This is a genomic window from Wenzhouxiangella sp. YN9 (assembly GCF_056324165.1).
The window spans coordinates 113,612-155,696 of the sequence record NZ_JBJNIP010000059.1; the positions used below are offsets into that span (position 1 = coordinate 113,612).

Below are 42,085 nucleotides of genomic sequence, written 5' to 3' on the forward strand. Positions count from 1 at the left end.
CGATCTGCCGCGATGCCAAGGGCAACCCCGAACCGGACACGGAACTGCGCGACAGCGAGATCGTGCCACTGCCGGCCGACATTCCGCTACCGCTGCCCATTGGCTACGAGAAGAACGCCGACAACGCCCGACTGCTCGGGCTGGTGCGCGATCACTGCGAGGACTATCTGGCGCGTGAAGTGCTGCCCTTCGTCGACGACGCCTGGATCGACCACGGCAAGACGAAAGTGGGCTACGAGATCCCCATCAACCGGCATTTCTACGTGTACAAACCGCCGCGGCCGCTCGATGAGATCGAGCGCGATATCCAGGGCCTGGAGGGCGAAATCCTCGAACTGCTCAAGCGGGTGACGGCGTGAGCCAGGGCGAACTCATCCTCTACCGCAGCGACGACGGGCAGGCCGAGGTCCAGCTCCGGGTTCAGGGCGACAGCGTCTGGCTGACCCAGGCGGAAATGGCCGAGCTGTTCGATACGACGAAGCAGAATGTCAGCTTACACGTACGCAACATACTGAGAGAAGGGGAGTTATCTGAGAATACAGTTGTCAAGGAAAACTTGACAACTGCCGCCGACGGCAAGAATTACCGGGTCAAATGGTACAGCCTGCCGATGATTCTGGCCGTGGGCTATCGGGTGCGCTCCCCGCGCGGCACCCAGTTCCGCCAGTGGGCCACTGCGCATCTGGAGGAATACCTGGTCAAGGGCTTCGTCATGGACGACGAGCGCCTCAAGGAACCCGGCGGCTGGGACTACTTCGACGAGCTGCTGGCGCGCATCCGCGATATCCGCGCCTCGGAGAAGCGCTTCTACCAGAAGGTACGCGACCTGTTTCAGCTCTCCAGCGACTATCGGCCGGACGACCGGGACACCCAGATTTTCTTTGCCGAGGTGCAGAACAAGCTGCTCTACGCGGTGACCGGCCACACCGCCGCCGAGATCGTGGTCGAGCGCGCCGACGCCGACGCGCCCAATATGGCGCTGACAAGCTGGAAGGGCGCTCGCGTTCGCAAGCAGGATGTGACCATTGCCAAGAACTACCTCGACGCCGACGAAGTCGACACCCTCAACCGCCTGGTAGTGATCTTCCTCGAGCAGGCCGAACTGCGCGCAAAGCAGCGCCAGGACCTGACCCTGGACTACTGGCGCAACAATGTCGACAAGCTGCTGGAATTCAACGAGCGCGATGTGCTCGAAAGCGCCGGCTCGGTCAGCGCCGAACAGGCCCGGCGGATCGCGCAGGAGCGTTATGAGCAGTTCGACGCCCAACGGCGGTACGATGAGGTGCTGGAGGCCGATGCGGAGGATTTGCGGGAGTTGGAGGCGTTGGAACAGAAGGTGAAAGGGAAAGGGGAAGCGCAGTGACCAAAGAGCCTGCGACGCTTCGGCTTGGTGCGATGGGATTGTGGCATACAACCTCCCGTCCCGAGGGCTGGAAGGACTGTCGGTTGCGCTTCTTGTCTCGTGTGAATCCGACTGACAAGGTGGCGCTACCACCGGCAACCGAAGTTTCATTCGTGCCGATGGCTGCAGTTGGCGAGCACGGAGGCATTCTGCTCGACCAGGCCAAATTGTTGGAAGAAGTTGGAGATGGCTATACACCATTTCGTGATGGAGATGTTGTAATCGCCAAGATCACCCCTTGCTTCGAGAACGGAAAGGGAGCGATTGCTGAGGGGCTCACGAGCGGGGTCGCGTTCGGCACGACCGAGTTGCATGTCGTGCGCCCTGGAGAGCAGCTCGATCGACGTTTTTTGTACTATCTGACGGCATCCGAGCTGTTCCGTGAGCTGGGCGAAGGCGCCATGTACGGTGCCGGCGGCCAGAAGCGCGTTCCCGAACAGTTCATCAAGGACTTCCGCATCCCCTTGCCGTCGTTACCGGCCCAGAGGAAGGTCGCCGATTTCCTCGACCGAAAAACCGCCGAGATCGATACGCTGATCGAGAAGAAGCGTCGCCTGCTGGACCTGCTGGCCGAAAAGCGCACCGCCCTGATCACTCGGGCCGTAACCAAAGGGCTGGATCCCGATGTTCCCATGAAGGACAGCGGCATCGAGTGGCTGGGGGAGATTCCGGCGCATTGGGATGTTGCCCGCTTAAAGAATATTGCTCAGCTCGAAAGTGGCCATACCCCAAGCAAATCGAAGCCTGAGTTCTGGGTTAATTGCGATATCCCTTGGGTATCTTTGAGAGACACGAAGGCCCTAGCCGATAACGATTACATTGGCCAGACGCATACCCATATAAATAGGGCCGGTTTGGAAGGCTCATCAGCTCGACTGCTACCGGCGGGTACGGTGATCTTTACGCGCGATGCTTCAGTTGGGCTCGCTGCAATTACAGAAGAGGAAATGGCTGTGTCGCAACACCTTATCGCGTGGATACCGAGCGAAAGGGTTGATAAGGAGTACCTATTATTTGTATTCGAAGCCATGAGAGAGTATCTGCACAGCTTGGAGTTCGGGTCAACCGTTAGAACGATAGGGATGGATGACATCAGGCGACTCGTAGGGCCAGTTCCACCGCTAAGCGAGCAGTTGAAGATCGTCGATTACTTTCTGACTGAAAGAGGCAGGCTTACGGAATTGGAAACACGAATCAATGAGGCAATCGAAAAGCTGGAGGAATACCGCTCCGCCCTGATCACCAACGCCGTCACCGGCCAGGCCCAGGTGGCCTGAACCAAGGGATTGCCATGCACCAGGAAACCTACTTCGAACAGGCCATGGAACAATCGCTGATCGGGCCGGGCGGCTTCGAGAAGGGCGATGCCGCGGGTTTCGATGCGGGTCGGGGGCTGTTTCCCGAAGAGGTGCTGGCATTCGTCCAGGCCAGTCAGCCGAAGCGCTGGCAGTCGCTGGTCAAGCTGCAGGGCGAGCAGGCCGGCGCGGTGCTGCTGGGCTCCCTGGTCAAGGAACTGGCCGCCAAGCATGCACTGCACGTGCTGCGCCACGGCTTCAAATGCTTCGGCAAGACCTTTCGGCTGGCCTATTTCGCGCCCAATACCGGCATGAATCCGGAAGCCGCCGAGGCCTACGCGCAGAATCGCTTGCGGGTGATGCGTCAGGTTCATTTCAGCGAGCAGCATCCGCGCAAGTCGCTGGACATGGTGCTGTCGGTCAACGGCCTGCCGGTGGTCACGCTGGAGCTGAAGAATCCGATGACCGGGCAGAGCGCCGAGGACGCCATGCGCCAGTACCGTCGCGACCGTGATCCGGAAGAACCGATCTTCCGCTTCAAACAGCGCGCGCTGGTGCATTTTGCCGTCGACCCCGACCAGGTGTTCATGACCACCCGGCTGTCCGGCGGGAAGACGCGCTTTCTGCCCTTCAACCGCGGCCATGACTTCGGCGCCGGCAATCCGCCGGCGGGCGAGAACAACTATCGAACGGCCTACCTCTGGGAACAGGTGCTGTCTTGCGACAGCCTGATGGACATTCTGGCCCGTTTTCTGCACCTGGAGGTCAGCGAGAAGAAGATCACGACCAGGCGCGGAGTGAAGCGTCACAAGAAGGAAACGCTGATCTTCCCGCGCTACCACCAGCTCGATGTAGTGCGCAAGCTGGTGGCCAGCGCCCGGGAAAAGGGGGCCGGCCACAATTACCTGGTGCAGCACTCGGCCGGTTCGGGCAAGTCGAATTCCATCGCCTGGCTGGCACACCGGCTCTCGAGCCTGCACGATGCCGCCGACGAGAAGGTGTTCGACAGCGTGGTGGTGATTACCGACCGGCGCGTGCTCGATCAGCAGCTTCAGGACACCATCTACCAGTTCGACCACAAACAGGGCGTGGTCGAGAAAATCGACGAGAACACCCAGCAGCTGGCGCAGGCGCTGTCGTCGGGTGTGCCGATCGTCATCTCCACCATCCAGAAGTTTCCCTTCATCAACCAGGCGATGGAAACGCTGGCGAACAAGGGCGAAGAGGTCTCGCTCGAGACCGGCGGCCGACGATTTGCCGTGATCGTCGACGAGGCGCACAGCTCGCAGTCGGGCGAGACCGCCATGGAGCTTCGCAAAGTGCTCAACCGCAGCGGAATTGAATCGGCCATTGCCGGCGAGTTTCTCGACGTGGAGGAAGAGGATCTGTCCGAGCAAGCGCGCAAGGCCCTGTTCGAGGACATGCTCAAGCGCCCGCGCCAGGAGAACATCAGCTTTTTTGCGTTCACCGCCACGCCCAAGTACAAGACGCTGGCCGTATTCAACGAGCCTGGCCCGGACGGCGAGCCGCCGTTTCATCTCTACTCGATGCGCCAGGCCATCGAGGAGGGCTTCATCATGGATGTGCTGGCCAACTACACCACCTACAAGGCCTACAGCGGCCTGATCAAGTCGATCGAGGACGACCCCCAGGTGCCGCGCCGCAAGGCGGCCAAGGCGCTGGCCCGGTTCATTTCCCTGCATCCGCACAACATCGCGCAGAAGGTGGAGGTGATCGTCGAGCACTTCCGTCACCACACCCGCCACAAGCTCGGCGGGCGGGCCAAGGCCATGGTGGTGACCGGTTCGCGCCTGCACGCGGTGCGCTACAAGCAGGCCTTCGACAAGTACATCGAGGACAACGGCATCACCGGCATTCGTTCGCTGGTGGCGTTTTCCGGCAGCGTGACCGATCCGGACTTTCCCGATCAGAGCTACACCGAGGTCGGCATGAACGAGGGCATCAAGGAGTCGGAGCTGCCGGACAGATTCGATTCCGAGCATTACCAGGTGTTGTTGGTGGCCGAAAAGTACCAGACCGGCTTCGATCAGCCGCTGCTGCATACCATGTACGTCGACAGGCGCCTGGCCGGCGTTCAGGCCGTGCAGACCCTGTCGCGTCTGAATCGCACCGCGCCCGGCAAGGAAGACACCTTCGTGCTGGATTTTGTCAACGAGCGCGACGAGATCTTTCAGGCTTTCAAGTCCTACTACGAGGTCACGCCCGTCGGCGAGCCCAGCGACCCGCAGCAGCTCTACACCCTGCAGCACCGCCTGGAAGAGGCGCAGGTGTTCTTTGCCGACGAAGTCAACGCCTTCTCCGAGATCTGGTACCGCAATCGCCACGAGCCCACCCCGGCCGATCACCGCAAGATCAACGCCATCATCGACCGGGCAGTGGAACGCTACAAGGCACTCGACGACGATGAGCAGGAAGGCTTCAAGGGCCAGTTGGCCAGTTTCCGCAACCTCTACGGTTTTCTCGCCCAGATCATCCCCTACCAGGACAGCAGCCTGGAAAAGCTCTATGGCTACGCCCGGTTCCTGCTTTCCAAACTGCCGCGCCGCAGCGACGACACGGTGTTCGAACTCGAGGACGAGGTGGCGTTGAAGTACTATCGGCTGCAGAAGATCAGCGAAGGGGCGATCGATCTTGGCGTAGGCGAGGCGCGGGAACTCTACGGCCCCACCGAAGTGGGGACCGGGCGCGGGGAAGACGAGGAGGTGGAGCTGTCGACCCTGATCGGCAAGCTAAACGAGCGTTTCGGCACCGAATTCACGCCGGCCGACCAGCTGTTCTTCGACCAGATCGCCGAATCCGCTGTTGAGAACGAAACCCTTCAGGAGGCCGCGAAAGCCAACAGCGTCGACAACTTCGCCTACGTGTTCGAGAAGATGCTCGAGGGCCTGTTCATCGAGCGCATGGACGGCAACGAGGAGATCTTCGGGCGGCTGATGAACGACGACGATTTTCGTCGTGTGGCCAAACAGCATCTGCTCCACGAGGTCTACGAGCGCCTTCAGCCGGAGGGCGGGGCCGCCAGGGCGCAATCCAGCCCGGGAAGCGCAGGTTATTGACGCACCGAAGAAGCCGTCGGTCAGCTCATCGAGAACAACGAAGACCTGATCGACTACTGGGTCACCGGCAAGATGGACTGAATTGCTGCAGGCAATTGACAGTCAGTTGAAAAAGCCCCGCTCCGGCGGGGCTTTTTCTTGTCGGCAGCAGTCGCAATGTTATTACTCTGGCCTTGTGCGCTACAGTCGCGAACATGAATTCTCAAGATCACGCTCATGATCATGCGCCCTCCAGCCGCAAGGCACTGATCGGGGCGCTTTGCCTGACGCTCGGTTTCGCCGCCATCGAGTTTTTCGCTGGCCTTTGGGCCGGCTCGCTGGCGCTGGTTGCCGATGCCGGCCACATGCTTGCCGATACCTCGGCGCTGGGCCTGGCTGCCCTTGCCGCCTGGATTGCAGCGCGCCCGGCCAGCAACCGGCGGACCTGGGGCTACGGGCGCGCCGAGGTGCTGGCCGCCCTGATCAACGGTGCGGTCATGCTGGCGCTGGTGGGCCTGATTGCCTGGCGCGCCGTGGAGCGTTTTCAGGACCCGCGCGAGGTCAGCGGCGGAATGGTCATGGTCGTGGCCCTGATCGGGCTGCTGGTCAACCTGCTCGTCTTCTGGATCCTCAGCCGTGGCGAGCGCAACCTCAACGTGCGCGGTGCGCTGCTGCACGTGATGGGTGATCTGCTGGGCTCGGTGGCCGCGCTGGCTTCGGGTATTGTCATTCTGGCCACCGGCTGGACGCCCATCGACCCGATCCTGTCGCTGCTGATCTGCGTCCTCATCCTGGTCGCCGCCGTTCGTTTGCTGCTGGAGGGCGCGCATGTGGTCATGGAAGGCGTGCCGCAGGGGCTCGACATCGACCAGGTGCGCGCGACCATGTCGTCGGTGACGGGGGTGGACGATATCCATGATCTTCATGTCTGGCAGGTCGCCAGCGACCGCGTGGCGCTGTCGGCGCACGTGGTGGTGGCCGATCTGGCCGACTGGCCGGAGACCCTGGCGGCGCTTAACCGAACACTGCTCGACACCTGGAACATCGACCACCCGACGCTGCAGCCCGAGTTGCCCGAGCCGGGCCATTGCGAGCACCAGCCCGAGGCGTGTCGCTGATGGCCGGCGGTTGGGCAAGGGACGACGCCGTGCAGGATCAGATCGACAGCACGGTCGAGGACGGGCTGGCGCGGGTGCGCAGCCGGATTCCCAAAGGCGAGAGCCTGCGCGAGTGCGAGGAATGCGGCGAGACGATCCCCGAGGCTCGGCGAAAGGCGCTGCCGGGCGTGCGCTTGTGCGTGGTCTGCCAGGAAGAGCTCGACGAGGCCGAGAAGAAGAGCTTCAGCGGTTATAACCGGCGCGGCAGCAAGGACAGCCAGCTGCGCTGAGCAGCGGCAGTCCGGCGCCCGGCCCGCGGCCGCGGGCCAGGGTCGGGGCAGCCGGTCGGATCAGTTTTCGCCCTGGCTGTCGCCCTTCGTTTCTGTCTCCGGCCCGGCGGCGTTGCCGCTGTCGTCGCTGGCTTCGATTTCGGCGTCGGCCTGTGCGACTTTTTCCAGCAGGGTGTCGAGAATCTCCTTGCCGGTGACGCCGGCCTGCTCGATGTAGGTATCGCGCACGCCCTTGCTCGCCTCTCTGAACGCCTGGCGCTCTTCGTCGTTGAGCTCGACGAATTCCGTACCGCCCTCGTCCAGGATGATCTGCAGGCGCTCTTCGTTGAACTGGATCTGCTCCTTGTCGATCCACGGAACCAGCTCGTCGCGCACTTCCAGCACCATCTGGCGGCGCTCGTCGCTGAGTGATTCAAACCACTGCTGACTGGCCGCCAGGGTGGAGATGAACTGGGCGTGGCGGCCGTAGGTCAGCACGTCCTGTTCCTCGTAGAAGCTCATCTCCTGGATGGCAAACATCGGATTGACCTGGCCGTCGATCTGGCCGAGCTGAAGCCCGCTGTAGACCTCGGAATAGGGCATCGGCGTCGGATTGGCGCCGTAGGCCTGATAGGACTCGACCAGGATGGGCGAGGTCATCGTGCGAATGCGGAAATCCTCGAAATCAGCCAGAGTGCGCAGCGGCTTGTCGCTGCTCCATACCATCCAGCCCTCGGGGATGATGTCGAGCAGATGCAAATCCTGGTTGTTGTATTCCGGCTGGAACAGGGCATAGACCGCCGGGTCCGAAAGCACTTCGCGATTGACCTCGTTGTGCTCGGACAGCACGAAATGCAGCGTGAATACGCCAACCTCCGGAATAAGGTCGGCCAGATGCCCGGGTGAGGCGAAAACCAGCTCGAGGCCGCCGCCCTGGGCCATCTCGGTCAATTGTGCGGAGGTGCCCAGCGTGCCGTAGGGGTAGATCTCGACGTTGATTGCTCCGTCGCTGCGTTTCTCGATGCGCCGCTTGAACTCCTGTGCGTAGGCATCCTGCACGCTGCCCTGAACTTCTTCGAGCGCAAAGCGCCAGGTTGCTGACTTGTCGGCTTGCGCTGGCGCGGCCGTGTCGCTGCCGCTGTCGGCTGGCGGTGCCTGTCCGGAATCACCGCAGGCGCACAACAGCAGCGTCAGCAGCAGCGTCAGGCCGAGTTTGTGAATGCTCGCTCGCTCCATGTCTTGGTTCCCGAAATTGAGGCTGTCAATCAACATAACATGGGCCACGGTCGCGGCCGGGCACGCGTCGCGGTTGCTTGCGGCAGCCGTGTAGAATGGCCGGCAGTTTCACGCAGCGAAGAGGGACATCGACGGTGAATACGGGCAGGGCGAAGCGGTCACGGGCGCAGGGGCAGCAGTGAGCGACTCGCAGGCCAGGGCACCCGGCCCCTGGCGCCGGGCCGTGCGCCAACCGTTCAGCTGGTTCGACCGGGGCCTGGACTGGTTCGAAAGATTCGTCCTCGTGGCCGGAATTTCAGCCATGGCGATTGTCAGCGTCGCCAACGTCATCTCGCGCAACACGCTGGGCTCGAGCCTGCAGTTTGCCGCCGACGTCACGCAGCTGCTGCTGGTGGTGGTCACTTTCATGGGCATCGGGATCGGCGCACGCAGCGCCCGCCATATCCGCGTGTCCGCCATTCACGACCTGCTGCCCGAGCGCGCCCGGAAGGTGCTGCTGATCATCGTCAGTTTCGGCACCTCGGTGCTGCTGTTCATGCTGGCCGATTACGGCTGGGAGTATGCGCAGTCGGTGCAGCGCAGCTGCCGCGTGTTGCCGGAGTGGCTTGCGGCCACACCGCTGTGGCTGGGGGTTGCGCTCACCCTGGTGGCGATGGTGCTGGCCGGTCACTTCATCCGCATGGTGGCCGAGCTGGGCGGAAGGTTTTTGAACGGCATGGCCGAGCTCAAGCGCAACCTCATCATCCTGGGCGCGCTGGCTCTGGGGCTGGCGCTCGGCGCGCTCCTGTTCGGGTGGTTCATCGAGCTGGTGGACAACCGCAGCGGCCGCTGCCGGATCATGCCCTCGACCGGTTTCCCGGTCTATCTGATCTATATGGTGGTGCCGCTGGGGTTCTTCCTTGGTGGAGTGCAGTTCTTCCTTGCCGGGCTGCGCAACGTGATCAGTCGGGACAACTATCTGTCGTGGTACCACCGCGACGAGTACGAAGACGAAAGCCAGGCCGCCAAGCACGCGTCATTCGTCAATGCTGCGGAAAAAGAGCAGGCCGCCGACCAGGGCCAGCGGGAGAAAACTGATGGCTGAGTTTCTCGATCTGCTGGGTCTGGCTGCACTGAGCGACGCGCAGGTGGCGCTGGTGGCTGCCGGTGTCATGGTGGTACTGCTGCTGCTGGGCTTTCCGATGATGGTGCCGCTGATGGTGGGCGCCATGATCCTGCTGTTTGCCAGGTTTTCCATGCTCGAGCCGAGAATGCTGGTGCAGCAGATGATCGGCGGCGTCGAGCAGAGCGTGCTGGTGGCGGTGCCGATGTTCATCCTGGCCGCCGACATCATGATCAAGGGTCACACGGCCAACCGCCTGCTCGATCTGGTGAGCAAGTTCGTCGGCCACATCCGCGGCGGCCTGCCGGTGACCACCGCGGTCTCGTGCACGCTGTTCGGTGCGGTGTCGGGTTCCACGCAGGCCACCGTGGTGGCGATGGGCCAGCCGCTTCGGCCGCGCCTGCTCGAGGCCGGCTACAGCGATCGTTTTTCCATGGCGCTGATCATCAACGCCAGCGACATCGCCCTGCTGATTCCGCCGTCGATCGGCATGATCATCTACGGCGTGGCCTCGGGGACTTCGGTCGGGGAGTTGTTCATTGCCGGCATCGGCCCCGGCCTGCTGATTCTGGCGCTGTTTGCGGTGTACTGCTACATCGTCTCAATCTGGAAGAAGATCCCGGCGCAGCCTGCAGCCACCTGGCCCGAGCGCTTTCAGGCTCTCAGACGGGCGCTGCTGGCCTTCGGTTTTCCGGTCATCATCATCGGCGGGATCTACAGCGGCTATTTCAGCCCGACCGAGGCGGCGTCGATGTCGGTGGCCTACGCGCTGCTGCTGGAGATGGTCATCTATCGCGAGGTCAAGCTTCGCGATCTGCCCGAGGTCGCGCTGTCGACGGGCATGATCACCGCCGTGGTCTTCATCCTGGTGGCCGCCGGCATGGGTTTTTCATGGATCGTGTCGTTCGCGCAGATTCCCGATCTGCTGCTCGGTGATGTCGTCGCCAACGCCGCCGACAATCCGCTGATGGTTCTCGCCCTGGTGGCGGTCGCCTATTTTGTCGGCTGCATGTTCGTCGACCCCATCGTGGTCATCCTCATCCTCACGCCGATCTTTTCTCCGGCCATTCAGTCGGCGGGGCTCGACCCGGTTCACGTCGGCACCGTCGTCGTTCTGCAGGCGGCGATCGGCTCGGCCACGCCACCTTTCGGCTGCGACATCTTCACCGCCGTGGCGATTTTCCGAAGGCCTTATCTGGATGTCATTGCCGGCACTCCGCCGTTCGTGTTCATTCTGCTGCTTGCGACCGTGCTGCTGATGCTGTTTCCACAGATTGCGCTGTTCCTGCCCGAGCTGATGGATTGATCGGGGCAGCAATCTGGCAGCGCGGTAAACTGGCGGAGTCCCTGACTTGAAGAAACGCGGCAGGGTGTTCAATATCAACCGCGTCTCTGGAGAGGAATCGATATGATCCTGCGTGTTGTGGTGCTCATTGCCGGTTTGATCGGTATGGCGGGAGTGGCCCTGGCCGAATGCGGCAACCTGCTGGACTATTCGCATCGTGGCCTGGCCACGTCAACCGAAACCAACCTCTGCGAGGCCCATGCCGGAGACGTCATCGTGGTCGTCAACACCGCCAGCGAGTGCGGTTTCACGCCGCAGTTCGAGGGGCTCGAGCAGCTCTATCAGAAGTATCGCGGTGACGGTCTGGTCGTGCTCAGTTTTCCCTCCGACGACTTTGCGCAGGAGCTCGACAACGAGATCGCCACCGCCGATGTCTGCTACGCCAACTACGGCGTCACCTTTCCGATGTTCGCCCCCAGCTCGGTCAAGGGCGAGCAGGCCAATGCGCTGTTTCAGGCGCTCAACGCCGCGGCAGGGGAGCCGGGCTGGAATTTCACCAAGTATCTGATCGACCGCGACGGCCGGGTGGTCGAGCGCTTCGAGTCTGCAGTCGAGCCGATGAACAGCCGCCTGGAAGAGCGAGTCGCCGAACTGCTGCGGCGCTGACCTTCTCTATTTCTTGTCCGGGCGACGCAGTTCGACGCGATCGCTCGGCCACCATTCGGGATGATGGCGGCGTACCCAGTCGGCCATCCCTTCGCGCAGGTCCATCTCCATCAGCCAGGCGTCGGTGGGGTTGGCCGCGGTGGCGTAGAAGGTGATCTCCTGATAGTCCTCGTGGTGGGCGGTTACCGCGGTCATGAGCAGCTCATCGACGACAGCCCGCTCGTCGTTTTCGGCCAGCTTTCTGAACGCTTCGCGCAGCTTCTTGGGGCTGGCGCTGTGGTCAAGTCGCAGCGACATGGTGCGCGTGAGGCTGGCGTCGACCATCGACCAGTTCTCGAACGGCTGCGAGATGAAGTGCTGCACCGGCACCAGCAGCCGCCGCCCGTCCCAGGTGCGCAGCACCACAAAGGTGTAGTAGATCGACTCGACATAGCCCCAGTTGCCTTCGTATTCGATGGCATCGCCAATGCGTACCGGCTTGGCGATGGCAATCTGCAGGCTTGCCAGGATGTTGCCGATGACCGTGCGCCCGGCAATCGCCAAGATGACGGCGACCACGCTGGCCGAGGCCAGCAGCGACAGGCCGACGTTGTCGAACAGGCGCAGCTGGGTCAGAAACAGGATCGAGCCGAGCAGCACGGCGGCCAGCAGCACGAAGCGGCGCAGCGCGTAGATCGAGGTATAGAGCTCGCGGCGATCGCGGTCGCTGCTGTCGTCGATGTCATTGACGAAGCGCTCGGTCACTTTTTCAAGCGTGGCGTCGATGCTGCGCAGCGTGGCCAGCGTCAGGCCGACGATGACCAACCCCATCAGCAGCGGCGTGAGCACGGTGTAGAAAAAGCCGGAAAAGCTGATCAGCCAGCCGGTCAGGAACTGGGCCAGCAGCGCCATCAGCGCCACGGTCAGCGGCATGCGCATGCGGCTGGTGGCGCGGTTGATCCAGTCAACCGGCAGCCAGCGCCCGAACCAGCCCAGCAGGCCGTGCGTCAGCCAGCCCAGCAGGATCAGCCCGGCGATGGTCAGCGGCAATACCAGCCATTCCCACATGCGCGTGCCCCAGAATGCCGGGCGCTGCAGGGCATCGGGCAGGCGCTGCTCGAGCCAGCCGGGGCCGTAGCGTTCATAGAGGCCGTCGATATCGGCCACCGTGTGCGCTGAAAACACCCAGGCCGCCTCGCGCTCGGCGGGCTTGATCCGGTTGAGCCGGATCTCGGCGGGCCGGCGCTCGAGATCGAGCACGCTCAGTTCCAGGCTGCGCCTTGGCTGGCCGGCCAGCGGTTCATCGCTGGCCGAGCGCTCCAGCAGGGCATCGGCGCGGGCCGGCAGCTCGCGCCAGTCGATTACCATCGTGCGCGCGATCACTTCCGCGAGCCGGCGCGCCAGCTCCGGCCCGCGCTCGGCCTGCTCGTCGACCGGCAGGCGCGAGAGATCGAGGAGATGAGCGGCGCGGGTGAACTCAGCGCGGTCGGTAGCTGCCAGCAGCGCGCTGACGGCCGAGCGCGGCGTGCTGCGGTCGAGATCGGTTGGCGTCTCGCCCAGGCCGGCGTTGAACGCCTCGACCTCGAACCAGCGCTCGGGCGGCGTGGATTGAGCCACAGCCAGGCCCGCCAGAAGGATCAGCAGGGCGGTGGTGCCGGCAAGCCGCAGCGTCTGCGTGGCGGTTGAAAGGTTCATGGAACCAGACCTTACATCAGGTCTCGTGTGATCCGCACCTGCCGGCCTAGGTTCCCCGCAGCCCCGGACTTGATCCGGGGCCTTCCGAGTGCCGGTAGCCTTGGCAAGAAGATCCCGGCTCGAGGCCGGGAATACGGTATCCAATCAGCCAGCTCCGGTCCCGCAGCCCCGGACTTGATCCGGGGCCTTCTGGGCGCTGGCGCCACTGGCAAGAAGATCCCGGCTCGAGGCCGGGAATACGGTATCCAATCAGCCAGCTCCGATCCCGCAGCCCCGGACTTGATCCGGGGCCTTCCGAGTGCCGGTAGCCTTGGCAGGAAGATCCCGGCTCGGAGGCCGGGAATACCGCGGCCAACCAGCTAAGCCTTCACCACCAACCACTCATCCCGCCACGACCAGGCGATCATGCCGCGGCAGATACAGCGCCGCCTTGATATCGGTTTCGCCCATCTGCTGGAAGAGTCGTCGGTAGGTGCTCAGCTGGGCTTCGTAGCGCGCCGCCTCTTCGGCCAGAAAATCGTCGAGCGCGCCGCCGGCGTGGTAGCCGGACTTGTAGTCGACGATCCAGCGCGTGCCGTTGGCGTCGATGAAGGTGCGGTCGATGACGGCGTTGACCAGTTCGCCATCGACGATCCCGGTCAGCGGCAGTTCGCAGGCGGCCCTTTGGTGCCTGCCGCTGAGCAGCCAGCGTCCGGTCGCGCTCGCCAGCGTGCGCTCGAAGGCCTCGCGCACCGGCTCGGCGGCGGCCTCGAGGTCGCCGCGGCCCGTGCCCATGGCCTTGAGGAGCGCCGGAATGCGCTCACCCAGCGCGCGCTGCTGCTGCTCGTCGAAGCGTTCGATACCGACCTGGCCGACGCGCTCGAGCAGGCGGTGCAGCACGGTGCCGATGCGCCGGGCCTGCACACCGGCCCAGTTGAATTCGATCTCGACCTCGCGCTCGCGCGGCGGCAGGGCGGGCTGCCAGTCCAGGCGCTCGCCGATGGCCGGCTGCCAGCCGCTGGCCACGCGCCGCAGGGTCTGGTCGGGCATTTTCGGGGCGTCCGCGTCGTTGGCTTCCGGCGCCGGTGCGGCATCGAGCGCGCGCAGAAAATCCTCACCGCAGGTCGGCCACAGGTCGGCCAGCAGGCTGGCGGCCAGCGGTTTGATCGGCGTCTTTTCGGGGTCGAGCGCGGCCGACAGCACCAGTTGCTCGCGCGAGCGCGTCGCCGCCACATACAGCAGGCGCTGGTGCTCGTAGGCTTCGCGCTGTTTCTCCTCGGCGCCGATGAGCTTGATCAGCCGGGTGTTGTCGTCCTGCTCGGCCGATCTCAGCGGCGCGATCAGCACCCGCTCCTCGCCGGATTCGGGCGTGAACGGCAGCCAGTAGAGCAGTTCCCGACGATCACCGCCGGTGCCGCGGTCCAGGCCCGGCAGCACGACCAGATCCCACTCCAGGCCCTTGGCGCCGTGCATGGTCAGGATCTCGAGCTTGATGTCGTCGCGGGGCGGGTCGCCCTCGGTGTAGCGCTCGTCGAGCAGCTCCATGAAGGCGTTCCAGTCGGACAGCAGGCCTTCGTCCTCGGCGGCGAGGGTGTCGAGATAGGCCGCAGCATCGCGTCCATCCGACTCGGGCCTGGCGAGCGCCTGCGGCCCGCCCAGGCGCGTCCACAGGCCCTCGACCAGCTCGCGCAGCGGGCGCTTGCGCCACAGCGCACCGGCTTGCTCGAACGCTTCGAAGACCTTGCCGGCTCGCTGGCGCCCGTCTGCACTCAGTCGCTCGAGGGCGGCCCCGTCACTCAAGGAGCGCCCGTCGCCGGCCAGGGCGTCGAGGTCGGCCAGGGTCAGGCCGCAGACCGGCGAGCGCAGCACGGCCAGCACCGCCGCGGTGTCGGCCGGGTTGGCGATCGCGCGGGTGATGGCCAGCAGGTCCTGGACCACCGGGCGGGTCAGCAGCGGGTCGAGCTTGACGGCGCGATAGCCCACGCCAAGACGTTCCAGCGCCGGCAGGATATCGGCCAGGTGCGAGCGCGCCCGCACGATGATGGCGGCCTTGTAGTCGCGATCGTCGCGGTGGGCTTCCAGCGCTTCGGCCACCTTTCGCGCCACCGCTTCGCCTTCGGCGGCGCGGTCGGGGCGGGCCAGGACCTCGACGCGGCCGCCGCCGTCGCGGCCGGGCTCTGATGGCGCATAGCTGACGGCGCCGGCGGAAATGTCCTCGCGCTCGGGGAAAATCGGCCCGAGGCGGTCGTTGACCCAGTCGACGATCTCCGCTGCCGAGCGGAAGTTGCGCGTCAGGCGGCGCGGCTCCACCGCCTGCGTGCCGATGCCGCGCTCGCGCGTGCGCATGAACAGGCCGACTTCGGCCTCCCTGAAACGATAGATCGACTGCATCGGGTCGCCGACCAGAAACAGGCTGCGGTCTTCGCCCGGCTGCCAGCCGCCGACCAGTTTTTCCAGCAGGTGATACTGGCCCCAGTTGGTGTCCTGGTATTCGTCGACCAGAATGTGGCGAATGCGCTGGTCGAGATACAGCGCCAGATCGGTGTAGCCGGCGTCTTCGTCACCCAGGCCGCGCAGGGCCGCCGCGCCGATGCCGGCAAAGTCGCTCTGGCCGGTTTCGGCGAAGACCAGCTCGAGTTCCGCGGCGGCGGTTTCGAGCACCCGGATCAGCGCGGCCAGCACGTCCCACTCGGCCGGCTCGTAGTGCGGGTCGGGCAGGGCGCGGGCGCGGTCGAGGCGGGCGGCCAGCGCCTCGTTGTCGCGCAGTGAATCGAGCATCGCCACGATGCGATCCTTGTGCGCGCTCTTGGGCGGAAACCCCTGGTTCTTGTTGGGGCTGGCCCGCCAGGTGCCGCCCTTGGTCAGCAGAACGAAGCCGAGCGCGCGCCAGCTCGGAGCGGTGGCCGGATCGGCGCCGGGCAATGCGGTGAGGTCGCCGTCGTCCAGGGGCGAGGCCACGCCGTCGGCCTGCAGGCTGCCGGCGGCCAGGCGCAGCGTCTCCAGTAGCTGATCGGCATCCACTGCGGCGGCCGCAAGGCCCGCGTCGAGGGCTTCACGGGCCGCGGCGAGCTGCTCGGTCACCACATCGCGCACGACGCGCTCGAAGACCTCGCGGTCGGGCTCGCCGCTCATGCCCAGCGCGCGCAGCCACTGCTCGCGCTTGCCCAGCAGGGCCACGAGCAGGTCCTCGATGTCCTGGCTGCGGTTATCGCGCCACAGCAGCAGCCGGGTGACGTCGTCGGCCAGCCCGTCGCGACCTTCGGCGCGCGCGAGCACCCGGCGCGCGGCCTCGCGGTAGAGCGCGCGGGTATTTTCCGCCGGCGCCGGCACGGGGCCGAGCTGGCTGGCCACCGGCATGGTCCGGGCCAGGTAGTGATTGAAGCTGTCGATGGTGCGAATCAAGAGGCGCTGCGGGTTGTCGAGCAGGCCCCACTCGGCCACCTTGCCGTCCACCGCGCGCGCCTTTTCCACCGCCGCGCGTTCGTGGTCGCCGCCGGCGGCGTAGTCCGGGTCGAGAAACTGCAGAATGCGCTCGCGCATCTCGGCGGCGGCCTTGCGGGTGAAGGTGATCGCCAGGATTTCTTCCGGTGCCTCGACCACGCCCAGCAGGCCCAGATAGCGCTCGACCAGCAGGGTGGTCTTGCCCGAGCCGGCCGGCGCCTGAACGATGACCGAGCGCTGCGGTTCGACTGCCAGTTCACGCTGTCGCTGATCACTCATCGTCGGCCTCCGGCAGCGCCACGCGCTCGTTGATGCGGCAAAGCGCGTGCAGGTGACAGTACTTGCAGACCTGGGCGTCGCGCGGATGGACCTCGGCCCGACCGCTCGTGAAGTCCGCGGCCAGGAACTCGAGATGATCGCGCCAGTCGTCGACCAGCGACGCCCAGGACTCGGCACCGCGGAACTTCGACTGGCCCTTGATCTCGCCGATCACCGCCACGCCCCCGATGCCGGCGTCGACCTCGGCCAGGCCGTCGAAGCCCATCCTGTCGGGCTTGAGTCGGGCGAAGGCAATGGCGGCAGGCCGTGGCTGCAGGCTGACCGCATAGGCAGGCAGCTGCACGTCGGCCAGGCGCGCCTCGGGCGCCCAGCCGTTCTTGCCGGCGCCGCCGGTCTTGTAGTCGATCACCACCGAGCCGCCGCCGTCGAGCTCGTCGACGCGGTCGATCTTGCCGGTCAGTTTCAGCTTGCCGAAGGCCAGCTCGATGGGCGCCTCGAGGGCGGTCACGGAAAATCCATCGCGCTCGCGTTCGATGGCCAGCCAGCGCGCCAGGGCACGTTCCAGGCACTGCGCCTCGATGGTCAACTCCGCTTCGGTCAGCGCCAGCGGACTGCGTTTGGCGAACTCTTCCAGGGCGGCGTCGCGGGCCGCGGCAATACGTTCGGCCAGCGCGGCTTCGGCCAGGGCCTTGAGCGCGCCCAGCCCGTCGAGCCCCTGCCAGAAATGCTCCAGCGCCTTGTGCACCAGGCTGCCGCGCTCGCGAGCGTCGAGGCCGGGCCGCGGCGGCGTGAGGTCGCCGGCGCCCAGGCGCGTCTCGGCAAAGGCCTTGAAGGGGCAGTCGCTCTGACGCTGCAGCACCGCGGTGCCGCCGCGGACTTCGCCGCCGGAATGCGCCGGTGCCTGCATGTCGTCGGCCGGCGCGTCCATCGCTGCGCTTGCAAAATTGGTGGCCGGGTCGATCTCTTCGACGCGACAGTCGCCGAGCAGCGGCGTGAGGTGGCGTTTTTCATCGTCGCTGCCGCGGCTGTAGCTGCCGGTCAACACCGGCGCGGCGCGTCTCAGGCCGGTAAGTTCGGCGCGCGCGCGCTCCAGCGCACCTTCGGCCGTCGCCGCGGGCACGCTCGCCTGCAGCGGCGCGGGAATGAAGGGATCGCGCCGCGTGGGCGCGGGCCAGGTCTGGTGGTCCAGGCCGGTGATGCGCATCGCGTCGAAGCGCGAACCCAGGGCCTCTTCCACGCCCAGGATCTCGACCGGCGCGCCCGGGTTGCGTTCGCGAAAGCTGGCCGAAGCGGCGCTCTCGCTCAGCCGACGCAGGGCGGCGGCGCGCGCCAGCGGTCGCTCGATGACCAGATCGAGCGCGCTGAAGTCCTCGAGCAGATCATGAAAGCGCTGCAGCGCCTGGAACTCGGCGCTGTCCATACCGCGGCCGCGGCCGAAGCCCAGGGTCTCGAGCTCGGTCTGGAAACGCGCCACCCACTGCGAGGGCAGGGCGGCGTCGCGGTGTTGACGCCGCAGCAGCTCCCAAGCGCCCAGGCGGGCCGACAAGCCCGGCGCGCCGCTGTCGCCGGCCTGCCAGGCGAGCTGGCCGGTGTGCAGCCAGTAGGGTCGACGCCGAGCCAGCGCCGCCAGCGCGGCAGCGCGGGCTCCGGTTTCTTCTTCCCAGCCGGCCAGAAAGGGCGAGCGCAGCAGTTGGGCCGCCTGCGGCTGGCTGATGCGCTGCAGGTCGAGCTTGAGCAGTGCCAGCGCGTCGGCGATCAGCGGCCAGCGCGCCAGCGGCGGGCCCAGCGAGACATGCCAGGGCTCGTCGCGGCGGCGCTCGAGCGCAAAGCCCGGGGGGTCGAAGACCTGCCGGAAGATGCGCTCGACCGCGCTCAGCCGCTCGCGCAGGCCGGGTACGACGATGGCGATGCTCTGGTCGGCGTCCTCCTCGAGCCGGGCGCGGGCCCAGCGCGCTGCGGCCCGGAGTTCGTCCTCGTCCTCTGGATGCTCTTCGACGGTCGCGAGCGGGGCGGCCTCTTCAGGCGCGGGGTCGCGCTCGATGCGCGTGCCGGCTGCCTCGGCGGCGTCGAGAATCGCGCTTTGCAAGGGCGTCACCGCCAGCTCGAAGCCCGCAAGGCGAAGCGTGTCGGGTAGCTCGATCTCGCCGCGCGCGATCAGGTCGGGCAGGCGGCCGGCAAATGCCCATTCATCGATGAGGCCGTGCTTTTCACAAAGCCGGTCAAATCGCTGTGCCCAGTCGCAAAAATGACCGCTGTCTTCGCTCAGCAGCGGCCCGGGCCACTGCGACGGAGCGTCGATTCGGTACTCGTGCACCAGACGCCAGGCAGCCGCGGCCAGTTCGGCCACGCGCGGCTCGCCGATGAACACGTCGCGATCGATCACCGAGCGCCACAGCGCCAGCGCCTGTGAGGCGGCAATCGGCACCCGCGGTGAATCGGCCAGCAGAAACCAGTCGTCGCGCAGCCGGCCGATCCAGGCGGGAAAGGCCAGCACCTCGGGTGACTGCCAGGCCTGCTCGCCTTCGGACTTGCGGGCCATCGCCCGGCGCTGCTTTTCCGCGCGCGCCAGCCGCGCGGTGGGGGTCAGGACGTTTTCGTTCGGGGGCAGTTCGTTGCTCATGGCTCCGCATTATGCAGCAGCCATTCTCAAAACCCGAGAATGGGCGCTTTGCTCTACGCGTGCTTGCGGGTAACGCCGGGGGAAATCAGGAAAATCCCTCTTTATCATGAAAACTCTTCGAGACTGATTTGATCTGGATTCTCCGTGCCTACCGTGTCTTCCGTGGTTTTCGGTTTTTACAGCACCCTGGTGCGCTAATGGAAAAGCCATGAACGACCCATGCGAATCAGCAAACGGCCGGCGGCATAATGAATCGACCACGGCTTCAGGAGATCGGACGATGCATTTTTCGTTGATTGCAGGCGCGCTGCTCGGCCTGCTGGCTGTCGTCGCCGGCGCGCTGACCGGCCACGGGCCGGCGGCAGGCCTGGACGCGCCGGCGATGCGTTCGGTCATGACCGCCGTGCGCTACCACGAGTTCGGGGCGGTGATGATCGTCGTGACGGGCTTGGCGGCATCACTGGTGGAGTCGAAGCCCGTTGCCTTTCGTCTGGGCTTGTCTTCCTGGCTGTTCGTGGCCGGCACGCTTTTGTTCAGCTTCAGCATCTATGCGCGCATGGCGCTGGGTCTGGAGTGGCTGGGGCCGGTCACGCCGCTGGGCGGGGTATGTCACATGGCCGGCTGGATTGCGCTGGGCTGGGCGGCGCCGGGGCTGTCGGGCGTCGCTCGAGCCAGGGTAAGAGGCTGAGCCGGCTCAGTTGTTCTCGAGGGTGGCCATCATTTTCCGACTGGCTGCTTCCGCGTGGCTGGTTTCCGCGTCGTCCACGCCGGCGCGCCGGAGCGTGGTCAGGCAATCGATCAGCTCGGCTTCGCGCTCGGCCAGGGCGTGCTTGAGGTGGGAGTGGCGCTCGTGGTCGAGCCATTCGCGAAATCGGTCGGCGAGGCGAGCCAGGTCTTCGCGGTCGACGTTGATGTCGTGGGGCAGTATGCCGTGCTTGCGAATGCGTGAGTCCAGAAGGGCGGTCAGCTCGTCGAGTTCAGTCCGCCGGGCAGACAGCTCGTCTTTCAACCGACCTTTTTCCAGAAGCGCGTCGCAGGCGTGGGCGTAACGCTGGGCCAGGGCGCAGGCGCAGGAGTGGGCGTCGATCAGCGCGGCCTGACGCTCGCTGTGAATGCTGGTATCGCTCATGGCAGGCGGTTCCGAACTTTGAGTCTCGGTGCAGTTTACCTGTCCGCTACAGATTGTCTGCCCGTTTGCCGAACTTTCATGGGGCCGGTGAGCTGACAGGACAGAAAATCGACAGACAGGAAGGAATGACTCGGCACTCAAGGGGCGTTCGCGTCAGCAGCTCGCCGTCGGCGGTGACATCCATGACCGATCGGGTCTCTATGTGGACCTCGCGACAGCGCCAGTGCACCAGATTGTCGGCTGCCCGGGTCAAGCCGGTTTTCAGGCGCAGGGCGTTGTTGAACAGGCTCCAGCGGCTCTGGCGGGTGACCAGAACGACATCGAGCAGCCCGTCATCGAGCTTGGCATCATCGGCGATGGTCATGCCGCCGCCGTAATGGATGCCGTTGGCAATGGTCACCTGGATGAATTCACCGTCGCGGACGTAGTCATCGCATTGCGCCCGGGCAGTGAAGACCTGCTGGCGCTCCAGCGCCCGGACAAGGCCCTGCAGATAGGCGAACACGCCCAGCCTTGCCTTGGCCGCGGCGTCCAGCTCGCGCGTCACCCTGGGTCCCAGGCCGACGCCGATGGCGTTGATGAAGCTGACGTCGTTGGCGCGCGCGGCGTCGAGGCGACGCAGGCGGCCGTCAAGAATCACGCGAACGGCCTGGTCGATCGGCTTCGGGATGTTGAGAGAGCGGGCCAGATCGTTGGCGGTGCCGAGCGGCAGGATGCCAAGCGGCTTGTCGATTTCCATGAGTGCGTCGAGCGCGAGGTTGATCGTGCCGTCGCCACCACCGAGCACAATGCGGTCGACGGAACGGCCGTGTTCGCGGATGGCCGCAGGCAGGGCCTGTGGTGCGTTCGGGCGCACGATCTCGACCGCGCCCTGCTCACCGAGGCGCTCGGCAGCATGATCGATGTCGCCGTCGCCGGATCGGCTGCCGGGGTTGGTGATCAGCAGGGTGGAAATGCTCACATTCGTTCCTCTGGCCGCTGAGTGTGTTGACCATTTCGGCGCCACGCCTGACTGCGCAAGCGTACAATGAAAATCACTCGCAAACAGCTATCTAAGGAGAATCGAACCATGGCGACACGCAAGGCAAATGCAACCTGGCAGGGTGATCTCAAGTCCGGCAAGGGCCACATGGCGCTGGCCAGCGGCGCCTGGGAAGGCCAGTATTCCTTCAGTTCGCGCTTTGAGGAAGGTACCGGCTCCAACCCCGAAGAGCTCATTGCTGCCGCTCACGCGGGCTGCTTCTCGATGGCTTTGTCCAATATCCTGGCCGAAGCGGGCCACACGCCGGATTCGGTCGCGACCGAGGCGAAGGTTCACCTCGAGGTTGGCGACGACGGCCCTTCGATTCCGCGTATCGATCTGGTGACCGAAGCCGCGGTGCCGGGCATCAGCGAGGACGAGTTCCACAAGCACGCCGAGGCGGCCAAACAGGGTTGCCCGGTATCGAAGGTGCTTGCGGGTGCAGAAATCTCGCTGAACGCCCGCCTCAAGTAACGGGCCGCAGTTCAGTCGACCTGGCCGGGCTCGGCGGATGATGCGACACGCGGATGGTCGATCATCGGAGCCCGGTCGCTCATTCCGGCGTGGCCGCCGCCGTGGCCCGGCTCGTCGCAGCACCGAGTTCGCTCGACTGCTCCGGGCGCTTGTCTGCGATCAAGGGGCGCTCCTGCAGCAGCTGGCGCCAGAACTTGATCGACAGATCGCTGATTGCGCTGCTTTCGGCGTTGAGCAGCAGCGCCAGGCCGGTGTCGTGTTCGCGTGAATAGGCCACCTGGGCGACAAAGCCCCGTACCCAGCCGCTGTGGGTAATCAGGTCATGGCCGTCGATGGTGTAGATGCGCCAGCCCAGGCCGTAATGGGCGTCGCTCAGGAGGTCGCGCCAGCCCTTGCGCCGCAGTTCGCGGGCGGTGTGCACGCGCTTTTGGGTCAGGTCGGCTACCAGCTCGGGCCGTACTACTTCAGGCCGGTAGCCCATGTTTGCGGCCAGCCACTGGCCCAGGTCGAGCGCGCTGGCGTTGACCCCGGCTGCGGGCGCGACGCGATAGTAGTTTTCGTTGACTTCGGTCGGCACCCAGCGTTTGCGGCTGACCTTGACGTGCGGTGACGCGCGGTTGTCGCTGGCCAGAAAGTCGTTCAGGCCAACGGATGCCTGCTGCATTTCCAGCGGCTGGAAAACGCGCTTGCGCAGCAGCTCGGCGTAGCCGTGACCGGTGCTCGACTCGATGGCCGGCTCGATGAGCGAAAACAGCACGTTCTGATAGCTGTAGCACTGCCCCGGTGGGCACATCGGCTCGACTTTGCCGAACTGCGGCAGGATCTGATCGAGCGATCTCCCGGCGTTGAGCAGGTTGTCGTAGGCATTGGGCACGATGCCGGCCGACTGGCCGAGCAGATGCGCCAGAGTCAGACGCTGCGCGTGCTCGGGCCGCGCCAGGGTGAACTGCGGCACGAAGCGCTGGATCGGGTCGTTCCAGTGCAGCTTCCCTTCGGCCACGAGCTGGCCGGTGAGCTGGGCGGCGAAGGTCTTGGAGACCGAGGCGATGCGAAAGACGGTCTCGGGCGTGACTGCTCGCTGGTCGTCGAGCGAACGTACACCATGGCCGGCGGCGTGGATGATCTCACCGTTGCGCACGATGGCCCAGGCCGCGCCCGGCACGCGTTTGGCTTCGAGCAGAATGCGAAAGTCCTGGTCGATGTCGGCAAAGCGCGTATTGGCGCCGTCGAAGTTCGCGGCGTGAATCGCGGGTGCGATGAAGGCCAGCAGAGTGATGAGGATCCGTAACATGCGGGATTTTGCAGCCTGACAGGCGCTCGATTATACGGGTACCGGGCCCGGCGTTCCAAACCAGATGAAGTGCCGCGCGCCCTTGCCCTTTTTATGCGGACGCACCACGCGCTCGTCGACCTTGAAGCCGGCCTGCTTCATGCGCTTGACGAACAGCCGGTCGGGCCCGGCCGACCACACCGACAAAACCCCGCCCGGCCGCAGTGCCTTGGCGGCGGTGCGGAGTCCGGCAGTGGTATAGATCCAGTCGTTTTCGCGCCGGATCAGCGCTTCGGGGCCGTTGTCGACGTCGAGCATGATGGCGTCGAAGCCCGACTCGGGTTTTTTCAGCAGGTCGCTGACGTCGCCGACGTAAACTGTAGTGCGCGGGTCAGCCAGCGGGTGCCCGGCCGGCTTGCCCATCAGATCGCGGTTCCACTCGACCACCTCCGGGACCAGCTCGGCGACCACCACTTCAGCATCGGCCCCGGTTGCTTCCAGCGCCGAGGCCAGGGTAAATCCCATGCCCAGGCCGCCAATCAGCAGCCGCGGCTTGGCCACACCCTTGATGCGCTCGCAGGTCAGCTCCGCTAGCGCCTTCTCCGAACCGTTGACGCGGCTGTTCATCAGCTCGCCCCGGCCGGGAATGGTGATCGAGAACTTCACCTCGTGTTGATAGAGCAGCATCTGCTTGTTGGTATCGGGAATGGTCGCCGTACCGAGAAGAATCGAGGGTTTCATGCTTGTCCTTTCATGTCTTGGCAGGTTCTCATCACGGTTGCACGACAAGTTTACCGCGTACCCGGCCGGGCCCGGTGTTTTCCAGCAGCCGATGGGCCTGGGTTGCTTGCGACGGCGACAGGCACTGAAGTCAGGCAATGAGAGCCTGTCGGCATGGCCGTTTACATGCCTGCGGTCACGGCAAGTTGCATCCTCGCCCCGGTTCTCTTACCTTGCTATCAAGGCAGCGTTGGTAGAGGCAAATCATGGTCAAATCAGGGATTGGTTTTTTCCGAATCGGTTTTTCAGCATTGGTTTTTTCAAGAGCGCTTTTGTGATCTTGAATCTCGGAGCGGCTCTGATGCTGCTGTTGTCTGCGGGGCCGGCTCTGGCGCAGGGCTCTCCCGATTTCGTTGCTCACTGCGATGGTTGCACGCAGCAAGGGCATTATGCGGTTGCTGCGGCCAGAAAGGTGCCGGAGCTGCCATCCCATGTCCGCACCCCACTCACCTGGTCGGTTTATGTAGCCAATGTTGCGCACAATCATGTGGAAGCCTTTCAGGTCGTTGTGCAGCCTCTTGACAGCGGCAGTGGTCCGCGACCGGAGTTCCCCGGAATCAAGAGTATGTTTTACGAATTCGGGCCATACAAGACAGCCTGGCCGGTGGATGGAGACCCGCAAGTCAAGGCCGCTGTTCTTGAAGGCATATCAATTGCCCTTGATTTCTCGGCAAGCCTTGAGGGGCCACAGGATGGGGTGGAATTTGCCGATGTTGACAGTGCAATCAGCCTGGTAGGGCCTGAAGACTCGCCTGCCGGGCTTGCCAGACTTCAGTTGAGAGCCGATCTTGGCGACCATCACAATTCAGTCTGGACGAGCTTTTCATACGGCGTTGGCGATCTTGCGGCCAGGGTTGGGCAAAAGTATCTGGGAGAATGGTTTCTTGGAAACTCCAGGATTCTTGTTCAGTTCGAAGACGGTACTTCCATTCAATTAGAGGTTGACGGTATCAGCCCCGAACTGGGCGGTTTGGGCATCTTTGTTGATTTTACAGTTCTCACCCATACTGCCCGGCTCCCCGATGGAACTGTAATTTCGCAAGAAGCGGGTCATTTTTCTGGTCACAGCTGGAATGATCGTGTTCGCGGTAGCAATGTTGGTGCCCAGCTTGCGTTGCTGGCGGAACTCGACGGGCCCGATGTGGGTGGCTCGGGCAACGGCCTGGACTGTGACTTTAGTTGTGACGGCAACCGCTGCAGCCTGGATTGCTCGTATTGAGTTGAAAGTGAGCTGATTGGGCGTGGCTGGCTAGGAAGAGGAAGAACAACGAAAAGTCAGCTGCGCCCATCACTCTTCGAGCTGATTCGCCCGCTGGTTGCTTGAGGTCGGATTCGGCACAAAACTTTCTCATCCACTTGAAACCGCATCCGCGATCTTGTCTCCAGCGCCTCGAAGATAACGCTCGCGCAGCTCATCGAGTTCCTCGCCGCCGGTTTCCAGCCAGCGTTCGATATTACCGGTCAGTGCTTCGATACGTTCGGCATTGCCGTCGCTTTGGTAAAGTTCAAGCAAGCGCAGGGCCGAGACGATGTTGTCAGGCCCCGGTGATTCGTCGCTGCCGGCGATCTGTTCCGCGACTTGCCGACGCCGCATGGTCTCGGCCTGCATGTCGCCTGCCTGCTGATGGATGTCGGCGGTCAGGCGGAGGGTCTGAAGTAGTCGAGGGTCGTCGGGTTCCAGCGTTTCGAGCTGGTATGTAAGTACGGGTTCCAGCCAGGCCAGGGCCTGGTCGCTTTGCTCTAGGGCGAGGGCGGCTTTTGCTGCCAGAAAGCGGGAGGTCGTGACATCTGAATGATCTTCACCCAGAAGACGTTCGCGCCATGAAATGACTGGTTCAACTTCTTTCAGCGCTGCTTGCGCACGACCGGTGCGCAGGTAGAGCTCGGCCAGGTTCTGGATGGAACTCAACGTGATCGGGCTGTGCGGGCCCCAGGCTTCGCGCGTGTAGCGCAGAATGTCCTGCATCATGGCGGTGGCTTCATCGAAGCGCTCCAGGTCCATCAGGCTCAGCGCCATGTTGTTCATGACTCTCAGCGTGGAGTCGTGGCGGCGGCCGTAGTGATCAGCGAGGATTTCGTAGACTTCCCGTTCGATCGCGTAGGCTTCTTCGATCCGGCCCAGCGCGCCCAGCGCCGCGCCGACGTTGAGCCGGGCGCTGTAGTAGGCGTCGTCATGCGGCTCGAAGTGGCCGCGTGCGCGATCGGCGCTGGCCCGGAAGTGTTCGAGCGCTTGTTCGATATTCCCGGATCTGGCGTGCACATAGCCCAGGGTGTTGATGGCGCGCACGGTAAAGGCGTGGTGGCGGCCGAGTTCGCGTTCGGCCAGCCCGATGTTGTCGCGGGCCTTGGCCACGGCGTCGTCGTACTGGCCGGTGTTGGCCAGATGATTGGCCACGCTGTCGTGGATGGTATGGCGCAGGCGCAGCTGGTCGGGATTGTCCGGGTCGAGGCGCGGCGTGATCTCGTCAAGCTCGGCTTGTGCCGCCTCGTACCTGGCCAGCCTTCCCAGCAGCCGATACAGGCGCTGGCGGGCCTGCAGCGTTGCAGTCGCATCGAGGCCCAGGGCATTCAGGCGCAGATCGACCACGCGCTCGGCCAGCGGTAGACTGCGCTCGATCATGCCGGCGTCGACATAGATATCGCGCACGGTCTCGTAGAGGTCGGCCTGCAGCTTTGGCTCGTCGGCAAAGTCGGACTCGATGCTGTCGATGGCGCGCTGCATCATGAACTCGTCGAGCAGATCCTGGGCCAGATCGGTAGGGTTGATTCGGCTCACGGCCAGATCGAAGGCCTCGATGCCTGCTGCCACCGTGTCCTCATTGGCATCGTGGTCGAATGACTGCGCGTGCTGCTTGCGCAGCCGCTCGACAAAGCTTTGGCCCAGCTCGCGCGGCTGCAGGTCGCCGAGCATGGTCTGCTGAAAATCGACCATACGCTTGAGCTCTGCCGAGCGGGTCTCGGCAATTTGCTGTTGCTCAAGCGCTTCGGTCATGCCGCGGATCGCCAGGGTCAGTCCGGCGGTCAGCGAGATGGCTACCAGGCAGGCTGCAGTCACCGCCAGAGCATTGCGCTGGACGAACCGCCGGGCGAAGTAGAGCCGGCCGCCGTCAACCGCATGCACCGGCTGGCGGTCGAGATAGCGGCGGACATCTTCGGCCAGCTCCGGAACGCCGGGATAGCGCTGTTCGCGATCATGGGCAATGGCTTTGAGTGCGATGGCATCGAGGTCGCCTTTAAGCTGCCTCACCAGGCGTCCGGGTGTGGTGCTGCGATTTCTGGCCGCACTTGCCGGGTCAGCGTCCTCGGATTCAAGCAGCTGCGATGGGGCCGGGGCATGCAGCCTGGCCAGGCGCTCGCGGATAATGCGCGTGTCCGTCTTTGCAAACAATTCCGTGGAGTAAGGTCGGCAGTCGGTCAGCAACTCGCACAGGATCACGCCCAGCGAGTAGATGTCGGCGCGGATGTCGATACCGGTAGTTTCGTCGAACAGCTCCGGGCTCATGTACACGGGCGTGCCGGCCGTGCCCTGGTGGCGGCGCTCGCTGGCCGAGCTTTCCGTGGCGGCAATGCCGAAGTCGATGATCTTGGGTTGCGGCACACCGTCGATTACGGTGACCAGCAGGTTGCCTGGCTTGAGGTCACGATGGATGATGCCTTTTTGGTGGGCATGTGATACGCCATGGCAGATGCGCACGAACAGCGCCAGCCGATCCTTCAGGCTGAGCTGTTGTCGGTTGCAGAAGGCCGTCAGCGTTTCTCCCCGCACGTATTCCATGACGAAATACGGGAAACCATCGGGGTTGGTGCCGGCATCGAAGATCTGCGCGATCGCCGGGTGATGCATCTGAGCCAGAGCCTGGCGCTCGACCAGAAACCGCACCTCGCTGGTCGGGTTGTGGATCCTTTGCTGGATCAATTTGATCGCTACTTCGCGATCAACCGGCTCGAGCTGCCGAGCAAGAAAAACCTGGCCCATGCCGCCACGGCCGAGCTTTTCAATTACCTGGTATCCGGGCAGCTTCAGCTTATCCTGCGCGCTGCCGGTTTCGGTGCCGTCGACAGCATTGCCGAGTACGCGGGTAGCGTCCTGCTCGAGCCGGGTTTGGTCGTCGTCGCGTCGCTTGTCGCTCATGGCCTTGCTTGCGCTCGGACACAGTTGAGTGTCCGTGAGAGAAGTCGCCATTATGCAATAACCGTCACGGGATGATATTTACGGTGCTCTCCATGCCGCTATATCCAAATGGTGTCGTAAATCGCTTGGGCTAGAGCGATTGGCTGCCGCCTGAAGAGCAGTAGTTTGACCGACGGTGTCCTGATTTGGAGCCTGCTTACGTAAGATCGGGTGTCGTAAATCAGAGGAAGGCACGCATGATCTCTTCAATTCGCAGCACCGGCTGGCTTGCCGGTCTTTTCGCGCTGGCCGGGCTCTGTTCGGGCGCACACGCCGACACGGTCATCGTCTATGACGCCTCGAATTCGATGTGGGGGCAGATCGAGGGTGAGGCGAAGGTGGTGATCGCTCGGCGGGTGCTGGGCGATCTCGTGCGTGACTGGGATGAAGCCGAGCCGTTGGGGCTGGTGGCCTACGGCCATCGGCGCGAGGGTGACTGCAACGATATCGAGACGGTGGTTGCGCCGGGGCCGGTCGATCGCGAGGCGCTTCTGGCGCAGATCGAGGCGATCACACCCAGGGGCAAGACGCCGCTGACCGCGGCTGTGCGCCACGCCGCCGAAGAGCTGAAGTACCGCGATGCGCCAGCCAACGTGATTCTGATTTCCGACGGGCTGGAGACCTGCAATGCCGACCCCTGCGCCGCGGCCAGCGAGTTGGCTGAGGCCGGCATCAACTTCACCGCGCACGTGATCGGCTTCGATATCGGCGATGCCGACCAGGAGCAGCTTGCCTGCATCGCCGACAACACCGGCGGGCAGTTCTTTGCCGCGCGCGACGCAGCCGGCCTCAAGGCCGCACTTGGTGAAGTCAGCAAGATGGCGACCGAAGAAGTGCCCGAGCCCGAGGTCACGATCAACGCGCCTGAAACGGCCGTGGCCGGTTCGAATGTGGAAGTAAGCTGGCTAGGTGAGGAGGTTCACGCGCGCGACCTGGTCACGATCGTGCCCGCCGACGCCGAGCCGGATTCGCGCGGCGACTACAAGCGCGTGGGCCAGGAGAGCATGGCTGTGTTGCGTGCCCCCGGCGAACCGGGGCCCTACGAGGCGCGATATGTCGCCAGTGCCACGGGTCAGGCGGTGGCCCGCACGCCGATCGAACTCACCGAGACTGCGGTGACGGTTACGGCCCCGGAAACTGTCACCGCCGGATCGAGTTTTGCGGTCGAGTGGACTGGCACCGTCCACCCGCGCGATATGGTCACTATTGTCGCGGCTGATGTACCCGATGACGCTCATGGCGACTATCTGCGTACCGGCAATGCCGAGTCTGGCCGTCTGCAGGCACCCTCCGAACCGGGTGAGTACGAGGTGCGCTATCTGCTGGCCTCCCACGGGCTTGCCGTGGCCCGCACGCCGATCCAGCTTGTCGAGAAGACGCTGAGCATCTCGGGCCCTGAATCAGTGATCGCCGGCTCGAATTTGACGGCCGAGTGGAGCGATGTGATCCATCCGCGCGACAAGGTGACGATAGTTGAGGCCGGTGCACCAGCGGATGCCAGTGGCGACTACCTGCGGGTCAAGGATGCTCGCGACGGCACCCTGCAGGCACCCTCCGAGCCGGGCGACTATGAGGTGCGTTATCTGCGCAACGAAGATGGCCAGGCCATTGCCTCGGCGCCGCTGACGGTCACTGAAGCTGAAACCAGTGTTTCAGGGCCCGAGAGCGCGGTTGCCGGCAGCCGTGTCGACGTATCGTGGACTTATACAATCCATCAGCGCGACAAGGTCACTATCGTGCCGGCTGGCGCGCCAGCCGACGCCGACCGCGACTATCTGCGTACCGGCAGCGCCACCTCAGGCCGTCTGGATACCTCCGCCGAACCGGGAGATTACGAAATCCGCTACCTGTTGTCGGCCAGTGGCCAATCAATTGCCGCAGCACCCATCACGCTTACCGAACCCGAGGTCACTGTGTCGGCACCGGGGAGCGTTTCAGCGGGTTCGCGCTTCGAAGCGAGCTGGAACCGCACCGTGCATCCGCGCGACAAGGTCGTCATCGTTCCGGTCGACGCACCGGCAGATGCCGATGACCGATATATTCGCACCGACAACGCAACCACTGGCAGGCTTGAAGCGCCTGACGCGCCGGGCAACTACGAAGTGCGTTATCTGCTCAATGCCAGCGGCAACGCGATTGCGAGCACACCGGTGCGCGTGGAGTAGATCGACGCGAAGGCGCCGGACAGGTGGCTGTCCGGCGCTTTTCTGCATTCCGTTCACCGAGCCCGAGATCACTCTGCAATTCGATTCCGCCAGTAGCCGGGCTTGCGGGCGTGATGAGCGAAAGCAATCACGATCACTTCCCCCGGCCTTTCTACGACGACAATGTCGTAGGGGAACCGGCGCAGGATAAGCCGCTTGGCGCCCAGGCTGCCGGCGTGACCCGGCATTGAAACAAGAGGTACAAGGTCGTCTTCAATAAGCTGGATTCCAGCTTCGATCGCCTGGAAGAAATCTTGCCCCAGGTTTTCCCTTTCCTGTTCGTACCAACCAGCTGCTGCTTCAGCTTCCTCCGCAGCCTGTCGAAGAATCCGGACTGTTGGCACCGTCAGGCCTCGAGTAGTTTTGCGTGCATTCTCCTTCGGAATTCGCTGCGATCCATGAGGGCAGCCTGCCCCTCGTCGATTTCCTTGAGTCGGCGGCTTATCTCGTGATCCCACGCCTTTTCGACATCGCTTTCTGCGGGGGAATCCAGGCTTTGGATCAGGGCATGAGCGAGCTCAGCCCTTTCAGTCTCGGGCAGGGACAGGATTTCGGAACGAAGTTGGTCAAGCGCTCTAGCGGTCATGAGAACTCCAGCAAGCTGGTCTGAATAATTCTACTCGCTGTGGGGTCATGACAGCAACGGATTGGACTACCACGCAATCCCGTAGTCCTCGCCGTAGTCGCTGGCGCCGCCCTGCATGGTGCCGTTATCAAAATCGAACCAGATGGCCTGGGTGGGGTTGTAGACGCGCTCGACGAGATCGACGTCGTAGCCCATCTTGCGAAGCTGGTCGGTGGCGTAGGGTGAGAGCGAGCGCGGCACTTCGATGCGGCCGGGTTCAGCCTGGTGGGCGCCGAAGCTGCTTTGCATCTGGTAGCTCATGATGTTGTGCCGGCCTTCGGCGGCCTGCTGCACGTTCATGTCCCATTCGACCATGTTGAGAAAGAACTGCAGCAGGTTCTGGTCCTGGGTGTCGCCGCCCTGCACCGAGAAGGCCATCAGCGGCTTGCCGTCTTTCAGCGCCAGCGAGGGCGTGAGTGTGACCCGCGGGCGTTTGCCCGGCGCGACCACGTTGTAGGGATTGAGCGCCTCGTCGAGCACGAAGCTTTGCATGCGCTGGCTCAGACCAATGCCGGTGTCACCGGCGATGAAGGCCGGTACCCAGCCGCCCGACGGGGTGACCGATACCACCCAGCCTTCGGCATCGGCGGCCTGGATGGCCGTGGTGCCGGCCAGAAAGCCTTCCTCGAAGGACATCAGGCCGGCCTGCTGGAAGCCGGCTTCGCCCTCGGCTTCGGCCGCGGGCGGGACAAGCTGCCAGTTCTGCCGCAGCTGTTCATAAGGGTTGTCGCCGGCCTGGTACTTGTAAGGGTCGCCGGGCAGGTAGTCGATTAGATTATGGTCTTCGGGGATCAGCTTGCGGCGCTCGGCCGCATATTCTTTCGACAGCAGGCCTTCGATGGGCTCCTGTGGCGGCGTCGAGGGGTCGCCGTAGTAGAAGTCGCGGTCGGCAAAGGCAAGATTCATGGCCTGGTAGAGCGTGTGGATGTAGCGCTTCGAGTTGTAGCCCATGGCTTTCAGGTCGAAGCCTTCCAGGATGTTGAGCGCCTGCAGCATCACCGGGCCCTGGGTCCAGGTGGTCAGCTTGTAGACGTCGATGCCGCGGTAGTTCGTCGTCACCGGTTGTTCCAGCTTGACCTCCCAGTCGGCCAGGTCGTCACGGGTGAACAGGCCGCCGGCCGCGCGTGTGGCCCTGACGATTTCGTTGGCGATATCGCCGCTGTAGAAGCGGTCGTAAGCGGCCTGGATAGCTTGTTTGCGGCTTTTGCCGTCTTCCAGCGCCTGCTGTTCGGTCTCGACCAGCTTTTTGAGCGTGGCCGCCAGGTCTTTCTGCACGAACACTTCGCCGGCGCGCGGTGCGGCGCGCTGGTCCGGATTGTCGGGGTCATGGTGGGGCAGAAAGACGTCGATCGAGCTTTGCCAGCGCTCCAGCACCTCGCGCCGGTTTTCGATGTTGTCGGCCTGGGCGGCTTCGATTGGATAGCCTTCGGCCATTTCGATGGCCGGCGCCAGTACTTCGGCCAGGCTGAGCTTGCCATATTCGGCGACCATCACCATCAGCGCACCCGGCGTGCCGGGCGTGACCGCGGCCAGCGGACCGTATTCGGGCGGATACTGCATGCCCTGTTCGCGAAAGAATTCCGGCGTGGCGCCGGTGGGGGCGACGCCCAGGCCGTTGACGCCGATCACCTGGCCGGTGTTCGGATTGTAGATCAGTGCCTGCGTCTCGCCGCCCCAGCCAAGCGTGTCCCACATGGTGGCGGTGGCCGCCAGCATGGCCGCCGCGGCGTCGACAGCGTTGCCGCCGCGCTCGAACATCTTTGCTCCGGCGGTCGCGCCCAGCGGTTTGCCAGTGATGGCGACCCAGTGCTTGCCGTGGAGAACCGGCTTTACAGTGTCTTGGGCCAGTGCGGCGGTGGTGGTGATCAACAGCGCCAGCGCGGCGCTGGACAGGAAGCGAATCAGGACTGCGGACTTCGAGGGCATAGGGCGCTCCGCGCGGTGAATGCCTGCGGATGATAGCAGCCGACTGCCGCCAGCGCCTGCGTCGTCCGGTCGCCAAACCTTGCTTTTCGCGGCAACGGACGCCAAATATGATCCGCGCTTCCATTTCTCCGCATCGGCCTCATTGCATGACAAGTGGCACAGTTGCCTTGAGGCCCAAGCGAGTACAATAGCGCTGCAGAATCTGACCCAAATCGCTTGGAACTGAAATGTCGCTCAATCTCGAACAGGCTCGTTTCAACATGGTCGAGCAGCAGGTGCGCACCTGGGAAGTGCTTGATCCGCACACGCTCGAGGCGCTGCGTGAGGTCCCGCGCGAGGACTTCGCGCCGTCGGACTATCGTCGCCTGGCTTTTTCCGACCTGCGCATTCCTCTGCCGCAGGGCCAGGTCATGATGAAGCCCGTCGAGGAAGGTCGCATGCTGCAGGCCCTTGGGGTTCAGCCCGGCCAGCGCGTGCTTGAAATCGGCACCGGTTCGGGTTTCATGGCCGCTTGCCTGGCGCATCTGGGTGCCTCGGTGTTGAGTATCGACATTCACGAGGAACTGGTCGAGCGGGCCAAGCGCCGGTTTGGTCGTCTTTCCATTGAAGGCATCGAGACGCGACAGGCCGATGCCCTCGGTGATTTCGACCCCGGCGAGACGTTTGATGCGATCGCGGTAACTGCCTCGGCAGCCGAAGTGCCCGAGCGCTTTCGCCAGTGGCTCAAGCCCGGTGGCCGTCTGTTTGCCGTGCGCGGCTTCAGTCCGGTGATGGAGGCCATCTCGATGACTCTCACCGAACACGATCACTGGCAGATCGACAGTCTTTTCGACACCGACCTGCCGCGCCTGATCGGCGCTGAAGATCGGCCGCAGTTCGAATTCTGATCACACTTCTTTCAAGCCGGAATCAACATGATCAATCGCAAGCAAGTCTTCCTGGCACTGGGCCTTGCCCTGGGGCTGAGCAGCACGGCCAATGCCGTGGACCTCATCGGCGTCTATGAGCTGGCGCAGAGCCACGACGCCGAAATCCGCGCCGCCGAGCAGCGGCTCAACGCCGCTGGCGAGATCCCAGCGATCGCTCGCGCCAGCCTGCTGCCCAGCGTTAATGCATCGGCCGGTGTGACCCGGGGTTCCGGTAAACGCACGATGGCAGGCGAAACGAGCCCCTCTGTCGATGTCGACACCCAGAATTGGCAGGTTCAGCTTCGCCAGAGTATTTATGACGACGCCAACTACGGTGAGCTCGATCGCGGCCGTGCGCAGGTCAGCGCGGCCGAGGCCGAGTATCGGCAGGCCTGGCAGGATTTTTTGTTCCGCGTCTCGGAGGGCTACTTCGACGTGCTGACCGCGCTTGACTCGGTGCGCTTTGCCAAGGCCGAAGAAACCGCGCTCAAGCGCCAGTTCGAGCAGGCCGAGCAGCGCTTTGAAGTCGGCCTGGCCGCGGTTACCGATGTGCACGAAGCCCGTGCCGTCTATGATGCTGCCCGCGCCCGCGTCATCGTTGCCGAGAATCTGCTCGAGGATGCCCGCGACGCGCTGCGCGAGATCGCCGGCGCATGGTTTGAGAACTTCTCTCGCCTGGCCCAGGAAATCCCGCTCGAGATGCCCGATCCCGCCAACGTCGAGGAATGGGTGAGCCGGGCGCTGGAATTCAACCCGACAATTCTGCAGCAGCGCTCGCAAGTGGACGTCGCCGAGGCCGATCTCCGCATTGCCCGCGCGGGGCACTTGCCGACGCTTGACCTGACGGCGGGTTATTCAGAGTTCACTGACAACGAATTCCTGGCTCAGACCCAGCAGCAGGCGGGACCTTTCAAGCTGAAGAATACCGGTTGGGAAGTGGGTGTGACGCTGAACGTCCCGATCTTCTCCGGCTTCGCCACCCAGTCCCGCCGCCATCAGGCCGGCTACTTCTTGCGCGCGGCTGATGCCACGTTGTCGGCCACGGAGCGCGCGATCAAGCGCCAGACCGAAACCGCCTACCGCGCCATCGTGGCCGGTATTCAGGAAGTCGAGGCGCGCCGTCAGGCACTGATTTCAGCCGATAGCGCACTGGAAGCGACCAACGCCGGCTTCGAAGTTGGTACGCGAACCATTGTGGACGTGCTCAACGCCGAGCAGCGCTTCTTCCAGGCTGAACGCAACTACTCCGACGCCCGCCACCAGTTCATTCTCAACCAGCTGCGCCTGCGCCAGTCGGCCGGCGTGCTGGACGAAGAAGACCTGGCGCGCGTCAACGAGCTGCTGGTCAGCCCCGCGAACTGATCCGGGGGGGTCAGAGAAAGCCTTCGATGAATCTCAGGGTGCGGCGAACGCTGCCGCGCCCCTTTTCCACTACCTCAAGCGCGGCGCGTCCGTATTCCAGCGCGTACTGCGGGTCATCCCATATCTTGTTTACCGCCGCTGCCAGCTGCTCGGCGTCCGCGACCTCGATCAGCGCGTTGCCGGCGCGCAGGGCGCTAGCCGAATCCGCCTGCTGATGCAGGTGTGGCCCGGCGATTACGGGCTTGCCCAGAGCGGCCGGTTCGAGCAGGTTGTGGCCGCCGATATTGACCAGACTGCCGCCGACGAAGGCCGCCGGGGCCGCGGCATAGCACGACATCAATACGCCGATCCGATCGACCAGCACCACGGAAGCATCCGGGCCGATGGTCTCGTCGATGCCGCCGTGTGTGAGTGCCAGGTCTTCAAGCAGCGCGCGAACCTCTTCGCTGCGCTCGGGGTGGCGGGGTGCCAGTACCAGCAGCGCGTCGGGGTGGCTTTTTTGAAGCAATCGATGAGCTTCAAGCACGATGGCTTCTTCACCCGGCCGGGTGCTGCCGGCCACCCAGATAGGCCGCTCGCCCCACTGGTCACGCAGCCGGCGAACGGTCTCACCCAGTTCCTCGGGGAGGGCGCGGTCGAACTTGAGGTTGCCGGAAATGGCCACCCGGTTTTCATCCAGGCCCAGCTGCCGAAAGCGCTCGGCGTCGTCTTCACTCTGACAGACGGCCAGGTTGACAGCGGAAAGAGCGCTGGCAAACAGCGAGCGAAAGCGCCGGTAGCGCCGCATAGCCGAAGGCGCCAGGCGCGCGTTGACCAGCACTATCGGAATGCCACGCCGGGCGCAGCCGCGATAGAGTTCCGGCCAGATCTCGGTTTCGGCTACCATGGCCAGCTGCGGACGCAGGCGCTTGAGCCAGCGGCTGACCGCCAGTGGCGTGTCCAGCGGCGCGAATACGGTTTCGACCCGGTCGTCAAAGCGGCGGATTGCCTCGGCACGGCCGGTGACCGTGACCGTGCTGATGACCAGCCGACGCTCCGGAAAGCGCTCGAGCAGGGCATTGACCAGGGCAGCCACGGCGTTGACTTCGCCCACCGAGGCGGCGTGCAGCCACAGCACCGGCTGCTCTGCCGTTGGCGGGATCTGCCCCAGGCGCTCGCGCCAGCGCGCGCGCAGCTCGGCGGGGCCGGCGATTTTCCAGCGCAGCCACACCAGGGCCAGCGGCAGGACGAGTACAACAAGCAAACGGTAAACTGCAAGCATGATGGCGGGGAGTTTAATGCATTGCCTGCCGGCACAAGCGCGGCCCGATGTCGCTGACAAATGAAACGAGCCTGAAAAACGCATGACCGATTCTCTGACCTGGTTGCTACTCCAGCCGGTACGCCTGCTCGGGCGCCTGCCGCCCAACGTGGCCCGCGCCGTGGTACGACCGCTGGGACCGCTGTTTGCGCTGGTTCTGCCCTCGCGCCGACGGATTGTCGATCGCAATCTGGCGCTGTGTTTCCCTGAGCTGGACGAAGGCAAGCGCCGTCGTCTGCGCCGTCGGCATTTTCGTTTTCTGGCCGAAATGCTTGCCGAGGGCGCCATTGCCTGGTGCCGCCCGGGCCGCCTGGACGAACGGTTCGGAACGGTCGAGGGGCTTGAGCACTTCGAGCGCGCCCGCCAGTCCGGCCGGGGAGTTCTGCTGCTGACCGGTCACGCCACCTCGCTGGAGCTGGGCGGGCGGCTTTTGGGCGAGCGGACCGTCAGCTGGGGCGTTTATCGACCGCAGCGCAACCAGGCCGTCGAGACTTTTCAGAATCGCGGCCGCCGCCGTTATGCGGCCGGCATGTTTCGGCGCGACCAATTGCGCGCCATGGTGCGTCATCTGCGCGCCGGCAAGGTGCTGTGGTATGCGCCCGATCAGGACTTTGGTCCCAAGCGTTCGGCCTTTGCGCCTTTTTTCGGGCTGGCCACGGCAACGGCCACCGGCATTCCCAATATGGCGCGCATGGGTAATGCCGTGGTGCTGCCGATGTATCCGGTTCGCGACGATGACAGCGGCCGGGTTCGAGTGATCATCGAACCGCCTTTCGAGAACTTTCCCAGCGGCGATGACGCGCACGATCTGACCCGCTTCAACGCCTTTCTCGAACGCCAGATCCGCAAGGACCCGGCCCAGTATTTCTGGGTGCATCGCCGCTTCAAGACCGCGCCGCCGGGCGAGCCCGACCGCTATGCGGGCATTCGCCGGCGCCGCAGCCGCAGGCGGCGAAAAAGGCAGCGCGCTTGAGCGCCAGGGCAACCAGAGTGCTGTTTGCGCCGGCCAGCGGCCCCGGCGGCAGCGGTGAATACTACCGCTGCCTGGCTCTGGCGCGGGCCATGCTCGATTGCCGACCCGGGCTTGATATCGCCTTCATGCTGGATCATCGCGCCCGGGTTGAGCGCGATGAGCGGCTGACCTACCACGAACTGTCGGCCACACCGGCTCGGGCCAGCGATGAAGTGATTGCGCTGCTCGAGGCTCGCCGCCCGGCCTTGAGCGTGTTTGACTGCAGCGGACGAGTGGCGCAGTTCCGGATGGCGCAGGCGCTGGGTAGCCGCGTGGTGTGGATCAGCAATCGCCCGCGCAAGCGCGCCAAGGGTTTTCGCCCGCGCCAGATGCGCTGGATGGATCTGCATGTGATCGTGGACTCGTTTTCGTTCCCGCCGCGCCTGCGTCTGTACGAGCGATTGCTTCTGAAGCGCTACCGTAATGTGGAAGTGGCGCTGGCTCGCTCCATCGTGCCGCGGCCCGATCCAGCCGGCCTGAGTCCGTGGATGGCAAGCCTGCCCGCTGAGGGCTTTGCGCTTTTCGTCGCCGGTGGCGGCGGCTACCAGAAGGCCGGCCGACCAGTGCCCGAGCTGTTCGCGGCCGCTGCCCGGCGCTTTCAGGCTGCAACCGGGTATCCGGCGGTGGTGGTACTGGGGCCGCAGTATCGCGGCGAGCTGGATCCGGCTGCCGATACGACGGCGCCGGTGTCGGTGATTCCCTCGCTGCCGACCGCTGCGCTGGGAGCGTTGTTGGGCCGGGCGCGGCTGGCGGTCATCGGCTGCGGCAACATGCTCTCCGAGCAGGCGCTGGCGGCCGGGGTGCCGCTGGTGGTCACGGCGGTGGGCGGGCGCGACCAGCCCCGTCGGGTCAGGCTGCTGCAGCGCAGCGGCCGTGCACGGGCGGCGGCGCTGAACCCGGCGAGCCTGAGTGCGGCCGCAATGGCGCTGCTCGACGAAACGAAACCGGGCGCCTGTCAGCCGCAAGCCGGGAACGCGGCCGATGATACCGATCAAGTGGCGCGCCGGCTGCTGGCGCTGGCTCAGTCGGTGCGCCTGCCCGGATAGTTGCCGCCCACGGTCAGGCCGGTGCCCGCGGCGGTCAGCAGAATGAACCAGGTCAGCCCGTGGTTGCGTTCGAACAGCGACTCCGACAGCGCCAGGACGGCAAATACCACGCCGAAGGCCAGCGCGCTCCAGGCCAGATAGCGACAGCGGCGCGAATAGGTTCGGCTCAGTTTCAACACCAGCAGGACGGGGCTGGCCAAAAGCAGCAGCAGCGCCACCAAAAGGCCGATGCCGCCGGCAATCCACGCGGAAAGATATTGGTTGTGCGGATGGTCGTAGCGCAGCAGCGTGTCGCCATGGTTGCCGGCCTGCACTGATTCGACCAGAGCGGCGCGGAAGCTGCCCGGACCCGCTCCGGTCCAGGGCTCGGCGCCGATCTGGCTGCCGGCAATTTCCCAGAGCTGAAATCGCAGCCCCAGGCCGCCGTTGCCGTCCTGCCCGGCGGCGACAATGGCCAGCTCGGCCAGGGTTTCATCCAGGCGATCGTTCATCGGCAGCCAGGGGTTGAGCAGAACCGCCAGAGCCAGGCTGAGAATCAGCAGTGGAATGCCCACGCGCCAGTGAAACGGCTGGCCGGCGCCGGCGGTGAACAGATACACGCCCATCAGTGCGGGAATGGCCAGCCAGGCCCCCCGCGAACCTGACAGGGCGCTGGCCACGAAGGCCAGCACGATCGCTGCGGCGGTCAGCACGCGCCCCCGGCCCGACTGGCGTCCATCGGCCAGGCGCGGTATCAGCATCAGCGCAAAGGCCATGGCAAAACCGCCAAAGTAGATCGGGTTGGTGGGCCCGGGGACCCGGCCGCCATACTCGCCAAGCTGCCCGCTGAAGGTGAACCACAGCGCATAGCCGCCGGCGACAAAGGCGCCGAGCACCATGCCGCCCCACCAGGCCGGCTCGAGGCCGTCAACGCGGCGCAGAAACAGAAACAGCGGCACCATGGCCAGCAGTTTGGGCAGGCGCTGGGCGGTGCTGGTGGCCGCTGCGGGAAAGCCGTGCAGCCCCCAGGCCGCAAACCAGGCCAGCAGAATCACCAGCACGGCGATCACGAACAGCCGCTCGAGCCGGTGCAGCCCCTGTGATCGCCAGTGGCCGCCGACGGTCAGCCAGGCGATGGCCATCACGACCAGCGCCGCGGTGCCGAAATCCAGCGCACCGGGAACGGCCAGGCCCAGCGCCAAAGTCAGAAACAGCACGGTCGCGGTCAGACGGCTGAAGATCGAGTCAGCCGCCACGCGCAGAATGCCCGGATCAGTCATCGTCCAGCAGTCGGCTTTCAGCCTCGCGATAGCGCGCAACCGTCTGCGCGATGATTTCGGCGGGCAGCCTGGGGCCTGGTGCGGTCTTGTCCCAGTCCAGGGTTTCCAGATAGTCGCGCACGAACTGCTTGTCAAAGCTCGGCGGGCTGATGCCCAAACGCCACTGATCAACCGGCCAGAATCTGGAGCTGTCGGGCGTGAGCAGCTCGTCGATCAGGTAGAGCTCGCCGTCGCGATCGACGCCGAACTCGAACTTGGTGTCGGCGATGATGATGCCGCGATCACGCGCGAACGCGGCGGCGCGGCGATAGATGGCCAGCGAAATGTCGCGGATGCGCAGCGCCAGGTCGGTGCCCACCGTCTTCTGCATGGCCGCCATGTCGATGTTCTCGTCGTGGTCGCCCACCGCGGCCTTGGTCGAAGGCGTGAAGATCGGCTCGGGCAGGGCGGCCGCCTGCTCCATGCCCGCGGGCAGCTCGATACCGCAGATGCCGCCGCTTTGCCGGTATTCCTTCCAGCCCGAACCGGCCAGATAGCCGCGTACGATGGCTTCGACCGGCAGCGACTTCAGCCGCCGCACCAGCATACTGCGCGGCTCCAGCTCGGCGGCCAGCTCGCGGCTGCCGACAATATCGGCCAGATCACCTTCGAGCAGGTGGTTGGGCACCAGATCAGCAAACTTGTCGAACCAGAACTTCGAGACCTGCGTGAGCATTGCGCCCTTGCCGGGAATCGGGTCGGGCAGCACCACGTCAAAGGCGGACAGGCGGTCAGAGGCGACGATCAACAGGCGATCGTCGTCGACAGCGTAGATGTCGCGCACCTTGCCCTGGTGCAGCATCTCCAGTGGCGGGGCGGAATAGTCGCTCACGTTGGCGGGTACAATAAAGGTCAGCCCCGAATTATACGCATCCGCTGCAGTCATGAAGCAATCAACGCTGATCGCACCCAGCATTCTTTCCGCCGATTTCGCCCGCCTGGGCGAAGAAGTTCAGAACGTGCTCGAAGCCGGTGCCGACTGGGTGCACTTCGACGTCATGGACAACCACTATGTGCCCAACCTGACCATTGGCCCGATGGTCTGCCAGGCGCTGCGCAACCACGGCATCACCGCGCCCATCGATGTGCACCTGATGGTCGAGCCGGTGGATCGTCTGATTCCGGATTTTGCGCAGGCCGGCGCCAGCGTCATCAGCTTTCATCCGGAGGCGACGAAGCACGTTGATCGCTCGCTGGCGCTGATTCGGGAGCAGGGTTGTCAGGCCGGTCTGGTTTTCAATCCGGCCACTCCGCTGGATATTCTCGAGTGGGTGATCGACAAGATCGATCTGGTATTGATCATGTCGGTCAACCCCGGCTTCGGCGGGCAGAAATTCATCCCCGCTGCCCTGGACAAGCTCAGGCAGGCGCGCAGGATCATCGATGAATCCGGCCGCGACATCCGCCTGGAAGTCGACGGCGGCGTCAAGCCCGACAACGCCGCCGAAGTCCGCGCGGCCGGAGCGGATACGCTGGTGGCCGGCTCGGCCATTTTCGGGCAGCCCGACTATGGTGAAGTGATTAGCGCGCTGCGGGGGGAATAGAGAACGGGCAAAACCTTTGAAACGCGAAGACGCAAAGCAGCAAAGGACACGAAGGGAAAGACAAGAAAACTATCGAAACCACGGAAACCACGGAATTTGAAGGTCGACCTTGCGGCTTCCCGGGCGGTCGAGCAACACGACCGCGCAACGCACCGAAACCTGCTCAAAATCAAACCAGTTTTTTTCCGTGTATTCCGTGGTTCCACGGTTTTCTGGCTTTGCCCTTCGCGTTTGCAAGGTTTTGAAGCAACTGTCCGCCAATGCCGGCTATTCATCACAAGACCACCGTCCGGGCGCATACAATAATTGCCTCTTTAGATTCCAGTGGTGCACAAGTGAACTCGGCCCGCTTCGAACAACTCGCCCGCGAGGGCTACAACCGCATTCCGGTCTGGCGCTCCGTTGCGGCTGATCTGGATACGCCGCTGTCGGTCTATCTGAAGCTGGCTGACGGGCCCAGCGCCTTTTTGCTGGAATCGGTCGAGGGCGGCGAGAACTGGGGCCGGTATTCCATCATCGGCCTGCCGTGCCGCCGCGCCTGGCGGGCCACCGGGCGCGCGCTGGAGTCGCTGGAATACGGTCGCGTGATCGAGCGCCGCGATGACGTCGACCCG

At 64.4% G+C, this 42,085-nt stretch carries 32 protein-coding genes and 2 pseudogenes (1 of these 34 only partly in view); 19 read left to right on the plus strand and 15 right to left on the minus strand.

What is annotated here, in order from left to right; translation table 11 throughout:
- The 6 genes from ACEWQ0_RS03130 to ACEWQ0_RS03155 form a co-directional block, all read left to right on the plus strand.
- Positions 1-359, plus strand: partial view of a type I restriction-modification system subunit M gene (locus ACEWQ0_RS03130; protein ID WP_476484448.1) — the 3' portion only. 1,813 nt of this gene lie to the left of the window's left edge; the window shows 359 of its 2,172 coding nt (coding positions 1,814-2,172); its start codon lies beyond the left edge, outside the window; its stop codon occupies positions 357-359.
- Positions 356-1,363 carry a virulence RhuM family protein gene (locus ACEWQ0_RS03135; protein ID WP_476484449.1) on the plus strand — a complete coding sequence of 336 codons (1,008 nt, stop codon included), beginning with the start codon at positions 356-358 and terminating at the stop codon, positions 1,361-1,363. The genes ACEWQ0_RS03130 and ACEWQ0_RS03135 overlap by 4 nt, the downstream gene beginning before the upstream one ends.
- Complete coding sequence (locus ACEWQ0_RS03140; RefSeq protein ID WP_476484450.1) at positions 1,360-2,679, plus strand: restriction endonuclease subunit S; 1,320 nt, start codon at positions 1,360-1,362, stop codon at positions 2,677-2,679. The genes ACEWQ0_RS03135 and ACEWQ0_RS03140 overlap by 4 nt, the downstream gene beginning before the upstream one ends.
- A 14-nt stretch (positions 2,680-2,693) precedes the next feature.
- A complete protein-coding gene (locus ACEWQ0_RS03145) occupies positions 2,694-5,774 on the plus strand; it encodes a type I restriction endonuclease subunit R (protein WP_476484451.1) in 3,081 nt (1,026 codons plus the stop codon).
- Between the two features lie 194 nt (positions 5,775-5,968).
- The gene (locus ACEWQ0_RS03150) at positions 5,969-6,871 is read left to right on the plus strand and encodes a cation diffusion facilitator family transporter (protein ID WP_476484452.1); all 903 of its coding nucleotides are present in this window, start codon (positions 5,969-5,971) and stop codon (positions 6,869-6,871) included.
- Positions 6,871-7,140 carry a DksA/TraR family C4-type zinc finger protein gene (locus ACEWQ0_RS03155; RefSeq protein ID WP_476482178.1) on the plus strand — a complete coding sequence of 90 codons (270 nt, stop codon included), beginning with the start codon at positions 6,871-6,873 and terminating at the stop codon, positions 7,138-7,140. Before ACEWQ0_RS03150 ends, ACEWQ0_RS03155 begins: the two co-directional genes overlap by 1 nt.
- Positions 7,141-7,200: 60 nt before the next feature.
- On the opposite strand, the gene ACEWQ0_RS03160 is transcribed toward ACEWQ0_RS03155, so the two are convergent.
- Positions 7,201-8,355: a TRAP transporter substrate-binding protein gene (locus tag ACEWQ0_RS03160; RefSeq protein WP_476482179.1), complete on the minus strand. Its 1,155-nt coding sequence runs from the start codon at positions 8,353-8,355 to the stop codon at positions 7,201-7,203.
- A 178-nt stretch (positions 8,356-8,533) separates the two neighbouring features.
- On the opposite strand from ACEWQ0_RS03160, the gene ACEWQ0_RS03165 reads away from it, so the two are divergent.
- The 3 genes from ACEWQ0_RS03165 to ACEWQ0_RS03175 all read left to right on the plus strand — a co-directional run bounded on the left by ACEWQ0_RS03165 (position 8,534) and on the right by ACEWQ0_RS03175 (position 11,408).
- Positions 8,534-9,439 carry a TRAP transporter small permease gene (locus ACEWQ0_RS03165; RefSeq protein ID WP_476484453.1) on the plus strand — a complete coding sequence of 302 codons (906 nt, stop codon included), beginning with the start codon at positions 8,534-8,536 and terminating at the stop codon, positions 9,437-9,439.
- Complete coding sequence (locus ACEWQ0_RS03170; protein ID WP_476482181.1) at positions 9,432-10,763, plus strand: TRAP transporter large permease; 1,332 nt, start codon at positions 9,432-9,434, stop codon at positions 10,761-10,763. The genes ACEWQ0_RS03165 and ACEWQ0_RS03170 overlap by 8 nt, the downstream gene beginning before the upstream one ends.
- 102 nt (positions 10,764-10,865) lie before the next feature.
- Complete coding sequence (locus ACEWQ0_RS03175; protein ID WP_476484454.1) at positions 10,866-11,408, plus strand: glutathione peroxidase; 543 nt, start codon at positions 10,866-10,868, stop codon at positions 11,406-11,408.
- Between the two features lie 6 nt (positions 11,409-11,414).
- Here ACEWQ0_RS03175 and ACEWQ0_RS03180 read toward each other — a convergent pair whose 3' ends face one another.
- The 3 genes from ACEWQ0_RS03180 to ACEWQ0_RS03190 all read right to left on the minus strand — a co-directional run bounded on the left by ACEWQ0_RS03180 (position 11,415) and on the right by ACEWQ0_RS03190 (position 19,401).
- The gene (locus tag ACEWQ0_RS03180; protein WP_476482183.1) at positions 11,415-13,082 is read right to left on the minus strand and encodes a mechanosensitive ion channel family protein; all 1,668 of its coding nucleotides are present in this window, start codon (positions 13,080-13,082) and stop codon (positions 11,415-11,417) included.
- A 381-nt stretch (positions 13,083-13,463) separates the two neighbouring features.
- Positions 13,464-16,781, minus strand: coding sequence for a UvrD-helicase domain-containing protein (locus tag ACEWQ0_RS03185; protein WP_476484455.1), 3,318 nt, complete (start codon positions 16,779-16,781; stop codon positions 13,464-13,466).
- Positions 16,774-19,401, minus strand: a complete 2,628-nt coding sequence (locus ACEWQ0_RS03190) for a PD-(D/E)XK nuclease family protein (protein WP_476484456.1) — start codon at positions 19,399-19,401, stop codon at positions 16,774-16,776. The genes ACEWQ0_RS03185 and ACEWQ0_RS03190 overlap by 8 nt, the downstream gene beginning before the upstream one ends.
- Positions 19,402-19,681: 280 nt before the next feature.
- Here ACEWQ0_RS03190 and ACEWQ0_RS03195 point away from each other — a divergent pair, with 280 nt between their 5' ends.
- Positions 19,682-20,089, plus strand: a complete 408-nt coding sequence (locus ACEWQ0_RS03195) for a DUF423 domain-containing protein (RefSeq protein WP_476481138.1) — start codon at positions 19,682-19,684, stop codon at positions 20,087-20,089.
- A 6-nt stretch (positions 20,090-20,095) separates the two neighbouring features.
- On the opposite strand, the gene ACEWQ0_RS03200 is transcribed toward ACEWQ0_RS03195, so the two are convergent.
- Positions 20,096-20,530, minus strand: coding sequence for a hypothetical protein (locus ACEWQ0_RS03200; RefSeq protein ID WP_476481139.1), 435 nt, complete (start codon positions 20,528-20,530; stop codon positions 20,096-20,098).
- Positions 20,531-20,606: 76 nt separating this feature from the next.
- The gene (locus tag ACEWQ0_RS03205; protein WP_476484457.1) at positions 20,607-21,491 is read right to left on the minus strand and encodes a diacylglycerol/lipid kinase family protein; all 885 of its coding nucleotides are present in this window, start codon (positions 21,489-21,491) and stop codon (positions 20,607-20,609) included.
- A 108-nt stretch (positions 21,492-21,599) separates the two neighbouring features.
- Between ACEWQ0_RS03205 and ACEWQ0_RS03210 the strand changes: the two genes are divergently transcribed.
- Positions 21,600-22,025, plus strand: coding sequence for an OsmC family protein (locus ACEWQ0_RS03210; protein WP_476481141.1), 426 nt, complete (start codon positions 21,600-21,602; stop codon positions 22,023-22,025).
- Positions 22,026-22,104: 79 nt separating this feature from the next.
- Here ACEWQ0_RS03210 and ACEWQ0_RS03215 read toward each other — a convergent pair whose 3' ends face one another.
- Positions 22,105-23,316 (minus strand): serine hydrolase domain-containing protein, encoded by a 1,212-nt coding sequence (locus ACEWQ0_RS03215; protein ID WP_476484458.1) that lies wholly within the window; start codon positions 23,314-23,316, stop codon positions 22,105-22,107.
- Positions 23,317-23,346: 30 nt separating this feature from the next.
- Positions 23,347-24,036: a spermidine synthase gene (locus ACEWQ0_RS03220; protein WP_476481143.1), complete on the minus strand. Its 690-nt coding sequence runs from the start codon at positions 24,034-24,036 to the stop codon at positions 23,347-23,349.
- Positions 24,037-24,265: 229 nt separating this feature from the next.
- Here ACEWQ0_RS03220 and ACEWQ0_RS03225 point away from each other — a divergent pair, with 229 nt between their 5' ends.
- Positions 24,266-25,294 (plus strand): hypothetical protein, encoded by a 1,029-nt coding sequence (locus ACEWQ0_RS03225; RefSeq protein ID WP_476484459.1) that lies wholly within the window; start codon positions 24,266-24,268, stop codon positions 25,292-25,294.
- Positions 25,295-25,423: 129 nt separating this feature from the next.
- Here ACEWQ0_RS03225 and ACEWQ0_RS03230 read toward each other — a convergent pair whose 3' ends face one another.
- Positions 25,424-28,207, minus strand: a complete 2,784-nt coding sequence (locus ACEWQ0_RS03230) for a protein kinase domain-containing protein (protein WP_476484460.1) — start codon at positions 28,205-28,207, stop codon at positions 25,424-25,426.
- Between the two features lie 236 nt (positions 28,208-28,443).
- Between ACEWQ0_RS03230 and ACEWQ0_RS03235 the strand changes: the two are divergent.
- Positions 28,444-29,028, plus strand: a pseudogene (locus tag ACEWQ0_RS03235) (vWA domain-containing protein); the annotation flags it as partial.
- Between the two features lie 1,451 nt (positions 29,029-30,479).
- Here ACEWQ0_RS03235 and ACEWQ0_RS03240 read toward each other — a convergent pair.
- The 3 genes from ACEWQ0_RS03240 to ACEWQ0_RS03250 form a co-directional block, all read right to left on the minus strand.
- Positions 30,480-30,794 (minus strand): hypothetical protein, encoded by a 315-nt coding sequence (locus ACEWQ0_RS03240; protein WP_476481146.1) that lies wholly within the window; start codon positions 30,792-30,794, stop codon positions 30,480-30,482.
- Between the two features lie 2 nt (positions 30,795-30,796).
- On the minus strand, positions 30,797-31,036 hold the full coding sequence (locus tag ACEWQ0_RS03245) for an addiction module protein (RefSeq protein ID WP_476481147.1): 240 nt from the start codon (positions 31,034-31,036) through the stop codon (positions 30,797-30,799).
- Between the two features lie 66 nt (positions 31,037-31,102).
- Positions 31,103-33,001: a gamma-glutamyltransferase family protein gene (locus tag ACEWQ0_RS03250; protein ID WP_476484461.1), complete on the minus strand. Its 1,899-nt coding sequence runs from the start codon at positions 32,999-33,001 to the stop codon at positions 31,103-31,105.
- Positions 33,002-33,228: 227 nt separating this feature from the next.
- Between ACEWQ0_RS03250 and ACEWQ0_RS03255 the strand changes: the two genes are divergently transcribed.
- Together ACEWQ0_RS03255 and ACEWQ0_RS03260 are read left to right on the plus strand one after the other, a co-directional pair.
- Entirely contained in the window at positions 33,229-33,888 is a 660-nt protein-coding gene (locus tag ACEWQ0_RS03255; RefSeq protein ID WP_476484462.1) for a protein-L-isoaspartate O-methyltransferase family protein, read from the plus strand.
- Positions 33,889-33,915: 27 nt separating this feature from the next.
- A complete protein-coding gene (locus tag ACEWQ0_RS03260) occupies positions 33,916-35,271 on the plus strand; it encodes a TolC family outer membrane protein (RefSeq protein ID WP_476484463.1) in 1,356 nt (451 codons plus the stop codon).
- A 10-nt stretch (positions 35,272-35,281) separates the two neighbouring features.
- On the opposite strand, the gene waaA is transcribed toward ACEWQ0_RS03260, so the two are convergent.
- Positions 35,282-36,616 carry a lipid IV(A) 3-deoxy-D-manno-octulosonic acid transferase gene (gene waaA / locus ACEWQ0_RS03265; RefSeq protein WP_476484464.1) on the minus strand — a complete coding sequence of 445 codons (1,335 nt, stop codon included), beginning with the start codon at positions 36,614-36,616 and terminating at the stop codon, positions 35,282-35,284.
- On the opposite strand from waaA, the gene ACEWQ0_RS03270 reads away from it, so the two are divergent.
- On the plus strand, positions 36,615-37,544 hold the full coding sequence (locus ACEWQ0_RS03270) for an LpxL/LpxP family acyltransferase (RefSeq protein ID WP_476484465.1): 930 nt from the start codon (positions 36,615-36,617) through the stop codon (positions 37,542-37,544). The two genes, waaA and ACEWQ0_RS03270, sit on opposite strands and share 2 nt — an antisense overlap.
- Entirely contained in the window at positions 37,541-38,629 is a 1,089-nt protein-coding gene (locus ACEWQ0_RS03275) for a hypothetical protein (RefSeq protein WP_476484466.1), read from the plus strand. Before ACEWQ0_RS03270 ends, ACEWQ0_RS03275 begins: the two co-directional genes overlap by 4 nt.
- Here ACEWQ0_RS03275 and ACEWQ0_RS03280 read toward each other — a convergent pair.
- Both ACEWQ0_RS03280 and ACEWQ0_RS03285 read right to left on the minus strand, forming a co-directional pair.
- Positions 38,605-39,888 (minus strand): O-antigen ligase family protein, encoded by a 1,284-nt coding sequence (locus tag ACEWQ0_RS03280; protein ID WP_476484467.1) that lies wholly within the window; start codon positions 39,886-39,888, stop codon positions 38,605-38,607. The two genes, ACEWQ0_RS03275 and ACEWQ0_RS03280, sit on opposite strands and share 25 nt — an antisense overlap.
- On the minus strand, positions 39,881-40,813 hold the full coding sequence (locus tag ACEWQ0_RS03285) for a phosphoribosylaminoimidazolesuccinocarboxamide synthase (RefSeq protein WP_476484468.1): 933 nt from the start codon (positions 40,811-40,813) through the stop codon (positions 39,881-39,883). The genes ACEWQ0_RS03280 and ACEWQ0_RS03285 overlap by 8 nt, the downstream gene beginning before the upstream one ends.
- Between ACEWQ0_RS03285 and rpe the strand changes: the two genes are divergently transcribed.
- Positions 40,812-41,471, plus strand: a complete 660-nt coding sequence (rpe, locus tag ACEWQ0_RS03290) for a ribulose-phosphate 3-epimerase (RefSeq protein WP_476484469.1) — start codon at positions 40,812-40,814, stop codon at positions 41,469-41,471. The two genes, ACEWQ0_RS03285 and rpe, sit on opposite strands and share 2 nt — an antisense overlap.
- Before the next feature lie 335 nt (positions 41,472-41,806).
- Positions 41,807-42,085 (plus strand): annotated as a pseudogene (locus ACEWQ0_RS03295) (anthranilate synthase component I); the annotation flags it as partial.

Bases quoted from the DNA above. Each gene is read 5' to 3' on its own strand.
- ACEWQ0_RS03145 (WP_476484451.1), top strand. From the start codon at position 2,694: ATGCACCAGGAAACCTACTTCGAACAGGCCATGGAACAATCGCTGATC.
- ACEWQ0_RS03150 (WP_476484452.1), top strand. From the start codon at position 5,969: ATGAATTCTCAAGATCACGCTCATGATCATGCGCCCTCCAGCCGCAAG.
- ACEWQ0_RS03155 (WP_476482178.1), top strand. From the start codon at position 6,871: ATGGCCGGCGGTTGGGCAAGGGACGACGCCGTGCAGGATCAGATCGAC.
- ACEWQ0_RS03160 (WP_476482179.1), bottom strand. From the start codon at position 8,355: ATGGAGCGAGCGAGCATTCACAAACTCGGCCTGACGCTGCTGCTGACG.
- ACEWQ0_RS03170 (WP_476482181.1), top strand. From the start codon at position 9,432: ATGGCTGAGTTTCTCGATCTGCTGGGTCTGGCTGCACTGAGCGACGCG.
- ACEWQ0_RS03175 (WP_476484454.1), top strand. From the start codon at position 10,866: ATGATCCTGCGTGTTGTGGTGCTCATTGCCGGTTTGATCGGTATGGCG.
- ACEWQ0_RS03180 (WP_476482183.1), bottom strand. From the start codon at position 13,082: ATGAACCTTTCAACCGCCACGCAGACGCTGCGGCTTGCCGGCACCACC.
- ACEWQ0_RS03185 (WP_476484455.1), bottom strand. From the start codon at position 16,781: ATGAGTGATCAGCGACAGCGTGAACTGGCAGTCGAACCGCAGCGCTCG.
- ACEWQ0_RS03190 (WP_476484456.1), bottom strand. From the start codon at position 19,401: ATGAGCAACGAACTGCCCCCGAACGAAAACGTCCTGACCCCCACCGCG.
- ACEWQ0_RS03195 (WP_476481138.1), top strand. From the start codon at position 19,682: ATGCATTTTTCGTTGATTGCAGGCGCGCTGCTCGGCCTGCTGGCTGTC.
- ACEWQ0_RS03200 (WP_476481139.1), bottom strand. From the start codon at position 20,530: ATGAGCGATACCAGCATTCACAGCGAGCGTCAGGCCGCGCTGATCGAC.
- ACEWQ0_RS03210 (WP_476481141.1), top strand. From the start codon at position 21,600: ATGGCGACACGCAAGGCAAATGCAACCTGGCAGGGTGATCTCAAGTCC.
- ACEWQ0_RS03215 (WP_476484458.1), bottom strand. From the start codon at position 23,316: ATGTTACGGATCCTCATCACTCTGCTGGCCTTCATCGCACCCGCGATT.
- ACEWQ0_RS03220 (WP_476481143.1), bottom strand. From the start codon at position 24,036: ATGAAACCCTCGATTCTTCTCGGTACGGCGACCATTCCCGATACCAAC.
- ACEWQ0_RS03230 (WP_476484460.1), bottom strand. From the start codon at position 28,207: ATGAGCGACAAGCGACGCGACGACGACCAAACCCGGCTCGAGCAGGAC.
- ACEWQ0_RS03245 (WP_476481147.1), bottom strand. From the start codon at position 31,036: ATGACCGCTAGAGCGCTTGACCAACTTCGTTCCGAAATCCTGTCCCTG.
- ACEWQ0_RS03250 (WP_476484461.1), bottom strand. From the start codon at position 33,001: ATGCCCTCGAAGTCCGCAGTCCTGATTCGCTTCCTGTCCAGCGCCGCG.
- ACEWQ0_RS03255 (WP_476484462.1), top strand. From the start codon at position 33,229: ATGTCGCTCAATCTCGAACAGGCTCGTTTCAACATGGTCGAGCAGCAG.
- ACEWQ0_RS03260 (WP_476484463.1), top strand. From the start codon at position 33,916: ATGATCAATCGCAAGCAAGTCTTCCTGGCACTGGGCCTTGCCCTGGGG.
- ACEWQ0_RS03270 (WP_476484465.1), top strand. From the start codon at position 36,615: ATGACCGATTCTCTGACCTGGTTGCTACTCCAGCCGGTACGCCTGCTC.
- waaA (WP_476484464.1), bottom strand. From the start codon at position 36,616: ATGCGTTTTTCAGGCTCGTTTCATTTGTCAGCGACATCGGGCCGCGCT.
- ACEWQ0_RS03280 (WP_476484467.1), bottom strand. From the start codon at position 39,888: ATGACTGATCCGGGCATTCTGCGCGTGGCGGCTGACTCGATCTTCAGC.
- rpe (WP_476484469.1), top strand. From the start codon at position 40,812: ATGAAGCAATCAACGCTGATCGCACCCAGCATTCTTTCCGCCGATTTC.
- ACEWQ0_RS03285 (WP_476484468.1), bottom strand. From the start codon at position 40,813: ATGACTGCAGCGGATGCGTATAATTCGGGGCTGACCTTTATTGTACCC.